The sequence below is a fragment of the Pseudoalteromonas sp. SG45-3 genome (assembly GCF_014164075.1).
GTDB lineage: Bacteria > Pseudomonadota > Gammaproteobacteria > Enterobacterales > Alteromonadaceae > Pseudoalteromonas > Pseudoalteromonas distincta.
Map to the genome: position 1 here is coordinate 1 of NZ_JACJEN010000021.1, position 57,671 is coordinate 57,671.

The following is a 57,671-nucleotide window of genomic DNA, read 5'->3' on the forward strand; positions in this document are numbered from 1 at the left end:
ATTATATCAACGGATATTACAACAACGTTAGGCCGCATCATTATAATGCCGGTTTAGCGCCAAATGAATCTGAGGTTAGATATCAAGATTCTAAAACTGTGGCCAAATTTTATTGACCACTACAGTTCAAGATTACAAGGTACAAAGTATTCACACCGGACAATGTATTGTGATTTTCGAAGATGTCCCTCACAAGGTTTTGGCACAGGACAATCAGATTGTAGTCATCTATTTAGAGCCTGAAGATAGGCAAAACCAACAATTTCTCAAAGCCTTACGTCAAGCCAGGAGTGATGGAATTAATACTCTGCCGCTTACTAGCAAAGAATTGGGATCCATTTCTCAGCATCTATTTACTGACGTCGATATCGACAAAGTGTGGAAAACAGTAAATAAAGCGGTAGGGCTAGTCTATAGTCCTGCGCTTTCATCGCGCCCTGAGGATAAACGGGTACGAGCGGTCATCGACATTATTGCTTCGCAGAGAGGTTGTGCAATCGATATGGCGTTTTTATCATCGAAGGTTTTCTTGTCCCCAAGTCGTCTAACACTGCTCTGCATTTGATGTGTCGTACGGGTTATCTAAAGGCAAAAAAGCTTTCGTCCCCTGCTTGAAAGGTTCGTAATTTGTTGAAATGAAATCTATGAGATTACTGAACTCTTCACTACCCAGCGTAAGTTCACTTTTGGGACTATCTAATTCTAGTGTTTCACTATCAAGCCAACCCTTTGGCTTATTATACCGACCAAGCTTCAAGAAAACTTCGTCTTCTGAGGTGTTATGAGGGATTTTCCAAAATATTGCTCGGGTCAACACTCTAGGTTTATCACGAATTATTTTAGCTAATCTATCTTTAATTTTTGCCATGATACCTCTTTATTTCCTCATCGCGTCCGGCGACAGTAGAGAGCGAGTTTAATGGCTTTGTTAGGCGATTTCATGTGTAACCTCGAACCCTATCTCTTTTAGGCTCAAATTGATTAGGTTTACACCAACTTCTTCTGCCCTTTCCCTTAATTTCTCCCAACGATCTGTGCCAATACTGGTTTTAGTATTTGTAACAACAACCAAATTAAAGGTGGGCTTTTTACCAGTAATTGAGGAGTAAGAATTCACTTGATCGTTAGACCGTCGGATGGATTGATTAATAAACATAAAAGCATGATCAGGATTTCGGGTCCACTTGACCTCAAAAATAGTGTCTGCTTTATCTCGTCCATTTGTAACAACCCCATCGAATTCAACTGATTGATTGCCCTTTCTAAAGCGCACGCCTCTTTCAATGCGCCCATATTCCTTTGACAGGTAACTGAGGGCTTTTTCCTCAACTTCAAATGACAACTTCATCCTTGATGTATTAGAAAGCTCTTGTAATTTTGAAAGGTCAATTTTTGTGACTGTAGATTCTTCCGTTTCTGACGGCTGCTCCGAGGTGTATTCTTCTTCTACGGCATTGAGCTGAGCCGCAAAACCATGAGCGATTGGGTGATTAAGTCAGCAGCGCTGTTTACCCCGCTGGTTAAACGGTTAAAAGAAGAATTACTCAAGCAACCACTCCTTAACGCTGATGAAACCACGGTCAATGTGGTGAAATCAGATAAAGTGAATAGTTACATGTGGGTGTACTGCTCAGGTGCTGACCCACCTAAACCCGACAGCTCCATCCCTAACATCGTGCTTTACGACTACCACACTAGTCGCGCAGCCGCCTGCGTGATGGATTATCTTGATGGCTATCAAGGGTACTTACATGTTGATGGTTATCAAGCTTATGAAAAGACACAGGCCAGTCTTGTGGGGTGCTGGGCGCACGCACGTCGGAAATTCATTGAAGCGAAAAAGCTGCAAGGGAAAAATAAGACAGGCAAAGCTGATGTGGTGCTCAGCTTAATACAAAAGCTGTATGGGATAGAGTCACGGTTGAAAGATAAATCAGCGGATGAGAGTTACCAGACTCGACAAGCACAGAGTAAACCGATACTCGATAAACTCAAACAGTGGCTTGAAAAACATCAGCCAAACCTTGTTGGTAATAGTAAACTCATTGATGCCGCCAATTACATGGCAAACCAGTGGCCGAAACTCATTGAGTACATTAATGATGGGCGACTGAGTATCGACAACAACCGTGCAGAAAGAGCCATCAAACCGTTTGTGATAGGCCGTAAGAACTGGCTGTTTAGCCAAACAGCAACAGGTGCTAACGCAAGCGCGATACTTTACAGCATCATCGAAACAGCCAACGGCTTAGCGCCATACGATTACATCACCGCGTGTTTAGATGAGCTGTGCCAATCAACACCTGATATCGATAGTCTATTACCGTGGAATTTTAAGGGGTTTTGCGCCCATCCCCTCGAAATTAACCTTAGTCTAAATTTTTAAGCTTTTTTCTAACTCTAATTACCGTACTTCGACTAACTCCAACTGCTTCAGCCGTTTTATTAATACTAAATCCAGCTTCAGTAAACGAGGCAATCCTATCATGAGCCTCTAAATCAGGCTGACGACCGTGATAAAGTCCCTTTTGCTGTGCTTTTACAATACCTTCTTTTTGCTTACGTTCACGTTCTCGATATTCTTTATATGCACTGGCCGCTAATATTTCTAACAGCATATTATTAATAGCACTAAGTATTGATCTCATAAAATCATCACTTGGAAAACTGCCAAATGTTAAATGACTGGTTGGTAGATCTAAACTAACAACACTAATTCCTTTTTCATTTATTGAGGCTACAAGAGTTTTCCAATCATCAGGGCTTAGCCTTGTTAAACGATCGATTGATTCAACTAACAAAACATCACCGGACTCTGATTCATCCAATAAACGAATTAGCTTTGGTCTATCTAAAGAATTACCAGATTTATTTTCTATATAAAAAGAAGCAATTCGTTTGCTGAAGCCAGAAACGAATTTTTTTAATGAGCTTTTTGCTCTATTTGCATCTTGCTCAGAAGTTGATGCTCGTAAATATGCTCTTATGAACATTTTTGCCTAATTAGGTCTATTTAGATGGTGTCATATCATATAGGTTTATTTAAGTGGTGTCATTACGTAATTGCCTGTGATATATTAACAGTATCTTTAGGGTGTACTCATGTAGAACTGCATGTAATAACACTAATTTGGACTTTGATAATGAAAAAGGATAAACCATACATTGTTGTGGTTTAATATTGTTGTAACAACGGTAACTTTACTTATTTAATAGAAGAAAAAACAAAATCAATTAGCGATGTTTAAACTGGTATTCATTGATGGTCACTTTAATTAGATATAAAGTAAGTAAACAAAAAGTCAGTAAGGTAATTGATAACGTGTCTAAACGAACCATAAGTATGTTGGCTAAAGAACTGAGTGTAAATGTCGAAACAATTCGCTTTTATGAACGCAAAGGCTTAATTAAACAACCACCAAAGCCTATGCAGGGCTATAGACATTACCCGAAAGAAACGGTAAATAGAATACATTTTATCAAGCGTTCTCAAGAATTAGGTTTTACGCTAAATGAGATTGAAGGGTTACTTGCGTTAAACGATAGTCCATGTAGTAAAGTACAAGAATTAGCTAATAAAAAGCTGATCGCAGTACAAAAAAAGATGGCTGACTTGTTGTTGTTAGAACACGCTTTGGAAGAACATTTAGGACAATGCCAAAATAATGATGACGATAGCCACTGCCCAATAATTGATTCGTTGCAACCGAAGTAAATGATTCACTTAACTACCATTTCCCACTAAAACAGCATATCCAATTTTACTTCTGCGCCTTAATTCAAGTTAGCTTATTCCCCGTATCTGTCGTAGCAGATTATCAAAGATAAATTTTTTATAAATCACCCTTGACTCCGTACTTAGGTACATGCAATACACTTGCATTATCACTTAATGAGGTATCTATATGAATCAAAAAGAATCAAACCTTCCAATGATAGGAGGCATCATAGCAGCATTAGGCGCAGGCGTATGCTGTGTAGGTCCTTTGCTCCTGTTATTACTTGGGGTAAGTGGCTCATGGATTGGTAATTTAACTGCATTTGAACCCTATAGGCCATTATTTATCGCATTTGTAGTGTTGTTGTTTGGTTACTCAGGTTGGAAAATTTACCGTCCTGTAGAAGAGTGTGAGCCGGGAACGGCCTGTGCAATTCCTAAGAAACAGCAACAACGAAAAGTCATTTTCTGGCTGAGCGCTATAGTTGCGACAATTTTAGTGACCAGTAATTATTGGATACTTTTGTTTGCTTAATATACAGATCAAGAAATTTATAACATTTTAAAATTTGGAGCTAATTATGAAAAAATTATTATTAACCGCACTGCTTTCACTTTCTAGTTTTGGTGCTTTTGCTGAAGTAAAAACAGTTACACTGGAAGTGCCAACGATGAACTGTGCGACATGTCCAATCACAGTTAAAAAGTCATTAGAAAATGTTGATGGCGTTGAAAATGCGAAAGTTACCTACAAGCCTAAGCTAGCTGTTGTTTCTTTTGATGACACTAAAACTAACATCAATGCATTAATTGCAGCGACTACCAACGCTGGCTACCCTTCAAATTTAAAAAGTGAAAATAAGTAATGTTTAGCCCCTTAGAACTAGTTACGCGTATCGGAGATAAAGCAGGCTCTATAGGTGCACTTGTTTCGGCAATGGGATGCGCCATGTGTTTTCCCGCGATAGCTAGTCTTGGTGCGGCAATTGGGATGGGATTTCTTAGTCAGTGGGAAGGGGTATTTATCAATACGTTGTTACCACTGTTTGCAGTATTAGCGCTGGCAATGAATATCTTAGGCTGGTTTAGCCATCGTCAATGGCACCGTAGTTTTATCGGTTCAATTGGCCCCATTTTGGTTTTACTCTCTTTATACCCTTGGTTCCAGTACGGGTGGAGTTCATACGTTACTTATACGGGGCTAGGACTAATGGTTGCTGTATCAATTTGGGACATGGTTTCTCCTGCGAATAAACGCTGTGATGATGAAACTTGTACCGCTTAACTTTTTAAGAGGAATAAAATATGTCAACGAATAGTTGTTGCTCGTCAAATGACATCCAGCCAGAACAATTACATGTAGCCATTATTGGTAGTGGTTCAGGGGCCTTTGCCAGTGCGATTAAAGCAGCAGAAGGCGGAGCAAGAGTTACTATCATTGAAGGAGCCGATGTAATCGGAGGTTGCTGTGTAAATGTCGGCTGTGTTCCTTCAAAAATATTGATCCGTGCTGCGCAATTAGCGCATCAGCAACGTACTAACCCGTTTGATGGTTTAGAAAATATTCAGCCACAACTTAGCCGCTCCTTATTAGCACATCAGCAAAACGCTCGCGTCGAAGAACTACGCGATGCTAAATATCAACGTATTTTAGAGAGTAATCCCGCGCTATCTTTACTTAAAGGTTATGCACGTTTTAAAAATCAAAATACCTTGCTAGTTCACAAGTCTGATGGTAGTGAAGAAGAGCTGGTTGCAGATCGCATTTTAATTGCAACAGGCTCTACACCAAGCATTCCGCCAATTAAGGGTTTAGTTGATACACCTTATTGGACATCAACAGAAGCCTTATTTGCAGAAGAGTTACCGAGTAGTCTAGTTGTCATCGGCTCCTCCGTTGTTGCTCTGGAAATTGCGCAAGCTTATGCCCGTTTAGGTAGCCGTGTGACAATTCTAGCCAGACATACCCTTTTATATGCTGAAGATCCGTTATTAGGTGAAAAACTGGCAGAGTGCTTTGAAAAAGAAGGTATTAGGGTACTTAATAATACGCAAGCAAGTCATGTTTCTTATGATAGCAATGGTTTTTCATTGGAAACTAACGAAGGAACATTAATCGCTGAAAAATTGCTTATCTCTACGGGTCGCCATGCAAATACTGGAAAGCTTGGTTTAGAAAATGTTGGTGTTGAAACAGATAAAAGTGGTGCCATTGTTGTTAATAGTATGATGGAAACATCAACAGCTAACATTTATGCCGCTGGAGATTGCTCCAATATGCCACAATTTGTTTATGTTGCTGCTGCTGCCGGAAGTAGGGCTGGAATTAATATGACAGGTGGAAATGCGCAACTCGACTTATCTACCATGCCTGCTGTTATATTCACCGACCCACAAGTTGCTACGGTAGGTCTAACCGAAGTACAAGCTTCAGCGGTAGGAATAAATACGATAAGTCGTGTACTTGATATGGAAAACGTACCAAGAGCTTTAGCAAATTTTGAAACGGATGGTTTTATCAAGTTGGTAGCTGAAGAATCCACGGGAAAACTGATAGGCGCACAAATTTTAGCCCATGAAGGCGGAGAACTGATTCAAAGTGCGGCTCTTGCTATTCATAATAAAATGACAGTCGAAGAATTGGCAGGTCAACTATTTCCGTATTTGACGATGGTTGAAGGATTGAAGTTATGCGCTCAAACCTTTAGCAAAGACGTTAAAGAGCTATCTTGCTGCGCAGGGTAATCATTTAACGGTAATGTACTTACAGAAATGTTAATGGAGTGCCAATTGATTGAATGTAATCAAGATATCTTAAGGCATTCCATTAACAACACAAATTGGAAGCATGCTAAATCATGATTAAATCTAAGGTTGAAAACATTCCTGTTGGTGAAGTCAGTTTTTTGACAGAGATACCTGACATCAATAAGTTCATTAGTAGTGATGATGATGCGTTGGATTTTCCTTTGAGTATTTCTCAACTGGCACTAGCTGCACAAACATCTGTCCATACGGTAAGAAATTATGTTCTTGAGAACTTAGTACACTGCGAAGAAAAAACTAAGTCAGGCCATTCACTTTACGGCTTATGTGCATTAAAGAGATTAAAGTTCATTCGAGCAGCAAGGGCGGCAGGTCTTCTTGTAGTTGATATCAAGCCATTACTAATGGCAATAGATGCAGGAGAAAGAAAAGTTCCTGAAGACATCCAAAAGCTGCTACTTACTAAAATCGAGCATAGAAAAGTATTTTTAAATCTAGTAACAAACCAAATTGAAGAGTTTTGCAATTAGAACAATTATAGAACAGTTCATGGCTCGACTAAAAACTTGTTAGCTTATCTGTTTTCTATCAATGTTAGCTTGTATATATCAAGCATATAGAATATCAACACCTCCAATTTTTAATGGCACTTTGATGCGCAGTACCTTTTGAATTAGAAATACAAACAGATGGCATTCTTTAACTTATTGATTCTACATCACTAAGTAAACCAGCTAAGTCGATTTCTTTGCGGTCTTTATTAAAGGCATATTCCCCATTTAGATTAATGTGTTGCAAAGCAACAGGTGAAAGCCGAGAAATAACATCAACCACATCTTGCCTACCGTTCCTCTCTTGGATTTGTAAAAATGCCGATAGTAACGCGGAATTATAATAAATAATGCAATTTGAAATGAGTCGAGCACAATCGTTCCATTGTGATACTTGGTAATCATTCCCCCCACGAAATTTATTGCCATTAACTGAAGTAATAGCACGTTTTAACTGATGGTATGCTTCACCTCTGTTCAAGGCTTGCTGGACGTAATGACGCAACGTTGAATTATCAACATACTCCAAAACATAAATAGATTTAATTAAACGGTCGTACTCATGCAATGCTGACAATCTTCGGCTCTTGCCGTTATTCAACTTTCTAATGATTGTGCTTTGAGTGGTGGTTTTACGACTCAATGAACAAACAATATGCTGAATATTGTCCCATTCTTCAGCAATTAGCTTATGATTAATATCTTTCTTTAATTGAATACGGCCTCCGTTCTCTTCAGTTACTTCAAATAGCTCAAAAAACACCTTTTTCATTTTCGCGTATCGAGGGGCGAATGTGTAACCAAAGAAATCTAATATAGCGAAGTTAACATTATTGGTACCATGCGTATCGGTCGATAAGGTATTAGGCTGTATATCTGAAGAGTTGTTATAGAGTAAGTCAAAAGCAAAGTGACCTTCATATTCGTTAGCGCCAATGACTTGCGTACTCACCGGAACATGATTAGAAACCAATGTTAATGCTGAAACACCTTTACCTTTGGAGAAGTACTTAGACGAATACCGAGCCTTAAACGTATTTATGCGACACTCAAATTTTTGACCATCAATGCTTGAAAACAACTGATTATCGTCCACATGGTAATAGGCAAATATTGGCAACGTGGCTATAGCATTAGAAACCTGATCATTAGACGTTTTGAGTGTTTCATATCTGACATAACTATCATCTACACTGCGTAATTTACCCATTGAACGGTCAGAGATATTCGCCATTTTATATAGGCCGTAATTGGTGCCGTTTGCCAATATACAGGCGATCAGATCTTCTTTATTTACTGGTGATTTTTCTTTAGTTGCTGATATGTGTGTAAATGAATTTAAGTAACCTGTCTTTTGATCAACAAACAACATGAGTTCAACGATACCCATGTGTTGAATTTGATTGTAGAGCGGGTTTTCAATTGTTTGTTGCCAACGGCTGTTAGGAATTGACCACTTGAGTTCGGCTTTGCCAGGAATAAACTCAACATACTTATTATCACCACTAAAGATATGCTCGCTTGCTTCCTTCAGCTTAACTTCTAATTGTTGGCTCTTATCTGCGAGTGTTTGGTTAATCGGTGTTGCCAGCTTATCAAGGCCAGTGTTTTCAATGATTGTCTCTTTTTGCTGCCATTCTTTAGGTTGTATAAGATCTGACGTTAAACTACGGTTATTAACGCTTTCTTTCACCGTTAAGCTATTACTGTGAAATAATTGTTCGGCTTTACGATAAAGGAAATACTCAAATCGATTAGCAATTAATTTGGTATTTTCTCCCTCTAAATACTCTCGGTCATGTTTAGGTACCACATCGATGTTAATGGTTTGGATAGCCTTTAATTCACTAAGTTCAGAATGTGCCATAACATACTGCTCATGGAGTTCATCCTTTAAATGAATGAACTCAATATCGATAGACATAAATAATGAGCGGATAAGTTTTTTAATTTTACTGGATTGTTTATCAATAAATTGCCATTCGTACTGACGGCCATCAAAGTCGTTATTATCTAAGTGATCACTTAACAGTTTAATACTGTCAGCAGGGATCAATTCAAAGGCTTTTTTACGTACATCACCAAAGCTTAAATCATCGTCCATATCGGTATCGATGAAGTACTTTAATAAACTACCAGCGGATTTTAATTTGGTTCTTACAATGGTTACATCTTCAACAATACGCTGCTTTGCATAGCCTTTAGCTGATTCGGTTAACTTCCTTACCAAGTAAATAAATGCAGCAACAAGATTGTCGTTAGTCTCTCGGTACCTGAAGAACAAGTAACAAACGAGATATAAAATAGTTTGGCTATCTGCGTGTCTTCTAAGCTTATAAACGGACTTGTGCTTTACCAGTGAAGCATAGTATTCAAGATTTTTAGGTGATAGCTCCAGTTCAGCAATCAGTGACTTAATTTCTGGATAAAGCGAGCGTATAATTTTATGCGTCTTCAGCTCTTGGGTGATTTGGCTCGTTGAAAAGTCCTTAGCCATTTTCTTTAACTTGGCTAAGTCAGTAAAGGTATTATTTGACTCAAGTAATTTAAGTAATGTTTTTCTGGTACCTGAAGACAAACTATCAAGCAGCACCATTTCAATTCGGTTACGCTCATTTGATAATACCGTAGAAATAGTGTCTTGCAGCGTTGTATAACCAGCTAGCGCTATTCTGTTTTGACCAAAATAAGCAATACATTCATCAAAAACATACCTTGGTTCAAGGTTGATTTTTACAACATCGTTAAGCCTTTTTAATAGCGGCTCTTTATCTAACTTGCTTTGGTATGCTGTAAACCCTGTATATTTTAATAACTTATTAATCAGCTTAGTTTTTGTTGTTGGTGATAAATCCTCAAGAGACATATCTTTATCGCTGAAATACTTGGATCTTACATATCTAAATCATTACTGACTTGAGTAAATGAGAAATTAAATACTATTGGCCGTGACCTAAAGTAACCAAGCAGTAAGATAAAATACACTCTGGTTTCAATACGTCTTAATTCGTTGACGAGCCTTTGAGTTTCACTATCTAACGAAAAATAATCATCACGATCTTTACGGTTAAAATTGGGTAAGGCATAGAGTTCGTTGATTTCTGATTCGCTGAGAATTTGTATACGCTTGGTGTTTGATGAAGAAATAGTGGTAAGCCTTTCTTGTTATTTTTAATCAGCATACCTTAATCAATGAGGTTAATGTTTACCAGTCAACTGCTTAACATTACCATAAAGCCGATTTAAGCGACTAAAGTGGTAAACTTTTCATAAGATAGTTTACCACTGTGTATTATTACTTAAGAATACTAATGCCGATTTCGAGGGGATGGGCTAAATAATACAAACTGTGTTATTCAAGGGGTGAAGTCCAATGGTACGAAAAGTTACTCTAAGCGTGAAAATTCAAGCTAAGGTTAATTTCGAGGGGATGGGCGCAAAACCCCTTTAAAGGCTAGGCGGTGATCACCGGACGGATACGCTTTTTCAATGACGCTCTTAGCGGTGCAAAAACTGAAAGACCTATACAGTTTCACAAATTCGTTTATTACTTATGATTTACTAGCGATGAGATGGATAAGATATGGTTATATTTATCCCTTCATTGAAGCATATGCAGGTATTGGTATGGTTGCCCAACTACAGCCTCTCGCAGTGGCACCATTTTCATTGTTTATCGGCACAGTTGGAGCAATTTCAGTTTTCAAAGCCGTTTACATCGACAAACGCCAGTTAAAGTGTGCCTGTGTAGGCGGCGATAGCAGTGTGCCACTTGGATTTGTATCGCTATCTGAAAACTTATTTATGATCGCGGGAGCATTGATTATGCTGCTGATGTAAAGGTATAGCTCTATTCGGCGGCCCCTTAACTGTTAAGATTAGACCTAGGATGCCAGCCCACACCTTTCTAATTCATATGTAACATTTTTTCTGTCGTACTGACATCAAGATAACCAGAACTGAGCAAACAATATCAAAGGTTGTACAAAATAACACTAAAGTTTTTTCATTAAGTTTTATTGTTATGCTCTTGTGGTGGCTTTCGCCACCACTTTATTAGTTTTCAAGTTCCACCATATCTTTCGCTGCAATGTCACCAGACACTAGCTTTACAGTTGCGAAATGATCATTCACAATTTTAGTAATTTGTACCGTTCCTACCTTTTCGATAGTGTAGGGATCTTCACCTTCACTCAATACTATTCTTTCATGGAATCTAATAACACTGTATTTTTGTCCAACCTCTGCACCATGTTTGGCACCAATACAAATCAGAGTTCGATCAGTAGACTGCTCAACCACTTGGCCCCTCATCATATTTTTGTGATAAAACGCAGTATTCGAACAGCCTGCTAAAAAGATACCGAATACAACAAGCAAAAGAATTTTCATATTGGATGTTTTCATCATTTTTTCCTCATCTAACTTATTAACTGAGCAAGCTCTTTGGAAGCTTACTTATTTTATCCGGCTTGCACCCGGAGGAACTTTGTGACAACTCCACGGTTTATGAGCAGCGTTGTCTTTAACATTCTGATCAACAAATTTGTAGTAACTTTCTTTAGTGTGCGTCCACCAATCATCATGAACATCGGCACCATGTTTGCGAATAACTTCCTCAATCCCATCAAGGTTTATATTTGCCGCATCATATGCTAGGTGTATTTCACCTTCTTTGATGTTGTAACTGACTTCATCTATACCAAAAAGCTGATCAATTTTTTTTACTAACTCGTCACAGTTTTCTTCTGTGACATTACTTAGTCTTAAATTTCGAACAACTAAATTCTGCTCTCTAACGCCAACTCTATGATCTAAATCGCTCATAATTTATCTCCTAATGTGAGTGCGAGTGTTGTTGTTTTTTGTCTTTCATTTCTGCCATTTTGTATTTCATTTGTGGCATCATGTTTTCCATCATTTCCAGATGATGTTCAGCCATCTTGATTTGCTTATGCATTGGCATTGCTTCCATGTTTTTGTGCATGGATTGCATCATCTTCATCATTGAGCGGTGATGTTCAGCCATCATCTGCTGTTGCTTTTCAGGATCTTTTTCAGCTTTAATGGCATGGACTTCCTTTTTCATTTCCATCATTTTTGAATGCATTTTTCCCATGTTCTCATGCGACATTGCCATGCCTTGATGCATATCCGATTTGTTCGCACCTTCATGTTTATTCTCATTTTTTTGAGCAAATAAGCTTGTGGCCGCCAATAGTGAGCTGACAAATAAAATTGATTTACCTAACATTTTCATGATTTTTACCTTCTATGTTCTTATTAAAATTTGGAATCCAACTTGGTGTCGATTCCATATAGCTATGGTACTCCGAACCAAACTCGGCAATAGCTTGTGTCTCTTCGCGTTTCGCTAGCTTGACGTAAACAACGACTAAGATTGGAAACATCGCAAGTGTTGGGATGGTCGGCCACTGCAATAAAAAGCCGAATATGATTAGAATGAAAGCTACGTACTGTGGGTGACGACACCTCGCGTACCATCCTGTAGTAGCCAATTGATGGTGTTTTTGCGCGTGATGCAATACGTTCCATGCTGAAGACAACATAAAGAAACCTGCCACAATAAACACCATACTCGCTATATGAAATGGGTCCCAATGGGCATCACCTTCCAAACCAAAGAAAGTATGTAATAAGTGCCCATTTTCATGCGCAAAGAAGTTAACTTCTGGGTAATTTTCAGTTAACCATCCAGACAAAAAATAGATAGTTAAAGGAAAGCCATACATTTCAGTAAATAGGGCGACAATAAAGGCGGAGAACGCTCCTAGGCTTCGCCAATCAGTTGATGTTTTTGGTTTTACAAAACTAAAGGCAAAAAAGATAAAAATTGCTGAATTCAGTATCACCATTGACCATAAGCCATAATCATATGTCTCATTCATCACTGTTCTCCTTCTTATGCAATTCCTTGCGTCCTTTTTCTAACCCTTGTATGTAGCCATCGCGATAGGCTTCATTTTTATCCGTGAGTTCTTGAAAGCTCTCTTCCTTTTTGTCATCAGGCGCATGTGAATGATCGTGACCATGTTTGCCGTGACTGCCATGCATAAATACATGCATCAAAGGACATAACAGCAAAATTAAATAGGGAAGAAATTGCAGAACATGTTGTCCATGTTCAAAGATTAAAAAATAGGTGGCTGCGGCAATAAGCACCAATGCAGCCCAACCTGTGGGTGTAAACCAAAATTTAGGGTGCTCATTTTTCATGTTGGCCTCCTAAACGACTTTTAAGACACCGCGATACATTTGCATCTGACAATGAAACTCATGCTCTCCCGGTGATAAGTTCAATAAGGTAATTTGAGTAATTTCATTTAATTTAAGCTGCTCACTTATCTCCAATGATGGAATAAGCATTGTTTCAGCGCAGGGTGATTGATCTTTGCGCATAAACTTCAGAGTGACAGGCTGGCTAGCAGACACCTGAATTGAGGATGGTGAATACACGCCATCCCTCACTTCAATGAGTACTTCACTATCTTGAACAATTGTTTTATTGGGTTTGTATAGCCAAAACCACCAAACAATCATTGCAATTAACACTAAGCCTAATAAGTTAATTATCATCATTGTGATTCTCCAAATGCTTACTTTCTATGAGTTTTGGGCTTTAAAAAAGCGAAGTCGATTTGCATTTGACACTACGGTCAATGACGAAAACGCCATTGCAGCACCAGCAATTACAGGGCTAAGCAGAATGCCAAAGAAGGGGTATAGAACCCCCGCAGCAAAAGGAATCCCGGCTACGTTATAGACAAACGCGCCAAACAAGTTTTGTTTGATATTTCGTAAAGTCGCTTTGCTTACCGCGATGGCATCAGCAAGGCCATGAAGTGAACCACGCATCAGGGTAATATCTGCGCTTTCAATCGCAACGTCTGTACCTGTGCCTATAGCAAAACCAACATCAGCTAACGCTAGCGCCGGAGCATCGTTGATGCCATCACCTGTCATACCAACGATTTCGCCACTGCCTTGTAGCTCTTTCACCTTGTTGGCTTTGTCTTCTGGCAGCACTTCAGCAAAAAACTCGCTAATGCCCGCTTTTTTGGCAACAGCGGCAGCGGTTTCCTTGTTATCCCCCGTTAGCATGATGACGCGTATACCATTGGCCTGAAGACGTTGGATAGCAGAGATTGAGTCTGACTTGATTGGATCTGCAACAGCAATTATTGCGGCAAGCTCACCATCAACAGCAAAATACATAGGTGTTTTAGCTTCTTTTGCTAAAGACTGGGCTTTTCCAACAAAGCCAGTGAGGTCTACGCCTTTTAACTTCATTAGTTTATCGTTACCGAAAAGCAGGGCTTTATTGTTGCAGTTTGCTTCTACACCAAAACCCGTGATGGCGTTAAAGGCTTCAATTTTTAGTAACTCAATATCGTGCGCTAACGCACTTTCAACAATCGCTTGCGCTAAAGGGTGCTCTGAGCCGCTTTCTAAACTTGCTGCAAGCTGTAGTACGCCTTCTTCGTTAGTAGCTTTTGCCAAAACAATATCGGTTACCTTAGGTGCCCCTTCAGTAATAGTGCCCGTTTTATCTAAAATCATGGCAGTGATTTTAGAGGCGGTTTGCAGTGCTTCACCGTTTCGAATTAGCACTCCTGCTTCTGCTGCTTTTCCTACTCCGACCATAACAGACATAGGCGTTGCCAAGCCCAAAGCACACGGACAGGCAATAATGAGTACGGTAGTTGCTGAAACGATGGCAAAAGCAATTGCAGGCTCAGGTCCAAAGTTAAGCCATGCTAGCGCACTTAACACAGAGATGATCATGACAACAGGAACGAAAAAAGCTGAAATAACATCGGCCAAGCGGCCAATCGGCGGTTTTGAATTTTGCGCTCGTTTGACCATATTGATGATCTGTGCAAGCGCCGTGTCTTTACCAACGCGTGTCGCTCTAAATAAAATCATGCCTGATTTGTTCAAAGTACCAGCGACAACCTCATCTTCTTCAGCTTTTTCAACAGGCATGGGTTCGCCTGTCAGCATGGACTCATCAATGGAGGTGTGGCCTTCCAATACCACACCATCGACGGGAATTTTTTCGCCCGGTTTTACCTTTACAACATCATTCAGTAAAACCTGCTCAATACCAATCTGAACCTCTTTGTTATCACGAACTACGGTTGCCGTTTTGGCCTGCAAGCCGATAAGACGTTTAATGGCCTCAGAGGTTTTACCTCTGGCTTTTATTTCTAATGCTAGACCTAAATCAATTAAGCCAATGATCATGGCGGTAGCTTCAAAATAAACATGCCGTGCCATCAATGGAACGGCGTCAGGTGCAAACACGACAACCATCGAATACAACCAAGCTGTACCTGTTCCTAAAGCTATTAGAGTGTCCATATTAGCGGAGTGATTTTTAAAGCTTTTCCAAGCGCCAACATAAAAATGCTTACCTGAAAAATACATAACACCAAAAGTTAAAATGCCTACAAGCAGCCAAGACATGCGTTCAAGGTTGGTTTCAACCGTCATTTCTCCAACTACAATACTGTAGATCATCAAAGGAACACCGAGTGAAAGGGCAATAAATGTATCGCGCATTAGCTTTTTATAATATGCCCAATCAGCCGCTTCTTTCTCGTCAAGCGCATCTGTTGCAGAGCTATCATCAATTGGCTTCGCGTTATACCCCACAGACTCAACAGCTTTGATCAATTCTTCTGTTTTAGCTGTCCCAGAAACTATTACAGTCCTATCAGCAAAATTCATTTCCGCACTGACTACACCAAAAGTTGCCTTTAACGCCCCTTCAATTTTGCCTACACAGCTAGCACACCCAGCTCCTTCAATGATGAGCTGTTGGTTATGTGATACTTTCTCCAACGTATTCTCCTTACTTTTACACGAAGAGGATTGAGCTTTTGACTGACAGCAACAGCCGGATTCGGTTTCAATATTTGTATTAGTAGTCACCATTTTTCCTCCTATGCCTTTTTTATTTGTTCAAAATTTTCGATGAGATGACAAACCATGTTTGCAGTCGGTGCTTTGTCTTCCATTTCTTCCCATTGAGAAAGAGCTGAAGACATTTTTCCTCGAAGTGCCAACATTGCTTGAAACTGTTTTTCTGTCTCTTCAAGCCGCTCTTTAATAAGACTTCTGACTAATGGACATGCACTTTTACCATCTTCAGATTCATTAAGAATTTGCTTGATATCTGCAACGGAAAAACCAAGGTTTCTGGCACTTAAAATGAATTTAAGTCTCGATACTTCTTTATTCGAGTATAACTTGTAGCCATTCACTGACTTAGCAGGTTTTAACAATCCCAATCGCGAGTAATAGCGCACCGTATCAGCAGTCGTTCCAAGGCTTTTTGCCAGCTCTGCAACTTTCATGTTCACTCCTTAGTTCTTAACCTAAGTTTGTAATCTCACCTACAGCTTAGACCTGTGCCTAAGACACAGGTCAAGTGATTATTCGTGATTAATAATGCAAAAGCTAAAAACTAATTTTTGGTAAAAAGAGGAATCTCGGCCAAAATCGACAGTATTAATTACTGTAAATGGCAATAACTTGAGCATTTTCATAATGCCTTTCCAAATATCGTACTAATCGTTCAAAACAATTGATTATTTAAATCAATGAATAAGTCATTCTATTTTTGATGGGAGTGGCGAAAAAAAGACGCACTGATCCTGTGATTAGCCAATAATTGGTGGACGATAAAGTAAGAGATGGATACCAGGTTTTGGTAGAGGTGTACGCTGTAGAAGTAGCTCAGAGTGAATATTGCAAATACCTTCGTCTTGCGCTTCCACAAGATAGGCATTTAAATGAAAGCTTGTACAAAAACCGCCTTCACAACAAACACAATCACCAGCTTTACATTTTTCACAGTCTTCATCACCATGAAGGTGTTTAGAGTCTTGCGAATTTTCAGTGTGATAGTGACTATTGTCAATCATTGATTGATGATGCATATTTTTGCTTGGTTGTATAATATGCGTGTCGGATGAGCCATTATGATGCTCTTCACAATTCATTGGTTTAGCAATAGCAAAGCCATGCTGCGTAAGCAACAGAGTAATTACCACTATTTTAAACCACTTGAAAAGTCCAAACATTTTAATTCCTTATTTATCACCAACAATATTAGGCCCTAAATGAAAATAATTTTATGATCTTAGTCAAAGTTTGAACTAAAACCTACGTTCTAACCTAGCCCTTAAAGTCTGCTTCAAAACATTTTATACACACTTTTAATATACGAATTACTCTAGTACTGCTGAGTTTACTAGCACCATAGAACTTTTAAAAACAACAGCAAAGCCACCATTCATAGCCACACTAATCAGCGCTTGGTCTTCAAAAATTATGCTGCCTAGCTTGTAGTCATGTTTGAAATCGGCCACCTCTAATTGGCTGACAATAAAAAGCTCTTCATAAATTGTTATTAAGATGCCAAAATGCCCATATTGACGTATTGCTTGCCTAAATTGTTGAGTATCATTGAGCCACGACATGATTCTCCTTTCTATACTAGGTTGCTTCCAATAAGTAGCTAATCGTTTTTGTTGTGGCGTAGCACTCTCATAGATAGTTTCGAGATCATTTAACAAGGTTTGCAGTAAAGATTCCGCAAGTAAGCTTGACTTCACCATTAAGGAGGAAATGGATTCATTTTGTCCTACTTCAAATTGTTCTTGGAGTAAGATATCTCCGCCATCAAGCATATATGTGATTTTGTGTATGCTTACACCTGCAAATTCTGGTAGATCCACAATGTAAGTTAATGGCGTAGGGCCTCTACCTTTAGGTAAAAGTGAGGGATGAATATTAAAGGCATATTTTATATCTGTTATGGGCAGTCTATATCCATAGTCAGCAACGACAAAAAGAGTTACTCCAGATTTTATATATTCATCAAGTTCTTCTTTAGTCGGTCTTAAAGAATGTGTCATTATCTTATGTATGCCACAAATTCGTTTAACGATACTTGCGTTTTCCTCTACATCATTAATATAAACAGCTTCAACACTAAAGCCTTGGTTAACCATAAATGTTAAACAGTTTGAAAAGAGATTATTTCCGAAATAGAGGACTTTCATATTCAATTGATCCATTCGATAGCGCTAAAGCCAGCAAAAAGCAAAGGTTGGTGAAGTAAATAAATCAGTAAAGAGTGTTGACTAAGCAATGTCAAATAAGGGTTTATCGCATGTTGATTGGCGGGAGCCAGACGAAAGATTCGGAAATTTGCAGCCCAGATACCGAGCAAGGGCAAAGCCAACCAAGGAAAAAGAGTAACCAAGTCACTAGGATGTTTTGAAATATATTGTTCAATATAGCTAAAAGGCCAATTCCACGGTATTTCTATCGCTATGTATGCGCTAAAAATAAATAAAGATAGCAGCAAAGCAAGTTTAGGTTTCCCCACCAACCAAACTAATAGAAGTGTTGCAACTGCTATGAAGTGTAAAATACCAAAGTAAATCCAATGTTCTGGCAAGGTAAATAGTGAGGATAAAGTCACTAGTAACGCAGCACTAGATATCTTAACCGTTCGCCAAGCTAATTTCTTCGCTGATATACCACCTTGATAGGAATAAACCAGACTGGCACCAACAGAAAACAAGAACAAACTTACAATTATTGCTCTTAGCTCTTTCCAGAAAAAGCCGTTAGGTATGTCTGTTCTAATATAACCAAAATAGTTTAAATCCCAGACAAAATGAAAAGCTACCATCAATATAATTGCGGTAGCTCTCATTAAATCAATGTAGTTATTTCTTCGTATTAAAACCAAAATCTTAAACCGGCAACAAACTCAGTATCGTTGCTGCTCTGCTCGTTTAGCTTGGCGTAATCTGCTGTGCTACCAAATTTATTAGTCCACTCTACACCTACATAAGGTGCAAATTGGCGAGTAAATTCATAACGAACCCTAACGCCAATAGCAGTACTAGATAGCCCACTGCCTAGCTCATTTTGTTCATCGTCTTTACCATAAAATGTTATTTCAGCACGAGGCTGTATAATGAGCCTTTGTGTTAAAAGCAGCTCATATTCAGCTTGTGCTGTAAATGCTGTATTGCCGCTCTCACCTACATACGCTGTCATATCAAGCTCAAACCAATAAGGTGCTAAGCCTTGAATACCAAACGCTAACCATTGACGGTTTTTGCCTTCTTTATAATAATCGTAGCGAATACCGACTTGCGTATCCCAATAAGCCGAAATTGCATGACCCCATAAAATATCAGTTTGATTTTCTTCAAGCTTGCCATAACTAACATCGCCCTCGGTTTTTATCACTAATCGATTAAAGGTGGTGCCGTACCAAGCTTGTAAATCGAAAACAGCAGCATCGGCTTGTTCGTTATACTCAAGGCGATCACCTAAAATAGCGTAAAACTTATACTCATCTGCAAGGGTTAAGCGCTCGCCATCTGCTAAAGCATATGGCCCTTGCGTTAAGGTTGTGCCATTAGCATAAGCGTGTGGATCGCGAGCATTTTTAGGGGCATCGCCGCCTTGCGGCTGCATTTTATCGCCCGCCATATCGCCAGACATGTCGCCCATTTCAGTTTGAGCAAACACATTCAGGCTCAATAACGGTGCGCTAATTAATAGTGCACTAGTAAGTACTGTTGATAAGGTTAAATTTCTCATGATACAACCACCTCTCTAAACATACCTGCATCCATATGAAACAGTAAATGACAATGCCAAGCCCAACGACCAAGATCATGTGGCGTAGTTAAAAAGCTAATTCTTTGGGCGGGCTGTACCATTATGGTATGGCGGCGAACTAACACATCGCCTTGATCGTTCTCCAAGTCGCTCCACATACCATGTAAATGCATAGGGTGTGTCATCATGGTATCGTTTTGTAAAATAACTCGTACCCGCTGATTATGCTTCATATGCACAGGGGTACTTTTACCAAACTCTAAGCCATCAAAAGACCAGCTGTAGCGTTCCATGTTGCCGGTTAAATGCAGCTCAATTTCGGCTTCGGGTGCTTGGTGGTCAACTATGCCATCAAGAGAGCGTAAATCTGCAAGTGTTAAAACTCGACGGCCGTTATTGCGCAGCCCAACACCAGGATCGTCTAAGTTTGTGCGTGGCGTATCAATGCGCGCATCAATTGAGGCGCCATATTCTGTTTTAGCGTGGCGAACTTTCTGACTTGGAACAGCCAGTGGGTTTTTACCCATATTATGCTTACTATGGTCCATTGCCATTGCACCGTGGTCCATTGTGCTATGATCCATTGCCCCCTGATCCATACTGGTTTTGTCCATGCTAGCGTGGCCCATAGCGCTGTGATCCATTCCAGGCATAGCAGAGTGATCCATATTGCCCATCATATCCCGCATTGCTAACCACTCAACTGGGTCAAGTGCAGGCACTGGCGCATCAATATTAGCAGCGACAGACAAAGTCCCTTTGGCATAACCTGAGCGGTCCATGCTTTGTGCAAAAATTGTGTATGCGTCATTTTTAGGCTCAACAACCACATCGTAGGTTTCACCTGGACCAAATCTAAATTCATCTACTGTCACAGGTTCAACATTTTGTCCATCAGCTTGTACAACTGTTAACTTCAGCTCAGGTATTCTTACATCAAAAAACGTATTGCTAGAACCATTAATAAATCTAAGCCTAACCTTTTCGCCAGCTTTAAACATTCCACGCCAGTTTGTCAAAGGCGCACAACCATTCATTAAAAAAGTCATTGCAGATGCTGATAAGTCTGCAAGATCTGTAGGGTTCATTCTCATTTTATTCCACATTTCCCGGCGTTGTAGCGCATTTGAAACGCTGCTATTTGAAATGTCATCAAAAAACTCTGGAACAGTAGGTTGATTAAAGTTAAATACATCCCCCTGAATTTTTAATTTACGGAATAACTCCATAGGATCATCATCAGTCCAATCAGACAATAGGATGACATGCTCATTGTCAGCACTAATAATATCCTTTTCTCTTGGCTCAATAATTAACGCCCCATACATACCGGTCATTTCTTGAAAGCCACTGTGTGAGTGATACCAATAAGTACCGCTTTGTTGTAACTTAAATTTATAAACAAACGTTTCGCCAGGCATAATGCCTTTAAAGCTAATGCCCGGTACACCATCCATTTGATACGGAAGAATGATCCCATGCCAATGAATTGAACTCGGCACTGATAATTTATTAGTTACCCTGATAGTAACGTCATCACCTTCTCTGAGGCGCAAGGTAGGAGCTGGTATTGAGCCATTGATTGTTGTAGCCATTCTTACAACACCTGTGAAGTTTACGGGTGACTCATCTATCACTAAATCTATTACTTCTCCACTTAGTTCGGGCGCAGTACCTGTTGAAGTTCCAGCAATCAAAGATGAAGCTGCATGAAGAACACTTGGAAAAGCAGCTAATACACCGCCAGCAATTACACCTTGTACAAAGCGTCTACGTGGCGTAGAAACTTGATGTAATGGATTTTTAATTCTCATTTTGTACTCCGTTATTTAACCAATAAATTAATGTGACCAATGAATGTGCTTAATCTTCCATTCACCATTTTGTTTTTCCAGCACCATCGTTTCCATGCCTTGATAATCGCGTTCAACACCTTTATGAGTACCTGTAGTTTGACTACGCGACGCAGAGATAGCGGTATTTCCAAGTATCGTCACTTGATGTTCAAGTGTGTCGCTCTTCATCGCTGCTAAATACTTCATATCCGACAACATATGATGATGAGCATATTCATCAGCGCTCCTTTCAACGCGGCCTCCCTCGAAAATGGTGACATCATCCGCTAACTGCGCTCTAGCCTGTTTTTGATTGCCAGTTTCAAGTGCTTGATGAAATGCCAAAACAACTTTTGCGGCAGGGGTATCTATACCTTTAAACAAACCTTTGTCTTTGTTCTTATCACCATGAGCGTTTGCTGCGAAACTAAACGTCATTAATAAAACGAGTAATATATTTATTGTTTTCATTTTCATTCTCTCTTTTAGGTTTTAATTTGCAGGGCCAACAACACTAGTAAGCCCAGCCGTTACAGATAAAATGGCAAAAGCTACTAGCATTTCTATCGAGATAGATTTAGATAAAGCCTCTCTGCCTTGACTATTTTTAAGTTGTGGAACGAGTATTAGTTTATGTTTAGCAGCAAGTGCCAAAATAGACACTACAAGGGCCAATTTAAACAACAGTGTTTGTCCGTAACTTGAGCTTATTAGTGCATCAAGACTTCCGACCAATTGAATCACGAGCCAGAGGCCTGCTACCAACAATAGGCTCACTGTAAAACTTGCTTGTTTGCCAAAGCTTTCCATCAGCAAATGAAGTTCTGCATAACTTAGCTGATGGCAAGCCTGTTTTAGTGGCAATAACGCCCCAAACCACCATGCCATAACGAGCACATGCAAAATAAGCAAGCCTTTTTCAATTGTGCCTAACTCAGAAATATGACCCAGTAACGTGAATGAGTATGCAAGGATTAATAAACTCAACATTAAAGCGCTTTGTTTTAAGTACGAGTTCACAGCGAGTTTGAACCTTAAAGCTAAAGCGATTATTGCGGTAACTAGCCCAAGCGCTCGAAGCAAAGCTCCAGTGCCGACAGAGGAGTCCCACATAATAGCCAACATATCAGCGTCTATCGCCCCCTGAATTCCCTCTTCTGCCATTGCACCAGTACTGGCAAAGAACCAAGTAATATTAGCGATCAAAGCCATAACTATATAAGTTCTTGTCCACGTTAAATTCGCTATTACAGTATTAGTATGAGATTCATTATTCTCAAATATTTGCCTGAAAAATGTATAACCAGCAATACAGGCAAAGCCGACGTAAAATACAATTTTTGACAGTACAATGACTGTATTCCAGATATACATTTCCATATCAATCACACCGCCTATTTTAGTGAACCATAAAGCCGAAGCTATGTTTCATTTTATGACCATCGTTACCTAAGAAGGTTACATCCACAGTATAGTTTGCAGGAGCTAATTTAGGTAGTTTCCATGTAAATTTGCTAGTAGCGACTTTAGAAGGCTCGAATCCAAATTTAAATTCTTCGCCTTGTTTATTGGCCAATGAAACTTTTACAACCCGTACCTCTTTGGTGAACACCAAAGTTAACTCTTCTGGAGGATTCATTAGCATTGCATTATCAGCAGGCACACTTTTTTCAAGATGCACATGCGCAAATACCGCACTACTAAAAACGACACTGATTACGGTTAAAAATTTAATTAATGTTTTCATATATACCTCTATTTATTTAATGGATTAACGACTAAATTTATCTTTGAAAATTTGATTACTTGGAATCCCAGCATCTGTAATTATTTTTTCCACTTCACTCATCATTGCTTCTGGACCGCACAAGTAAAACTCAGCCAAAAGCAGTTCTGATTTTTGGTTCATATACGGCAGAAGTACTTTTTGAACATAGCCTGAGTGCCCTTGCCATTCTTCTGAAGGATTAGAAAGAGTAGGAATATAAGAGAAGTTTTTATGCTTCTCACTCAGTGACTTCAATTCATTATGGTATAGCAAGTCATCTTCAGTTCGCGCACCATAGATAAGAGTCAAACCACTTTTATCTTTATGCTTTTTCAACTGTTCAAAAATAATAGACCTTAGTGGTGCAAGTCCTGAACCCGCACCTATAAACACGCGACTAACTTTTTTATTTGAAGTGGCATAAAAATCAGAAAAAGGGCCTTTTGCAGTTATCGTTTCACCTACTTGGAGTGAACCTAAATAACTTGAACCTATTCCTGCTTTAAAACCATTCTTTGCGGTCTGCCAACGGATATTAAACATTAACTCATCAGACTCCTCGTCAAAGTTAACTAATGAGTAGTGGCGAGTTACACCGTTATGAGAAAATTTTCCATGATAGTAGCTATCCCAGTATTTTTCATAGCACTCTGGCATATCATCTGGACGTAAGCTATTCATCCCTGCTGGCACATCAAATTGCATATATGCACCAGCTTTAAATGCCAACTGTTTGCCTGATTTCAGCTTAAATTTCACTTCCTTGATAAAAGGAGTAATGAAATTAGTCGCAACCACAACTAGCTCATGATTTTCAATATTGCGATCAGTATTAACTTCAATCGAACTAATTTCAGAGAACCTATGCTGACATCCAAGCCGATAACCTTCCTTAAGTTGCTCCTGAGATAAATGTTCCTGTTCAGATAGTGTGATAGGTAATTTAGTTGAACTTAAGAACACGCATTTGCCACAAGTACCGCCACCACCGCAACCTGAAGGAAGGTATACATGTGAACTAGCTAGCCCTTCTAGTACAGTTGAGCGACCAACTGCTGAGATGTCAGTAATAGTATTTTCATTGGAAAACGTCACTGCCACTTTTTGCCTGTTAGTGCCCCAACCTAGCTTCAGTAAACCACTTCGATACTGTTGTATCAGCCAAGTAACACCAGTAATTGAAAGGAATAGCGTTGCAAAAGCAAATGCAATGATCAACCAATGGTTAAATCCTCCAGAATTGCCATAGTCCATAAAGTGAAGCTTCATCATCAGATCTTTCAATCTGAAATCATCATTGGCATGGCGAAGTACTTGACCTGTAATACTATCTAAATAAATAGTTGTATTGTTCTCATCCTCAACGGCAACTTGCCACATAGGATTTTGCTGCCTTACGTGATCAGAAAACGGAGGTTGAGATAACACTGGAGTAGTTAACTTACCCTGTCCTGAGTAGGAGTTTTTTGCCAAAGTTAGTACTTGTTCTTCAGACAAATTAAATGGCTTTCCTGTTACAGCATCAAATAGCTTTGAGTGGCGTTCTTGATAGCTATGCTGCCCCTTATCGAACACAAAATGATAGTAAGGCTGATGTAAAACCCATATAAGGTTTACTTCCTGCGGAGCATTACTAGTAATGTCTTTAATAGGGAATAGGTCAAAGCCTGTAATGCTACCTTCATGATGAGAATGAACTCTAAGTTCATTACCACTGGCTTTACTGTGATCCATCAAATTGAAGTAAAGGCCCGTTCCCAACCAAATAAGCAGTTGTAAACCAACAAATAAAGAAAGCCACTTGTGTATCGTTGTATTTAACTTAAATAGTCGCATCAAATGACTCTCTTTTTATTTGGGGAAAGCACTCGGTAATAAGTCAATACTGCGCCAGTAATTGCTCCCATTAGACCTAGAGTTGCGACCAAGAACAAAAACCAGTTAGATACGTTTTCTCCATCATAGTAATCCATAATGTGGAACCGCCACATCCAATCAAACAATCGCCAGTAATCATGACGCTTGGCAACAAGTGATCCTGTTTGTTGACTTATATAAAATGTCGGTGTGGAGAATTGCTCAAACGTCACTCTCCAAACAGGTAAATGCCTTGGGGACAACTCAGCAGGCAAGTTTGTCGCTGACTTAATCAACCTTATGCTGTCGATTTGATGATTCAGCACATAATGGTATTGTGCGATTTCTTTAGCCTTGGTTTCATCTACAAGGGCCTGAACAGCTCCAGTTTTAGCATCTATTGCTACTTTTCCATTTTCTCCATTAATAAAAGAATACAAAGGACGGCCCATACTTTGAGTAAGTGTAACTTGGCTAGCTTTAGGATAATCCGCAGCTAGCTTTACAATGGAGTAATCCATACTTGCTAAATCTATTTTGGCTTCCTCACTCTTAGCCAAGGTTTCGCCGTGTATATAGTGAATATCCATAGTCACCATATACACACCAGTAATCGACCAGAAAAGGAATTGTATCCCTACAAATGCCATTAGCCATTTATGGTACTTCCTAGCTTTTCTAAGCATTGTTTTTTAGCTCCGAGTTAGAAAGTTCCTTGTTAAAGGCGTTTACTTCGGGCTTTTTAACGATTGAATAAATCGCGGGTAAAACAATTAGAGTTAGCAGGACTGCACTTGTCATCCCACCTACCATTGGTGCAGCAATACGACTCATTACCTCAGAGCCTGTTCCTGTACCATATAAAATAGGCATTAGGCCGATAATGATTGTCGCTACTGTCATCATTACTGGACGAACTCGTAATCCAGCACCGTGCAATAAGGCATCTTGATATGCATCATCTGAGATGAGTTCTGCTCGCTCTTTCGCTTTTTCCTTAAGCTCAGCAAGTGCTTGATTGAGATAAACCAGCATTATCACGCCAATCTCAACCGCAACACCAGCTAGAGCGATAAAGCCCACACCAACAGCTACTGAGAAATTAAACCCTTCTAGATACATCAACCATAAGCCACCGATCATTGCCATCGGCAAGGTAACGATAATGATAGCCACTTCACTAAACGCTCTGAAATTCAGGTAAAGCAGAATAACAATAATGGCGAGTGTTAAAGGCAATACATAGGTGAGCTTTTCTTTCGCTCTTTCCATATATTCGTATTGTCCGGCCCAAGTAATTGAATAGCCTGCTGGTAATGTCAGGTTATTTGCTAAGTGTTCTTTAGCATTTTCAACATAAGTACCTACATCAACGCTATCAATATCAATGAAAGTCCAACCATTGATTCTGGCATTCTCACTTTTAATACCCGGTGGGCCATTCTCTATTCGAATATCAGCAACATCACCTAGTGCAATGCGTTGACCACTTGGTGTTACAACAGGTAATCGTGATAGCTGCTCAGGAGAGTCTCGATAGTCTTGCGGATAGCGTAAGTTAACAGGGTAACGCTCTTGACCTTCTACCGTTTGGGTAACGTTCATACCACCAATAGCTGTAGAAACCACTTGTTGAACATCTTCGATGTTTAACCCAAAGCGACTTGCCTTATCGCGTGAAATATCAACCTTGATATATCGTCCACCTGCAACTCGCTCTGAGTAAACTGATGCTGTGCCTGTAACTTCGGGTAAAATTTGCTCTATTTGTTGGCCGATTTCCTGAATCACATCAAGCTCTGGTCCGGCGACTTTAATACCCACAGGCGTTTTAATACCTGTTGCCAACATATCAATACGAGTTTTGATTGGCATAACCCAAGCATTCGTCAAGCCCGGAAACTTAACCAACTTATCAAACTCAGCTTTTAAAGATTCTGTTGTAACTCCCTCACGCCACTCTTCTTGAGGCTTCAACTGAATGAAGGTCTCAATCATAGTTAGAGGCGCGGGATCAGTTGCAGTTTCAGCTCTTCCTACTTTACCAAATACTGTTTCAACTTCTGGCACTGTTTTAATTAGCTTGTCTGTCTGCTGTAGAATTTCTCTTGCCTTACCAATAGAGATCCCCGGATATGTAGTCGGCATGTACATTAAATCTCCTTCATCTAGAGGAGGAATAAACTCGCTACCAATCTTATCAACAGGCCAAAAACCGACGATAGTCACTAATATTGCTGCTACAATTGTCGATTTTGGAAACTTCATTACTTGCTTTAAAACAGGCATGTAAATAGCAATTAGCAATCGGTTTAACGGATTTTTCTTTTCTGAAACAATTTTGCCTCGAATAAAGTACCCCATTAATACAGGCACCAATGTTATCGCTAAGCCTGCTGATGCAGCCATTGCATATGTTTTTGTGTAAGCAAGAGGAGAGAACATTCTTCCTTCTTGCGCTTCCAAAATAAATACAGGTAAGAATGAGACTGTAATAATCAGTAAGCTAAAGAATAATGCAGGACCGACTTCACTTGCCGCCTTTGAGACTATTTGCCAACGATTTTCATCTGTTAGCGGTGTCTTTTCCATATGTTTATGCATATTTTCAATCATCACTATTGCGCCATCTGTCATCGCACCAATTGCAATAGCGATACCACCTAATGACATAATATTCGCATTGATACCTTGCATATGCATGATGATAAATGAAGCTAAGATGCCAATAGGTAGAGTGACAACTGCAACAATCGAAGATCGCAAATGAAACAGAAATGCAACACATACAATCGCGACGACAGCAAGCTCTTCGAGCAATTTACTCCATAGGTTTTCTACCGCCTCTCCTATTAAGCCAGAGCGATCATAAACCGTAACTATTTCAACTCCTTCGGGTAAACCTTTTTTTAACTCTTCTAATTTGGCTTTTACTCCATCAATGGTTTTTTGTGCGTTTTCACCAAAGCGCATAACAACCACACCACCAACAACTTCTCCTTCACCATTAAGTTCCGCGATGCCCCGTCTCATTTGTGGACCTAAGTTAACTTCTGCCACATCGCCAATAGTAAGCGGCGTTCCTTGTTCGTTCACACCGAGAGGGATCAACTCTATATCTGAAATACTTTTGATATAGCCAGTAGCGGTAACCATGTACTCTGCTTCAGCCATTTCAACAACAGAGGCACCTGTTTCTTGGTTACCACGCTTAAGGGCCATTTGAATGTGACTAAGTGGTATACCGTAGGCTCTTAACTTATCGGGATCGACTTGTATTTGATATTGTTTAACCATTCCACCAACGGCAGCAACCTCTGACACTCCGGGGACAGTTTGCAATTCATATTTTAAGAACCAATCTTGAATACTACGCAATTGGCTAATATCCAAGTTGCCCGTTTTATCTACAAGAGAATATAGGTAAACCCAGCCAACACCTGTCGCATCTGGCCCTAGTTGTGGACGCGCACTAGCGGGTAGTGAAGGGGCTACTTGACTTAAATATTCAAGTACTCTGCTCCTTGCCCAATATAAGTCAGTGTCTTCGTCAAAGATGACGTAAACAAATGAGTCACCAAAAAATGAATAGCCACGAACAGTAACAGCGCCGGGAACAGACAACATTGCAGTTGTCAGTGGATAAGTAACCTGATCTTGAACAACTTGCGGTGCCTGACCGGGGTAATTCGTTTTAATTATTACTTGAACGTCAGATAAATCTGGTAGTGCATCAACAGGCGTATTCTTTATTGAAAATAGCCCACCACCAATCAAAATTAAGGTAGCTAAGATAACAAAGAAGCGATTGCCAATTGACCATCTAATAATTGATTCAATCATTATTTTTCTCCCAACTTAATGATTCGAGTGATCAACGACCGGCTTATTTTCCTTGCCGTGTTGTTCATCTGATTCAAGAGAAATGTCAGTGATAACTAAGTCATCCCTAACCTCAAAAGTGAAAGTGACATTATCACCAACATTGAAATCAACTATTTCTATATTGTCCGCGACGATAAAATCCATCGTCGCAGCAGGTCTATCCCACTTCTCTATTGGGCCTCGGCTAATATTTAGAATCCGTGTATCAATATCAATCGCATTAATTAAACCTGATACTGTTGCTGATGATACTTCTTCACTCATATCAGCAGGCTCACTCATGATATGAATTCCAGTAACTTCATATCCACCCTCTTCGGTTTTGCTCACTTCAAAGTGCAAAGATTGACCTGACTTTAATGAGTCAATATCGACTTTTTCAGCCACAGTAAAATCCATAACCATTTCAGGCCAATCCCAAGCTTCAGCAGGGCCATGTGAAATATTAACCATGCGGTGCCCTGCCATAACACTATTAACATCCCCTTGCATCCAAACAGAGTTAGGCACTTCATCATGAGTCATTCGTTTAAAGTCAGAGCTTTTACTTGATTCAGAATCAATCAAGAATTGGGCAGATGTCACCACAACGTCATCTTCATTTAAGCCGTCTAATATTTCGATGCTGTCGATATCAACCCGGCCAATAGTCACTTCAATAGATTTAAATTGCCCATCACCTAACGCAAGTACTACTCTGTCCTGTTTACCTGTTCTAATAACGGCTTCTTTAGGCACGAGGATGGTGCTATCAGCTTGATTAGCGTGAATAGAGACTTGTGCAAACATATTTGGTTTTAATTGATAGTCTGTGTTATCAAATTTCAATCTCACTCGGAGTGTGCGTGTTTTACTGTTCAATGTTGGATAAACATAATCAACGACACCAGCCCAGTCCTCACCGGGTAAATAATCCAGTGTCATTGATACAGGAAGTCCTTTTTTAATTAAGGCTGCGTCACGTTCAAACACTTCTGCTTCAACCCAAACTTGATCTAGCTGGCCAATGCTTAATAAGGTGTTTCCCGGCTTTACATAAAAACCTTCTCTAACCTTCAAACCATCGACAACACCTGCTTGTGGTGAATAAAAGGTAATTGTTTGCTGAACCTTTCGTGTCTTTTCTAGCTTTTGAACAAAGTCTGCTGAAAGCTGTAACGCTTTTAGGCGATCTTTGGCTGCTGAAATTAAAGAACTATTGTTGCGCTTTAACGCTATTAACAGCTCTTCCTGAGCATTAACTAACTGAGGAGAATATAGTGTATAAAGAGGCTGCCCTTTCTCTACAGGGTTACCTGCTGCTTTGATGTAAAGTTTATCAATCCAGCCATCAACCCGTGGGTGGATATGAATTAGCTTATCTTCATCATATTGAACATAACCTACCGTTGAGATTTCAGTATGCATATTTTTCAGTTCAACAGGTGCAGTGCGAACCCCAAGGTTATTCACTACATGAGGCGCAATTTTTACTGCTCCGGGGCCAAAGTCATCACCAGATGATCCTTCCTCATACACAGGTATTAAATCCATCCCCATAGGCGACTTACCGGGCTTGTCCCGGCGGTAATTAGAATCCATCGGTGCAACCCAATACAGAGGCTTTTTCTCTGCTGATGTTGCTTCATTACTATTACTGTTTGAGCCAGTACCTTGATATAAACTCAATGCTCCAGCACCAAGTGCTGCCCCAATGATGATGGCAATAATTGTTTTTGTATTCGTTGACATTATTTTTCTCCAAATTGCTGATTGGATAAGTGCTGATTAGTTTTGTGTGAAGTTTGCATCGACTTATGTTCAGCATTTGAGTTAGATTGAGAATGCGCAAATAAATAGTTGATACGAGCAACTGTTTTAAGTGCGTCAACATCAATTCTTAAAGCTGATATTCTGGCATTTAATTCTGCGATTCTTGCTCGAACAACTTCGGCAAAATCGCCATCATCATTTGTGTAGGCTGTCAATGACGCTTCTGCTTGGTCATGAGTTTGTTTAAGGAGTTGTTCTTGATAGATAGATTGTCTATCTGATAAGCGTTTAAGCTGTCTTAGTTCTTTTTCTAAAACACTGATCATTTGCTTTGTCAGTAATAGTTTCTCGGTTTTAATAGTCTCTGAATCTGCAATAGAAGCTGCAACTTGCTTATCTTGTCTGTTCTCGGTAAACAAGGGTAAATCAAACGTTACCCCAACAGAAAATAAATCAGCTCGGCTATCACCAGAGGGCATATTGTCGCGATAGGCATAACTAGCATTAACACCCCATTCCGGCTCATATTGCTGTTTGGCTAACTCAATTCCTTTTTCTGAAGCTTTGCGTTTTATATCAATTGCAAGTATGGCTGGGTGATTCGAAAGCTCCTGAGCCAATAGATTTCTTGAGTAATTAGATGCTTTTAGGACTGTTGGATTATTCAATTGAATCGAAGGCAATTCTTTTGAGACGCTAAACTCTAATGGTTGCGCGTCAAAGTTGAATGATTCATTCAAACGATCCGCATCGTAAATATGAAGCCACTCATTGAGACGAGCGATTGTCGTTTCTAGTTTCTGCTTTTGCGAAGTTAATCTGTCATCTAACTGCACGATTTCCAACTGAGCACGAATAACATCTTGCTGTCTAGTTTTACCAACAACGTTTGAATAGCTAGCTTTAGCCACTTCCGCCATCTGCTCAAAGAGAGACCAATCATCTTCAATCAATTTAATAGTTTGTTGGGCTAAGTAAGCATCTAACCAAAGTTGTGACACTTGGCTTTTCAACTTAGCTTTACGATCCTCTCGTAACAGTGGAAATTTCGTGGACTCAATTTGTAACTGGTCTTTCTTGATCTCTAGACTGTCGCCTCTCGGAAACATTTGAGAGACGCCAACCTTTAGCTGAGTCATTCCTTCCTGATCTAAATCCCAAGTATCTGTTGGTAAATTCATTATCCCTAGCGATACTTTCGGATCAGGCAAAGTACCTGAAGCAATACTTCTATTTTCAACTGCACTTTGTTTCAATCGGCTACCATGAAGCCAAGGATCATTTTGCTGAGCTAAGGTGATAGCTTGTTCAAGCGGCACTACTTTCTCAGCTTGAGCTGAGAATACAGATAAGCCGAGTATTAATGCAGTTGAAAGTGAAGTAAGGTTTGAAGAGTTCAATTTCATTAGAATTGCTCCTCGTATGTCTTAACTTTTGCATAGACTTTGCTCGTTCCATCTTTAAATAGAATTAACACGTTGTATGGCATAAAGCGGTCATCGACTTCCATACCGGGAGAGCCAACTGGCATTGCTGGAACTGAAAGCCCAATCGCATTGGGATGTTCTTCTGATAAGAACTGCTGAATAAATTTAGCAGGTATATGACCTTCAAAGGCAAATCCATTTCTACTCACTGCCGTGTGGCATGAACGGTAATTAGGTTTGATACCATACTTAGTTTTGATGTTGCCGATGTTTCGGAAATCTTTGGAATGCGCAACGATCCCTTTGTCTTCAATATGAGTTATCCATTTTTTACAACACCCACAAGTAGGGGTTTTATAAACGATTAACTCCAAAGGTGTTACGTCGTGATTGTCTGCATGGTTATGTTCGTTGGCGTTTGCAAACGCAGGTGAAAGCAGCATTACTACTGCTATTTTTAAATACTTATTGATCATTTTTGCCCCCAGACATCGCTGGAAAATATCTATAGCGCTACGACGCTATATTGACTAACAGAAAAATTAATTACATGTGCGAGAAATTTGGACGCACTAATCCTGTATTAGGCAAAAATTGGTGGACGATAAAGGGAAGTGGAAATTGAATGAGGTTGTTTAGATTGCAGAGCAGCTACAGATTCACTGAATATTTGAATATCTGTCGAATCAATACTGGAATTTAGGACTGTCGTAGATGAGCAAGCATTTGCAGGACAAACACAAACACCACAACAATCTTCTGATTGACCGTTACTGCTTTTATTCATATCACCATGCTCCATTCCTTCATGATGACTCATCTTGGAATGTTCCATGTTCATGTGTGATTCATGAGAACCTAATGACATTTCGCAAGACATAGCAGAATACGCAAATGCTTGCCCTACAAAGGCAACCAGCATAAGCGTTATTACTAAGACTTTTGAAAATGCTTTAGACATAAAATTCTCATAAAAATATACATGGTCTATACTAATACAAATTTTCGAATAAGTAAATTGATGTCATGTAAACATTTATGAATATTTGACTAACGTCAATTTTTTCAAAGAGGTAAGTGACAAATAATAATCTCATCAGACTTCTTATCTTCGCTATTCAATGGCTTTTATTTTGAGACTTAAGTTGCTCTCTCATTTCTAAAACTCGAACTGCCGAATAAGCTCCTGCTCTCATAACAACCAGTTCAACAAACGAAATATCAATTAACTTATGGTCAGCATCAATCACATAACAACTCACACTATGTGTGTATATTTCTAACTTATCCTCATCAGCAGATTTGCTAACAATCTTTGAAGTCACGATTTGCTGAAATGGCCGAAACCTGAATGTTTCATCTTCAATAACCCCCCCTGATAAAAACTCGCCAAGAAATATTTTTTCAATCCGAGTTGTAACTTCATCTTATGAATTCTTTTAACGTCCGCTTTGGCACATAACAGCCTGTCAAATTAATAAATTATATTCACTTGCCAGGCCAATATACATCTAATTTTAATTATAAACCTCATAAGTAGTACATTGTGAATATATTACTCATTAGACTTAATTACTTTATTTAAAGCTTGTATAAAGCCTCTAGGGAATATTTCATTTTGATATTCACTTCCTTTTATTTGGCCTAATTCAGTTTTTAGCCAACCATTGAGCTTAATACACTCATCCGATACAGCATAAGTAAGCGCTGATAACTCATTATTAGTTAGTTTTAAGTTAGGTATAAAGTCTGCTGTTTGGGTATATTGATTACGCTTATCGATTACTATTTCTGATTGACTTTTTAAGATATTCAGCTCGGTTTTAAATTTCTTTCTTTCAGCTAAAATTCTTGCAAAGTATGCGCGAGCCGCAATATCGGGTATTTTATTTAAAAGCTCATTATCTGTAGCTGGTGATACCACTTTATTGCCAATCGATTGACTTTTGATTAATTCAGCCCAATAACTAATTAATTTTCTATAGTGCACATTTTTTGTTGCACGAAGCGTTTCGTAACTAGGACCACCATTTTTATAACTTATCATTCCGATATTTGTTATTGAAAAATCAATATTTCCTTGCTCAAAATATTTAGATAAAATTAAGTTCAATTTATCAAGAGTATCTTTAGTCTTTTGTGTTCTCCCTTCTTTTAGAGCTTCTAGCTTCTCATCTTGGTGCTTTTTTTCTAAGTCTGATCGCATTCGGTGCCTCATTTATGAGAAGGTAAGTTGATATAATTGTTATGTGTCTCAGTGTACCCGGCATCTAGTAATTTTGAGTCAGTGAGGTATGTTTCGGCTTCAAGATAATCAGCAACAACTCTAAATCCTTCAAACTTATCATTCGGAGCGGCAATTTTAGCCATTTTTCTTATCATTGCATTTCCGGCAATTAACTGTTCTTTATCACCCATCTCTAAGAAAATAGGTTTTTTACCGTGTTTAAGTAAGATGCGACTTAATTGAATTGTACGTTGCTTTAAAGCTGGAGTTTTTTGCAATGTATCCATAAAATCTGGATATATTTCCGCATCCTCACATAAGCATGATAGATGCAATAGTTCAGATTTAGTTTCAATAAACTTCAAGGCCGTATTTACATCAGTTGTGTTTCCTAAGGCAATTAATTTATTCTTATCATTGTCAGCTTCTCGGTTTTCTTCTAGCTGAATAATTTTAGATATAAGGCCAAAACATGATATCCAGTCTTTAGTATATTCGTCAGATTCAACTTTTTGTTTTTCAAACCTGCGTTGAAGTGAGTGGAGTTCTTCAAACTTTAGAAATGGTTTACCCTCTTGGTCAGTTATAAATTTACTGTCTTTGATTTTCTCTAATTTTGTCTCTAAATCCAATGCTAAGCTTGCTGCTTCATGAGCTTTGAAGCTTAACTGATTAAATAACGCATTTAGTTTAGGTAAATAAACAGCTTCGGTGATGAACCACCTACATCTAATACAATTTTCTGGGCCATTGGGTACTTTTCCATATACTCTATCTATTGCCCTAGCTTTTTTAACTAAAAGCTCACCACCATTCCAGCATCCACCAAGTGTACTCATTTCATCGGATCGAACATTATTACCACCTACTAGGCACATACCATAGGCTCTTTCTTCCCATCCTATAGGGTTTCTATTTGCTAGCGATGCAACGACACTATCTTCACTGTTATAAACAACGTTACATTTAATTTGACTGATTGATGCATCTTTTAAAAATGAGCGAAGTGAGCTATCAGAGTTTTCGATTAAGCTCTCCTCTGCCTCTCGCATTTTATCTGCCATAACTGACGGTGATATTTTGTTATAATATATTGTTGAAATAAGCCTTGTATGACCCGCAAGGAGTTTCGAAATTACTGGGATCGGTACGTTTGAATCCATTGAATAAGCTGTAATCAGACTTACTCTTAAACTATGTAGAGGGAAATGTGTAGTTGACCCTTTTGATTTTTCGTTTTCATAATTGACAACTAGGTTGAGTCTTTCTCCATTTTCAAGGGTATCACCAGTACTAAACAGATTAGTCTCTAGCTCTAATAATAGAGAATGCCAAAGGCGTTTTAGGGAATCAGCATCAATAGGTTTGAGCTTATCATCGCCTTGGGCTGTAGGGTCGCGAAATAAAAAACACATATTCCCCATTGCATTAAGCTGAAGTTCCGATTTAGTAGTGCCTAAGTGTTTTCTTGAAAGCTCCTTACAATGTGTTGGCCTGTCTATTGGGTTATATTTTACTTGCCAGTTTCTAAGTTTTTCAAGCCAATATAAAACCTCTTGGTGGTTCCAAGGTATTACATAGCCAGCGTCAACTTCAGCATCTGATGTTTTATTAGTGTTTATGAATAGCCCTGTTGTATGAGTTGAAGTATATTGATCATATATTCTCCTAAAAACACCTCTTTCAATTAATTTTGGGCTTGAGGTTTTTGTTAATTTATTTTCATTTTCTATCCAAGATTTATTGTCATATTTCCAGGTATCATCCTCTCCGGAGTCTAACATTCTAACTTGATATGTTCTCAGTGGTAAATGTAGTTTGATTAAGATAGCTAGTGATCTAACAGGAGACCACATTTGAAAAATTACTTTTTCAGTACCGCCTTTTGTTTTTATTTTTTTTCGGCGCCAAACACAGTCAGGATCATTTTTGTCAATTAAACTTTCAGGAACTTCAAACCAATCACCACCCTTACCTCCTGACCTAACTCCTGTTTGAACTTGTGCCCAACCCCAATCTTTAAATGACAGACAGTGGTATGTTTTATCGTGTTTGGTTGTTTTACCAGAGCTAGATGAAATTATATCTCTTAGCTTGAGTATATATTTATAAGGTAGCGGTTGACGAACGGTTTCAAGAGGAACACTTTTAAATTTAACCTTAGTAAATGGGTTAACAACTAATTTTTTTGGCACATTGTGCTGGTCAGCAACTGTAAAATGCTTATTAACGACAAAGTCAATAAAATCAACTATATAGTTTGGTCTTCTTGACTGTTCATTAAGATCATTTACACCTGATAATTTCATTATTTCTACAAATTCATCTGAATTGATTACATGGCCATTTGCACCTCTAAAAAAGTCATCAATATTAGATGCATATGGAGCATGTATAAAAAGATATTTTTCTAAGAAAAAAGTAAGAGCTACTCTTTTTACATCTATTGAAGTTGTTTGCATCCCAATCCATTCACTAGCAAGCTTCTCCCAACCATTCCATTTACTGCCGAGGACTTTAGATATCCAGCTAAATGTTAAATCAATACTTCGATTGTCATTTTTCTTAATTGGTTTTTTCATTTTATACCTTGAATTTTATGTTTTCACCCGAAAAGTATTGATTAGGATCTATGTCATTGAAACCATATTTAGTTAAGTTCTCCCAACTTAAATCTAACATCTTTTCACCTTTATCTAATGCTACTGAAGCAGCAGTTAAAGTATCTGATATTTCATTGAAATTTGGCTCTGTGTAAGGAGTTTGAGAGTCAAGCGATTTGTGATGCATACACCTTCTGATAATTAATGGATTTATATTTGCTCTTCGTAAACGCCGACCATAGCTATGTCTATGACCATGTGGATCATAACCAGCATGCTTTGAGGGCAATAAATTAATTCTTTTTAATGCATTTTTATAATTTTGATGAAATGCATTTAATGTGTAAGGTAAACCTAAATGTTTTTTATGAAATGAAATAAAGGCATAGGGATGATTGCATAAGATAGATGCTCGATATTGATGATAAATTTTCCAGAGTCTTAGAAAAATTTCACCATAGTATGAAGGGAACCAATTGACAATTATATAACCATCTTTGTGGTCTATAGTCCCGCCTTTCCAGCCTAAATGCTCAGTATTGAAAATAGAAACACGTGGTACTCTGCCATATTTTTCTTTAAGGAATAATTTTCTAGAGTTTCCCCCCCTGTTCGATTTCCAGCCATAAGGAGCAACACCTTGCTCTTCATTATATATTTTAACAAGCGCAGCATTATTATTTAGAGGGTCTAATTCAATATCTGAAACCCATAAACTCATGGCTTCACTCTCTCTTAAGCCGCCTCCATGCATAAGGAGTAAGATTAGCTTGTCTCTTATTGAAATTCTTAAATCACGTTGAGTTGAAAAACCATCGAAAAAAAGATTTTTAAATGTTTCTTCAGGAAAGGCTACAGCATCACCTTCGGCTACTAAATGTGTTTTCGTTGAGCAATAATTCATTTCTCTGTAGCTTAATGAGCTGTTTTTAAAAGACTTAGTATGTCCAAGGAAGTCATTTATATTTTTTCTATACCATGCCGAATAAAGTAAAACGCTACGAAAATCATTTTGGATAAGTTTATGAGTTTTTGTACATTTTGGCTCTAACCAATTTAGAAGTGATATTAAACAACGAATAATGTTTTTAGTATTAAGAAAGGATTTTGGTTCCCAATAAAGACCAGAAGGGTCGATCCCACGTTCATCTAAAGTGCCAGATCTTAACCTTAAAATGAATGAAGTGAGTAATCTGTCAGGCTCATTAAATATACTTTTATTAGCTTCCATGTAATCAAGAAATAACTTTATGGCTCTTACATAAGATATTAGAGAGGAGCGGCTTTTACCTTGTGCAGTTAAGACTAATAAATAGTCTGTAATTAGTGGTATGTCACCATTGGCGGTAAGAATGACAGGAACATTAACCCACGAGCCAGTATTATCTGTAATAATTTTTGCAATGACAGTTACTGTTGACATCTTAAACTTGAATTATTTTTAATATCAAGAAGTTAATCTATTTGAAAGGAAATATAAAGGAAATATTTTTTAACTTTAAATAAAAGTACATATGAACATAACTATATACAATAGACAGTATCGGACTTTAACGTTATTCTGTAAGCCTATTATTTAATTGAATATTTATACATTATGCTTGTTGCTTTGGTTGATACATTAAAACAATTAAGATATCAAATTGCCCATCTAGATGACGGTACTCTAAATTCAGAGTACCCAGAACTTGCATCCTTTATACAGGAAGTTGGCTTGACTGTAACTGAATCAAAGGCCGATCTGATATTCTTATATCAGTTTTTGTATGTTTATGGCCGAAAATCAGAAGCCACTTATAGTCGTTTTCGAAATGAACTCGAACGTTTTTATTTATGGTCGTGGTTAATAGCAAAAAAATCAGTATTCAATTTAAAGCGTGAAGACATTGAAGCCTACGTTGATTTTATGGTCGAACCAGATAAAGCTTGGGCTGCCACTTCAGTGCAATGGCGTTATAAAGATGAGCAAGGTATTCGTCGATTAAACCAAAATTGGCGCCCTTTTATGCTTAAAGAATCTATTGCTAGCCAACAAACTCTATCGTCTATGTTTACTGCATTAAATGTTTTCTATAAGTTTGCTTTACTAGAAGAAAAAACATTCGCGAACTTTGTCCCTGTTGTTAAAAAAAATAGTCCGTACTTAGTTGTTCAATCACAAATTCAAATTCCTGATACATTAAGTGATATTCAATGGGAATACGTTTTTGGTGTAACTCGTGATTTATGCGAACATAACCCTGATTTAGAGCGAAACTTATTTACGCTTGCCTGCTTAAAAGGTCTTTATTTACGAATTTCAGAATTATCTGAGCGCCCACAATGGTCGCCGGTAATGTCTCATTTTTGGCAAGATAATGATGGATTTTGGTTTTTACGTATAATGGGTAAAGGTAATAAATTACGAGATGTAACCTTAAGTGATGATTTTGTTGAATATTTAAAACGATACAGATTATATCGAGGTCTACCTGCCCTTCCTCGGGTTGATGAATCTGAGCCGTTAGTTCATAAAATTCGCGGTCAAGGTGGTATGACCGTAAGGCAAATTAGGCGTTTAGTTCAACAAAGTTTTGATTATGCTCAGCAATCATTACTTGATGATGGTTTTAAAGATGACGCTGAACAACTTGGCGCTGCAACTGCACATTGGCTTCGTCATACTGGTGCTACACATGATGCGCAAACCAGACCGCTCAAACATTTATCAGAAGATTTAGGCCATTCTAAAATTGCGACTACCGATCAAATTTATATTCAAACAAATATTAAAGAGCGAGCAAAATCAGGACTTAAAAGGAAAATTTAATGGAGTATTTAGTAATAGCATTTATAGGCGGACTATTTTTAATTTATTCTTTAACACTTCGCCAGTTAGAAAAAACAGAAGTAACAGGTCCAATGTTTTTTGTTGTCGGCGGAATATGTTTAGCTTTTATGCTACCCAACGAAGGACATAAAATAAAAGAAGGCGTTGATCTTTTATTACCATTTATAGAGCTTACGCTAAGTATATTTTTATTTTCAGATGCAGCTAAATCAAAGCTAAGTGTTTTAAGGCATAGTTTTCAGTATCCTAGTTTACTGTTGTTTGTTGCCCTACCCTTAACTTTGTTACTTGGTATTGCTGTTGCTTTATTTTTCTTTGCTGAGCTTTCACTTATTCAAGCAGCGTTGCTCGCTATTATTTTAACACCTACCGATGCAGCTTTAAGTAAAGGGTTACTAGCAAGTACACAAGTGCCTGAAAAAATACGCGAAGGAATAAATACTGAAAGTGGTTTGAACGATGGATTATGTGTGCCCATATTTTTAATATTTATATTACTCGCTAAAAATCCTGATTCAGCTATTACTGCAACACAAACATTAAGTGTGTTTGGCCGAGAGCTTGGCTTGGCTTTATTAATAGCTATTACAAGTATTGTTGTTTTTATACCGAGTTTAAACTTTGCAATGAAACGTCATTACTTTGCACAAAATACCAGTCCGTTTTTATTACTCGGTTTTGCTATGGCTGTGTTTTCTGTGACTCAATATTTTCATGGCAGTGGATTTATTGCGGTGTTTATTGCAGGCTTATTATTTGATAAATTTTCGACCGAAGAAGTTAGAACAGAATTAATTGAAGACTCAGAGCATATCGCAGATTTCACATCGTTAATGATTTGGTGCTTGTTCGGGTTTGTTTGTGCTTACTTAGTTATTCCGAAATTAAATACTGAAATTATAATTTACGCTTTGTTAAGTACAACATTGATTAGAATAATTCCAGTTATGCTGTCTCTGCAGTTTACGGCATTGAGTATTAAAGAGCGTTTTGCATTTGCGTGGTTTGGACCAAGAGGTTTAGCATCAATTGTTTTTACATTGATGGTTATAGATACGCAAATAGAAAACAAATATCAAATTGCGACTATAGCAATGACGACTATTTTATTTAGTGTATTTATACACGGTATTAGCACTAAACCTATAGCAGATAGCTTTGCTAAAAAGTAGTTTTTAAAACAGTTATTTAAATTAGATAATTAAAATAATAGATTTAAAAAAGGCATAACGATTACTTTCATTATTGATGAAGTTAATTGTTACGCCTTTTTTGCTTAAGAACTAATTTAATAAATCTATTTAAGCACTCTTATTTTATAAAGTTATTTAAGAACCTGTGCTAGTAATTCAATTGGGTGTTTTGGTTTAAATTGTTCAAAACGTTTAACTTGGCTACGACAAGAAAATCCCGTAGATAAAAGTTGCTCTGGTTTATTTTTATCTACAATTGGTTTCCAACTCATTTCGTAAAGCGCACGTGAGTTATCTTGATTTTGTGCTTCGTGGCCATAAGTCCCCGCCATTCCACAGCAACCTGTATTTGTTGTTTTTAATGTTAAACCAATATCACTGAAAATTGTTTGCCAAACATTTGCCGCTTTTGGCAGTGCAGTTGTCTCAGTACAGTGACTCAGTAATGTAAATTCAGTATCTGTATTTTGCTTTGCGCTTAGTGATTTAAACGATTGTGTTTCTAGCCATTCATGGGCAAGTTGCACATTAAATTGCCCACGGTTATTTTCTAAAATTGTATTATATTCATCGCGGTAGCACATAACGAGTGACGCATCTAAACCGACTAGGGGTGCATTAATATCATTTAATTTATTTAAAAACTCGGCTGCATTTTTAGCTGTAACTTTAAATTCATGCAAAAAACCTTTTACGTGTTGCGGTTTACCATTTGGTTTAAAAGGTAATAGCATTGGTTTTTTGCCAAGTTGGGTTATTAAAGTAATAAAACTTTCTACTAGTTCGGCTTCGTAAAAGCTCGTAAATGGGTCTTGTACTATTAATACATATTCACTTTGTTGCTCTGCATTTAATTTATTTAATAAATCAAAATCAAATTTTTGTGTTTTAGTAATACGCTTTGAAAGTGCAGGAATACTTAACTGTGGTGTATCAACATAGCCAACTGTTTTTTTAATAACATTGCTTACTAATGATGTTTTAACAATTGGGTTTATAACTTTTGCAAACTTTGCCATTAATGGCGCGCTGCTTTCTATGTTACCAACAAGGTAATCTTTTAGCGGACGCGCATAATAACTATGATAATAATTTAAAAAGCGCGAACGAAAAGTAGGAACATCTACTTTAATAGGGCAAGCAGTTGTACATGCTTTACATGCTAAACATTCATCCATTGACGCTTTTACTTCGTGAGAAAAGTCGTAAATACCTTTTCGTTTTTCGCGGCTGTGAACGAAACGTTCCCACCAGGTGATTACTTCACCTTTGTTAAGCTGCTTTTCTACTTCGAGTAAATCTACATTTTTTGACTCTTGTAAACGAAGCCATTCGCGCATTAAACTTGCGCGTCCTTTTGGTGAATTACGACGATCGCCAGTTACTTTATACGATGGACACATAGGTGAATTTTCATCGTAATTAAAGCATATGCCATTACCATTACAGGTCATTGCATTGTTAAAACTGGTTTTAACTTCTATTGATATTTGCTTATCGAAGTGCGATCTCTTTTGTCCATCAACACTAACTAGTGAGTCTTCACTATCGATAGGGGTACATATTTTACCAGGGTTGATGCGGTTGTTAGGATCGAAAGCTGTTTTTATTTTACGAAGTTGCGTATATAAATGCTCACCAAAAAACTCAGGACTATATTCACTTCGGTAACCTTTACCGTGTTCGCCCCACATTAAACCGCCGTACTTAGCGGTTAGTTTTACTACCTGATCTGAAATAGTTCTAAGTAGTTTTTCTTGTTCTGGGTCGCACATATCAAGTGCTGGGCGTACGTGTAAAACGCCTGCATCAACATGGCCAAACATACCATATTGTAAATTATGGCTGTCGAGTAATGCTCTAAATTCGACAATATAATCTGCTAAATTTTCAGGGGGTACAGCGGTATCTTCTGCAAAGGCGAGCGGTTTTTGGCTACCTTTTACATTTCCTAATAAACCCACTGACTTTTTACGCATTGCGTAAATTTTTAGTATATCGCTTTTATCACTGGTTAACTGATAACCAATAACGCCATTAGTTTGATTTGCTACGCATTCATCTAGAAGCTTACAAAGCGTGTCTACTTTGTCTTTTATATCATCGTTTGATACTGCATTAAATTCGACCATGTTAAGGCCTTGCATATCTTTATTTGGTACGTCGGTTATTAAGTCCGATACTAAATTCCAAATGATATCTTCACGCGCTAAGTTTAAAACTTTGCTATCAACGGTTTCTACCGATGTTGCACGTGCATCGACTAAAAATGGTGAATGACGAAGTGCTGAGTCAAAACTATCATACTTAATATTAATAAGCGTTTTGAATTCGGCAATAGGCGTTAGGTTTAATTTTGCTTCAGTTACTATACCTAATGAGCCTTCTGAACCCGTTATTAGTCGGCTCATGTCAAAAGTAAGTAAGTCATCACTTAGCACATGCTCTAGGTCGTAGCCGGTTAAAAACCTATTTAACCGTGGAAACTTAGCTAAAATAGCAGCGCGTTCATTAACTGAAATATCTAAAACTGTTTTATATAAACTACCAATTAGAGAGTCTTGCTCGGCTATAATTTTTGCTTTGTCGATGTCTATTGTTGAGGTACACATAGGTGTACCATCGACTAAATAAGTTGTAAGCCCTAAAACATGATCGCTTGTTTTTCCGTAAACTAACGAACCTTGCCCCGATGCGTCAGTACTTATCATGCCACCAATAGTTGCCCTGTTACTGGTAGATAAATCGGGCGAGAAGAAAAAACCATAAGGTTTTAAAAAGTCATTAAGTTGATCTTTTATTACGCCGGTTTGAACGCGTACCCAGCCTTCTTCTACATTTATTTCGAGGATTTCGCGCATATAGCGAGACAAATCTACAACAATGCCTGGTGTTAAAGATTGACCGTTAGTACCTGTTCCGCCACCACGAGGGCCAAAAGTTAAAGATAAAAATGGGTCGCGAGATGCAGTTTGCAGTGCGAGTTGAATATCTTTTTCATTTTTTGGAAAAATAACACCTTGGGGTATTTCCTGATACACACTGTTATCGGTTGAAGCAGTAATACGCGTTGCATAACTTGCATCGGTATCTCCACTAAAACCTTGGCTTGCAATGGTACTTAGGTAATTTGCGACAAGTTCTGTCGCGGCATCTTGCTGTGTAATTGTTGCTATCATGACGGCGATATTTTAGGGCATTTGACTAATTATATCATGGTGATGGCGAATAGAAATTGAAGATTTTACAGTTTGTAACACTCTTTTAGTCGATTTTAATGCAGCTTAAATTATACTCAAGTTAACGAGTAATGAGGTGTGTTATATGAAAAAATTACTATTACAGATCAGTGGCGTGCTATTTATTTTGCTAGGGCTATTTTTTGCGGTTGTACCAGGACCTTCACTTATATTTTTTATGGCCGGTTTATTGTGTTTTTCGTTTTATTATCCTAAAGCGCGACATTACTTATCACTTTGTCAAAAGGCGCTAACTAAATCATGTGCTTATTTAGATAAAAAATTAGCCCGTTAACATACTTTTAATAGGGTATAAAAAAAATGCCAGCAATACATTGCTGGCATTTTTTATAGCTTACCTATTTATTACTTTGCTAATTTTTTAGCTAGGTATAACCATGTTTCTATTACTGTGTCTGGGTTTAGTGAAACAGAGTCAATGCCCTGCTCTACTAACCATGCTGCAAAGTCTTCGTGATCTGAAGGACCTTGACCACAAATACCTACGTACTTGCCTTTTTCTTTAGCTGTTTTAATTGCCATAGAAAGTAGTTTTTTAATTGCTGGGTTACGCTCATCAAATAAATGTGCGATTAAACCTGAATCACGGTCAAGACCAAGCGTTAACTGTGTTAAATCGTTAGAGCCGATAGAAAAACCATCAAACATTTCTAAAAATTCATCAGCAAGTAATGCATTTGAAGGCAGCTCACACATCATGATTACTTTAAGACCATTTTCACCACGTTTAAGACCATGCTCTTCTAGTAATTCAATTACGCGTTTACCTTCTTCAAGGGTACGTACGAATGGGATCATGATTTCAATGTTTGCCATATCCATGTCGTTTCTTACGCGTTTTATAGCTTCACATTCTAATGCAAAACAATCGCGGAAGTCTTCAGAGATATAACGTGCGGCGCCACGAAAACCAATCATTGGGTTTTCTTCTTCTGGCTCGTATTGCTGGCCACCAACTAGGTTTGCGTATTCGTTTGATTTAAAATCAGACATACGCACAATTACACGCTCCGGTGCAAAAGCACAACCAAGCGTTGAAATACCTTCAACCAGTTTTGTTATGTAAAACTCTACCGGTGATTCGTAACCGGCAATCATGTCAGTAATTTCTGCTTTTAATGCATCGGTTTGCGCATCAAAATTTAATAACGCTTTAGGGTGAACGCCAATCATACGGTTGATAATAAATTCAACTCGCGCAAGGCCAACACCTGCATGCGGTAAGCGTGCAAAGTCAAAGGCGCGATCGGGGTTACCCACGTTCATCATTACCTTCATTGGTAGTTCTGGCATTTTATCAACGCGTGACGTTAGTATTTCAAAATCTAAAATACCTTCGTAAATAAAGCCGGTATCGCCTTCGGCGCACGATACTGTTACTTCTTGTCCCGCTTTAATTAAATCAGTTGCATTACCACAACCAACAACTGCTGGAATACCAAGTTCGCGTGCAATTATTGCCGCGTGACACGTACGGCCACCACGATTTGTAACAATCGCTGCTGCACGTTTCATGATTGGTTCCCAATCAGGGTCGGTCATATCGGTTACTAAAATGTCGCCTACTTGTACCTGGTCCATTTCTTTAATTGAATCAAGAACACGTACAACACCGCTACCAATTTTGTGACCAATTGCACGGCCTTCAACAAGTACATTACTTGTGCCATTTAATTGAAAACGTTCCATTACGTTTGAGTCTTCGTTTGAGCGGACAGTTTCTGGACGTGCTTGAACTATATATAGTTTGCCGTCGTTTCCGTCTTTTGCCCATTCGATGTCCATAGGACGACCGTAATGTTTTTCAATGATTACAGCTTGTTTGGCAAGATCTTGCACTTCTTCATCTGTAATCGAAAATTTATTAGAAAGCTCAGGGTCAACATCAACGATGTCTACTTGCTTACCATGTGCTTTGTCTTCTGAGTAAATCATTTGTATGGCTTTAGAACCAATATTACGACGTACTACTGAAGGTTTGTTTTTAAGGAGTGTTGGTTTATGAACATAAAATTCATCAGGGTTAACGGCGCCCTGTACAACCATTTCACCTAAGCCATAGCTTGATGTAATAAATACAACGTCTTCAAAACCAGACTCTGTATCAATACTAAACATTACGCCAGATGCTGATTTATCTGAACGTACCATGCGCTGTATACCTGCTGATAACGCTACACCACGGTGATCGTAACCTTGGTGAACACGATATGAGATTGCGCGGTCATTAAATAATGAAGCAAATACGTGTTTAATAGCGACCATGACTGAATCGATACCGACAACGTTAAGGAAAGTTTCTTGTTGGCCTGCGAATGATGCATCTGGCATATCTTCAGCGGTAGCTGATGAACGTACTGCAAATGAAACATCTGCTGCAGTATCGCCATGGAGTTGGCTATATGCTTCGCGAATGGCTTGATCTAGGTTTGGTTGGAATGGTGTGTCGATTATCCATTGGCGGATATCGGCACCGACTTTAGCGAGTGTATTTACATCATCAACATCAAGTGTATCTAGGATGTCATGAATTTTGGCGGTGAGTCCTGATTGATCTAGAAACTCATTAAAAGCATCTGCGGTAGTTGCGAAACCACCCGGTACTTGTACACCTGCGTTTGCGAGGTTTGAAATCATTTCGCCAAGTGACGCGTTTTTACCGCCAACTCGAGGAACATCTTGCATACCAAGCTCTTGATACCAGAGAACGTATTCTTGCACGGATCTTTCTCCAAAAAAAAACAAATTGTAGGTCTAACTGTGAGAGTTAAGAAAGAAAACCTTTTATAAAGGTCGTCATCATTCTACACTGGCAACAGTCCTCACGTAAACCGTGGGAAACCCATTTTAGGGATTTAAACGCAATAAAAAGGTTAATTATGAGAACTGCTTTTTATATATCAGATGGAACAGCAATTACTTCAGAGGTGTTTGGGCATGCGACTTTGTCGTTGTTTCCTATCGATTTTAATCATAAAACAATTCCATTTGTAGAAACTGAAGAAAAAGCGCGCGAAATTAAAGCTTTAATTAATGCAACCGCTGCAAAAACAGGTGAAAAGCCTTTCGTGTTTTTTACTTTTGTGAATCACAATTTAAGTGAAATTATAAAATCGGCTGATGCAGTTACATATGATTTTTTAACTACGTATAGCGAAAAAATAGAAAAAGAACTCAATGTAGCCCCTGTTCCAAAAATGCATCGTACGCATTCTATCCACGAAAAAAGTTATGATTTTAGAATTGATGCGGTTAACTATGCTCTTATGAATGATGATGGCGGAAATATTAAAAACTTTTCCGAGGCAGACATCATTTTAATTGGCGTTAGCAGAAGTGGTAAAACCCCTACAAGCTTATACTTAGCACTGCAGTACGGCATTAAAGCGGCAAACTACCCTATTACAGAAGAAGATTTAGATAATGAAGGTTTGCCTAAATGTTTAGTCCCTTATAAACACAAGTTATTTGGACTCACGATTGACCCTGAGAGGCTTGCGGCTATAAGGCATCGACGTATGGCTAACTCTAAGTATGCTTCAATTAAACAGTGCCGTATTGAGGTGCGCGAAGTGGAAATGTTGTATAAGCGTCACAAAATAGCTTACTTTAATTCTACGCATCATTCTGTTGAAGAAATATCTGCAAAAATACTGATAGAGACAGACTTGGAGCGACGTAAGTACTAACTTACTCATCAAATTTGAAATAAAAAAAACCGCAACTAAGCGGTTTTTTTGTATCAATAAATATTATTTACGTGCGTCTTTTAGTAAATCAGCGACTAAAAAGCCTAACTCTAATACTTGGTCGGCGTTAAGGCGTGGATCACACTGTGTTTTGTAACGCTGTGCTAAGTCATCGTCAGATAAACCGTAAGCACCGCCTGTACACTCTGTAACGTGCTGACCTGTCATTTCTAGGTGAACACCACCTGCGTATGAACCTTCTGCTTTGTGTACAGCGAAGAATTGACTGATCTCGCGCATGATATTATCGAAGTTACGCGTTTTGTAACCTGAAGTCGCTTTTTCAGTATTGCCGTGCATTGGATCAGAACTCCAAATTACTTTGCGGCCTTCTTGTTGAACTCTTCTTACTAGTGCTGGGAGTTTTTCTGGCAGTACGTCTGCACCCATACGCGTAATTAGCGTTAATCGACCAGGAATGTTATCTGGGTTTAATGCGTCAATTAAACGAATTAGGTCGTCTGGGTCCATACCTGGGCCAACTTTAACACCAATTGGGTTTTTAATGCCTTTAAAGAACTCAATATGTGCGTGGTCTAGTTGGCGTGTACGTTCACCAATCCAAACAAAGTGAGCAGAACAATCGTACCAATCACCCGATAAATGGTCGCGACGTGTTAGTGCCTCTTCGTAACCAAGTAGTAAAGCTTCGTGAGAAGTGTATAAATCGGTTTCTTTTAAGCTTGGCGCAATTGTAGAGTTAATTCCGCACACTTCCATAAACTCTAGTGCGTCTTGAATTTTATCTGCAAGTTGTTGGTATTTTTCTTTAAGTGGATTTGCAGCAACAAAACCCATGTTCCAGCGGTTAACCTGATGAAGATCGGCTAGGCCACCTTGTGCAAATGCACGTAATAAGTTCAACGTAGCAGCACTATGATGGTATGCAGTCATTAAACGTTGTGGGTCTGGAATGCGCGCTTCTTCTGTAAACTCAATATTATTAATAATGTCGCCACGGTAAGATGGTAAAGACACGCCATTAATTGTTTCTAAGTCTGCTGAACGAGGTTTAGCGTATTGACCAGCCATACGCGCTATTTTAACTACAGGGCATTTACCGCCATAAGTTAATACAACAGCCATTTGTAAAATTGTTTTGAATGTATCGCGAATATTAGCGGCATTAAAATCGCTAAACGACTCGGCACAGTCACCACCTTGAAGTAAAAATGCACGACCTTCGCACACGTCTTCAAGTTGTTTGAATAGGCTTCTTGTTTCTTCTGCAAAAACTAGAGGCGGAGCCGTTTTTAATTGGCCTTCTACTGATTTAAGTATTTCTTGATCTGGGTACTGTGGCTGCTGCAGTATTGGCAGCTCTCTCCAGCTATTTGGGTTCCACGATGACATAATTTTTCCTCATTCCTACATTACCTGATAAGAAGAAATTAACGTATGCAGACCCCTATGTTCAAGGACTAAATTCACTATTTTCCAATTATTTAGTTATGAGTTAAGTATAAAAGTAATTTTACTTAACTCAGGTGATTATATAACAATCACTTTAGTTTTATTTTAAATAAACTAAAGTGATTAAAAACATACAATTAGAGTTAATTAGTTTCAATTTTAACACATTGAGAATAAATAAAGCACAAGGGTATATTATATGTATTTTACCAAAGAACACATCATACTTAAATTGCATCAAATGTACTCTTAACTTTACGCGCTAAATTAATTATTAACTAACAGGGACTATGTGCAGGCCTAAATATATGATATGGCATTTTGTGTTGCTCATTTATATGTACTTTAAGCCTAGTAGAATAGCGCTGTTGATTATTCTGATGCCAGAATATACTTACAACTGACACAAGGTAATCTGCTGATTCACCACTCACCTTCCCACCCTGCCGCCAACGTTATTTAGCAAGTTGTGATAACTAAAAACTTAACTGCCAGTGATGCCTTAAATGGCTCTCATGCAAAAATCATGTATGACATTCTACGCTTTTGGATGATAAACCCATAGTTAAAACACGTTATAATATTAATCACTAATTAGAGAAACAACCAAAACTAACACTATTATTTAGAATACAACCGCACCAAGTACATTTTACATTTCTCATTTATTACACTATATGGGCAATTAAGCTCTAAGCGGACTAACTCTTTAATCAATAAAACAGTACTAAATTACAGGAATAAGTAGAACCATTCACTCCAGAAAGAACACATCATACATTATTTGCTTTTGATGCGATCTGAACACCGAGTATTGTTTTATTAAATATTTACTCAATGCAAAGTGCATGCAATAATATGAAGTTAGTAAGATGTGTTCTTTGAGGTGTGCCGTGGTTACTAAAGTGCAAATTAGGAGTCAGTTTGATTTAATGAACGAATTAACTTTAAGGTTAATTGAGGAATTAAACGAATGTGAGTTTTCCAGAGCAGAGTACTATCAGTTACCTGATGTAAGTAATTTAGATGAAAATAAGGTTCCTGAGTCCATACTTGTCTCTAAAATAACTGGAGCGCCGGCTCAAAAGGCAATTTTAAACTCCTTTTCTGACATTTATAAAAAATCGGGCTTAAGCAGTCGCGTGTTAAAAAGGCACCCTGGTTTACTTGTTATTAAAAATGCAGATAAACAAGCTTTAAATAATCGTATAGCACAAGTTAACAAAGCTAAAGCTAGTTTCAAAGAGTGTATATTGGCAATTGATAATAACGATGCCCGATTTGAGGCTGTTCATAATGCAATACCAAATTTAATAACACTTGCTGCTTATCGTAAGATTCACAGTGAGAGTGAATCACCATTTTCCGTTAGGTTTACTTGGATGCACAAGCACGCAACTAAAACATTGACTAAAAAAATGGCCCTCGAAATGCTCGACAAATCGGCCAGTTATCGAAATCCAAGAATGATAGATCAACAAAAATGGCAATCACTTGTAGCTCAAGAACAATTACGGGTTGCTAGTTTAGGTGAAAAGGAAAAATTAAGAATTCGTCGCCCTACTCGCGTAAGTCCTCAAGTTAATGTGAGATACACAGCACAAAACCGCTATCATGTGAGCGCCGCATTACCATTTATTCTGATTAATCCAGAACCAGACGTTAAACTAGGTATCTTACCTGATTATAAAAAACCCGAAGCTCATCCTCGAAAACGTGAGTATGATTTTTTAGTTGATAGGCTATATTTAGAACAAGTTGACCGATAGCTATTATGTTAAAAAGGCCACAATATGTGGCCTTTTTAGTAGATATGTACAGTATTTAAAATAACATTTATTATTTTTCTACTATCTCTTCTATTTTATCTTCATCAATTAACACTGCATTTTCAACAATACGTTTACCGCCTTGAATCTCAATGCGTTTGTTGTGTTTGTTCAATGTAAGTATTTCATCGCAAAACTGATCAGAGGGGTGCATTTCGTATGTGTAATCAATAATGTTACCAGTTTTGTCATCTTTGACGTTTGTAATGCTGTATTCTGATATAGCACCTTTTTCAATCAAATCTTTCATTGTGGTGGTCATATCACGACGAAGCGCTTTTAATTTATTTTCCGTAATATCATCAGTTGAATAAATAGATCCGTATTTTTCCATAATAGAAAGTAATCTAAAATGATACGTTTTACCTGGAGCTGCATAACGCCAAAGGTGATACAAACGAAGCATCATCCAACGCGACAATCCCCGTTTTAATTCTTGTGCACTATTAAAGTAATACCCTTTGTATTCAAGGTTATCAATCATGTTATGAACAAACGCATTTAGGCAGGCCACACACTTTACATTGCCACCTTGACCTTTTTTGCCACTAAAGTGAAGTGACGATAAAAAGTTCATATTTGACTCGTAAAACGAATCATCTATATCGGAGTTTTTAGTATCGGTTGCTGAATATTTAAATGAAAGTTTAGAACCTTGCAATGCTTCAAGTGACTCTTTAATTGCAGGATAGGGCATTGACTGCCCTACCGCTTTGAGCTCTTGCGCTAATTCGTTCATAGAAAAAACAACCGCGTATTGAATACCGGACTTAAAATTAATTTTAACTATTTTGCCTTTAGAAGCTAAACGAATAAGTGCTCGTTCTACTTTTTCTTCTCTGTCCGATGGCCAAACAAGATACTCAATATCTTCGCCATCTTTACGAGTACTGACAACAGCAGGGGTAATTTTTATCTCACCATCGTATAAAATACCATCTACTTTCTCTGATATTTTACGCGTAATGATTGTTTTTTTAGGCGCTTCTTCAAGTGGCAATTTTTTATAGCCAGAGCGAACAAAACGGCCCCACAAATCATAATGATTAAACGTGTTTGAATATGCACGTAAACCATGAGCTGCATTTTCAATAGAAATTCGCACGTCTTTGTTGTCTGTAAATAGTGCTAAACTTTCGTTATCAATTGCACTTTCCACCCCGTGGATTTGGCCCCTGAGTGTATCGGGCAAATTATCTACCGAGATGTTGACCTTTCGGCTCATTGTTCTTATTTCCATTTTTATTGCGACATCTAATAACAACACATTAAACAACAAAAGTTAAATGTTTAAGTTAGTATAAAAGTGATCTGACTTTAAATAAAACGTTTAGATCACTATTATACTAAGTAATGTACATAACTTGCGATTTCAGATCATATTTTTACTAACTAGGTCATCTCAAATCGGTTTTTTACTAACTCAGCTGTTATTTTGTCCATCACAATGGCTTTATTTTAAAATTTAGCACGACAAATTCATACGAAAATTAATATCCCTGTGGATAAAGGCTTATCGAGTTAGCATAGATCTGATCTGTACCAAGTACAGATCAGATCTATACTAATTAAACGTACCTATTGACGCTAAGGTTAGTGCATAACTTGATAATTTACTTAGTAAAAAATTGATCTCAAGGGCTTTTTTTGTTCATAACCTTATGCGCAACCTGTGTATAACTTGATTTAAAAAATAAGGCTTAGTAAAAAGGTGATCTGCAGGTAGATAAAGATCTGATCTTAACCAAGTATAACGCTGATCTGCTTTTTTTTATATTGTTTATATTAATCATAATGTTATGTGTTAATTTAAGGTCCTTAATCTTTACTACCTTATATATTTAACCACCTTTAAACTTCTTTGTTTATACTAAGCAATATTAAAAGTGTAAAAGTATTTTTAAATGTCTTCTTTTTAAAATGCATGTCGTCTTAAATAGTTGTTTACAGCAATTTGAATGGACATTATACTAACTGCCTAACTTTGAGGAAGAAAGTATGTCTATCAATAATAACGCGCTAAGTACCTACCGGCTTTTAAAAGCAACTGCAGAAGTAGCTGAAAAATCTTTAGAAGGTCGTATTCAGCACTATCGTGCTCATCTTAAATCAGAAGAAAAAGAATTAAGAACTTATACGCAAAAAGCAGCTGCCGATTTATTAGGTTGTAATAATCGTACTTTAAAAAGACGTCATGACAACGGTGACTTTGATGATTTAAACATAAAACGCGGCGCCAATGGTCATTATGCTTACACATTAGTAAACATTTTTGCTATGGCTGATATTATGGATATTAAACCAGATCATCGTACTGATGATGACAAACTGCAAGTCATTGTCATTAATTCTCTCAAAGGTGGTTGTGGCAAAACAACCAGCATGGTTAATATTGCAGCAGCGCTGGCAACTACCAATATTAAGCGCTATCGCATTGGAATAATTGATTTAGATCCTCAAGGCTCTTCTTCAAGCTTTTTTCCTTCAAGCGAACATGACCCAATTACTGTTGGTGATTTAATGCGTGATTGTATAGATTTGGATGAGGGCGAAACATGGCCTGAATTTGTTTCAAACTCATTTTTACCAACGCATATCCCAAATATTCGTGTACTACCATCAGGTATGGACGATTTTTATTTTGAGCACGAAACTGCAACATTACTCAAAGACACCTCAAATTATGAGCAAACTCGTCATTACCATAAGTTACTTGAAAAAGTAATTAACCCTGTTAAAGACGAGTTTGATATTATATTAATAGATACAGCTCCAACTCTTAACTTTATGTTTTATAATGCATTAATGGCTTCTACTGCGATGCTTATCCCTGTTCATCCAGAAGCTGTAGACTTTGATGCTAATAATAAATATTTAAAACGACTAGGCGAGATTTACCATACCGTTGCGGCACTTGGCCATGAGGGATGGGATTTTATGCAGTTTTTAGTGACCAACTATGTAAAAGGTAATCACTCACAGCGCGATATTGTTAAAGATGTTCGTAGTGCATTCGGTCGCCAAGTTATGAGTTACCCAATCAACCACAGCTCGGCGATTACTGCTAGCTCTTCGTCTTTCAATACTATTTTTGATCAAAAAGCGTCAGACAGCTTAGCAAGCCGTGAATCACTAATGCGCGCTCAAGAAAATATTAAAGATGTGGTCGATGAGCTAGAAATGCTTATTCGTTCAAATTGGCAGTCAACTCAATCAACACTCAATACCCCTAAGTAAGGATGTTAAATAAAAATGGCTAAAAAACGTAAAAATGACACCCGCTTAGATCCTTTTGCAACAGCTGTAGGAAGTAGTAGCCTTGACGCATTACTTGAACAAGCAAATGCTGGTGATGTAATTCGCATGCCAGCACCGAGCGATCCTGAGCGCCAAATTACTCTTATTTGCAAAGTGATCGCACACGCTGACATTGAATCTACAACAGGTGTGTACGGTAAAAACCGCCGTGTACAAGCACTTCTTAACGAAAAGTCAGTATCGGATATTTTACCTGCCATTGCAGAGGATGGCCGTAATCAGCACCCTGCGTTACTTTGGGATCAGGGTGGTAAAAGCTTAGTCTTAGCGGGTTCTCGCCGTCGTATGGCCTGTATTTTAGGTAACGCTGATTATTTAGTACTTAGTTCAAGTGACTTTACTGAGCAAGACGCTAAAATTTTAGCTGTATCTTCAGATCAATATATCGCTCCAAGTCTATGGGAGCTAGGACAAGCTTACCAGCAAACTAAAAATGAGCTTATTGAACAAGGTAAAAAAGGATCTTACAGAGAGATTGCTGCAATTGAAGGTGTATCACACACCGCCATTGCAGATGCTGTTAAAGCGTATGAACAAATACCTGCTGAAGTTATTGCACTCTACCCTACTGCGAATCACGTGGGTCGCGAAGTGGCTAAAAAGCTCATGAGCGCAAAGGAGAGAGACCAAGAGGCGTTTAATCAACTTGTTAGTGACCTAGCTAGTGATGAAGAGCTAAACGCCATTACAAGTGACGACAAGCGTGCAATGGCAATCACTAAATGCCTAACTGCTGAGCCTCAAGCTGCTGTTAAGCGTGAAGCTGTACTTGAAAATAAGTTTGTATCGGTACAACGCAATTTAAAAAGTGGTGATGTGTCTATCAAAATCGACAATAAAGTGATGACAGACAAACGCTTAGAACAATTAACTAAGCTATTAAGTGTCTTTAATTAGTTAGTTAAATAATGATCTGTCAGACATATATACTTAGTTAAATACTGATCTGACAGATTGTTTTGTTAGTAAAAATCTGATCTTTACTAGCCTAATCCTACCTTAAATAATCATATTTCCTCTTCAAGATCACTTTTTTACTAACTAATCGCCCCTTTTTAGCTATTTGCTCTTGGTTTATTATTATTGTTAGTAAAATTGTGATCTATAACGTGTGGTTTAATCTTTATATTTGTATGTAGTGCCTAATATTTTGCGAAATTTTATACTCATTTTTACCTATAAACCGATTTTTTACTAAGCTATCAGCTCCAACCAGTTTATATCTTGTTAATAGTGCTTTAGCTCAGAGCACATAAGGCATATACTGGCAGAATTATTTTTAAAATTTAATGCTTAGAGTGACATGTCTGCTAACTTATCAAAAAATGATTTAATGGCTATTTTTGAAGAAATTAAAAATGAGCAGGCTACCCAGTTTCCTCTTTCTGAACGCTTTATTAAAAAACTTTTTCGCGAAAATGTCTTAGATAAAGGCAAAGAGTACTACAAGAAAGGTCAAATCACCTGGCTAGAGCATACCCCTAATTTTTCTGTTGTAGACTCTACCGTGCAAGTGGATAACGGATCATCATTTAACCAACGTATTGAGATCAGTAAAGTACCAACTGGTTATTCTGTTGATACACACTGTACGTGTAATGCAAAAACCAAATGCCGACATTTAGCTGCTATTTTGTTTAAGCTTAAAATAGAGCACTCTGGTGAATACGGTGAAGATTACTTCATTAATGATTGGTTTAGTGAATTAAGCGCTCTTAAAAGTGGTGATCAACATACGCCGTCGCAAGTATTATTATTTGTATTAGATATTGAAAATAACAAAGTATTTTTAACACCTAAAATAGCTAATTTTGAGACTAAAAAGAATTACACGTTAGGCCGAAACCTCACAGAGCAACAGTTAAATAGTTTCGTAACGCCAAATGATTTACTCGAAAGTGATTTTAGATTATTTAGTTGGATACGTTCACAAAATGCAGTAGGAAGTATTGAGCTAAAAGGCCAATGGGGCTTTAGTGCCCTACAACAATTGATAGCTACTGAACGCTTGTTTTTTCAGCGCTCTCGCGTGCCAATTAAAGCGCAATCTGGCCAAGCATTGAGTTTTAGTTGGGAGCAAGATAAAGATCTATCACAATTAGTTATTAAGCTTGAGCAAACCCAAAACTGGGCTTTATTAAAAACAACACCGCCTACTTATCTCGATTTAGATCATTTAAAAGCGGGTCGTCTTCGTACCCCATTGAGTGCAGACGAAATAGCGCATTTACAAACTATGCCTGCTTTGCATGACGCTAATTTTGACAGAATATATAAACAGCTTGCCGATAACTTTGGTGCAGGTGTTATACCGCACCCTACTAACTTGCAGCCAACGTTACCTAAGCTATCTAGTAATGCTGTTTTAAAAGTAACAATGGGCGAGCAAGGTTTATCACTTTCGCTGTTATTTAAGTATAAAAATAAAAACTATTTAGCTGGTTCTGCCCCAGCAAGTACTATAAATAGCGCATTTGAAAACACCGTAACTAACGAGCTAATCAATCTAGGGTTTGAATTTTGTAAAGGGGGTTTACAAAGTGAGCTTGTATTTACAAAGCAATCTCCTATCCATTTGCATTGGCTAATATACGAAGTATTCCCTGGCTTTAAGCAGCGTGGTTGGCAAGTCAGTGTAAGTAAAGTAACAAGCCCTAATCCACAATGTGAAGTGAGTTTACATGTACACCGTGCAGCAGGGCATCAAATGCACTGCAAAGTATTGTTGTGTGACGCAAAAGCATCGCTGTTGTTTACTAATGCTGATTCGCTTTATCAGTCATTGAATCGCCAAAGTGAACTGTTTTATTACTACCCGCTTGGCCGTCAATTTGGGGTTATTAATAAGTCTGCCATTAACTTATTAAACGAATTTAAAGAACGTTTTGAATTTGTAAAAACACGTGACGAATTTAATATTCCGCTTTCGTATTTGCCTGAACTAGTAAAGCACACAGCTATTAACGTAGAGCTTCACGACGATTCACTTGAGCTATATTTACAAGAGTT

49 protein-coding genes and 3 pseudogenes (1 of these 52 running past the window's edge) are annotated in these 57,671 nt (G+C 38.1%); 17 read left to right on the plus strand and 35 right to left on the minus strand.

Annotated elements, in window-relative coordinates; all coding sequences use genetic code 11:
- Nucleotides 1–112 precede the first annotated feature (112 nt).
- A complete protein-coding gene (locus H5126_RS17930; RefSeq protein ID WP_182720804.1) occupies nt 113–565 on the plus strand; it encodes a hypothetical protein in 453 nt (150 codons plus the stop codon).
- Here H5126_RS17930 and H5126_RS17935 read toward each other — a convergent pair.
- A complete protein-coding gene (locus H5126_RS17935; protein WP_064667425.1) occupies nt 545–868 on the minus strand; it encodes a hypothetical protein in 324 nt (107 codons plus the stop codon). The genes H5126_RS17930 and H5126_RS17935 overlap by 21 nt on opposite strands.
- Nucleotides 869–928: 60 nt before the next feature.
- Complete coding sequence (locus H5126_RS17940; RefSeq protein ID WP_182720805.1) at nt 929–1,342, minus strand: hypothetical protein; 414 nt, start codon at nt 1,340–1,342, stop codon at nt 929–931.
- 93 nt (nt 1,343–1,435) lie between these two features.
- Here H5126_RS17940 and tnpC point away from each other — a divergent pair.
- Nucleotides 1,436–2,386: pseudogene (gene tnpC / locus H5126_RS17945) on the plus strand (IS66 family transposase); the annotation flags it as partial.
- On the opposite strand, the gene H5126_RS17950 reads toward tnpC, so the two are convergent.
- Entirely contained in the window at nt 2,370–2,993 is a 624-nt protein-coding gene (locus H5126_RS17950) for a recombinase family protein (RefSeq protein ID WP_182720806.1), read from the minus strand. The pseudogene tnpC and the gene H5126_RS17950 sit on opposite strands and share 17 nt — an antisense overlap.
- 269 nt (nt 2,994–3,262) lie before the next feature.
- Between H5126_RS17950 and merR the strand changes: the two genes are divergently transcribed.
- The 6 genes from merR (at nt 3,263) to H5126_RS17980 (ending at nt 7,014) form a co-directional block, all read left to right on the plus strand.
- Nucleotides 3,263–3,715 (plus strand): Hg(II)-responsive transcriptional regulator, encoded by a 453-nt coding sequence (gene merR / locus H5126_RS17955; protein WP_008110844.1) that lies wholly within the window; start codon nt 3,263–3,265, stop codon nt 3,713–3,715.
- Between the two features lie 190 nt (nt 3,716–3,905).
- The gene (locus tag H5126_RS17960) at nt 3,906–4,253 is read left to right on the plus strand and encodes a mercuric transporter MerT family protein (protein ID WP_016899520.1); all 348 of its coding nucleotides are present in this window, start codon (nt 3,906–3,908) and stop codon (nt 4,251–4,253) included.
- Nucleotides 4,254–4,299: 46 nt separating this feature from the next.
- Nucleotides 4,300–4,584: a mercury resistance system periplasmic binding protein MerP gene (merP, locus tag H5126_RS17965; RefSeq protein ID WP_008110847.1), complete on the plus strand. Its 285-nt coding sequence runs from the start codon at nt 4,300–4,302 to the stop codon at nt 4,582–4,584.
- Nucleotides 4,584–5,003, plus strand: coding sequence for an organomercurial transporter MerC (gene merC / locus H5126_RS17970; protein ID WP_008467331.1), 420 nt, complete (start codon nt 4,584–4,586; stop codon nt 5,001–5,003). The genes merP and merC overlap by 1 nt, the downstream gene beginning before the upstream one ends.
- A gap of 20 nt (nt 5,004–5,023) precedes the next feature.
- Nucleotides 5,024–6,463 carry a mercury(II) reductase gene (gene merA, locus H5126_RS17975; protein ID WP_008467329.1) on the plus strand — a complete coding sequence of 480 codons (1,440 nt, stop codon included), beginning with the start codon at nt 5,024–5,026 and terminating at the stop codon, nt 6,461–6,463.
- Nucleotides 6,464–6,576: 113 nt separating this feature from the next.
- Nucleotides 6,577–7,014, plus strand: coding sequence for a MerR family transcriptional regulator (locus tag H5126_RS17980; RefSeq protein ID WP_008110853.1), 438 nt, complete (start codon nt 6,577–6,579; stop codon nt 7,012–7,014).
- A gap of 169 nt (nt 7,015–7,183) precedes the next feature.
- Here H5126_RS17980 and H5126_RS17985 read toward each other — a convergent pair.
- Nucleotides 7,184–9,925, minus strand: a pseudogene (locus tag H5126_RS17985) (Tn3 family transposase); the annotation flags it as partial.
- Nucleotides 9,926–9,927: 2 nt separating this feature from the next.
- Nucleotides 9,928–10,182, minus strand: coding sequence for a DUF4158 domain-containing protein (locus H5126_RS21735; RefSeq protein WP_182720822.1), 255 nt, complete (start codon nt 10,180–10,182; stop codon nt 9,928–9,930).
- A gap of 333 nt (nt 10,183–10,515) precedes the next feature.
- On the opposite strand from H5126_RS21735, the pseudogene H5126_RS17995 reads away from it, so the two are divergent.
- Nucleotides 10,516–10,875: pseudogene (locus H5126_RS17995) on the plus strand (MauE/DoxX family redox-associated membrane protein); the annotation flags it as partial.
- 216 nt (nt 10,876–11,091) lie between these two features.
- Here the strand turns inward: H5126_RS17995 and H5126_RS18000 are convergent.
- From H5126_RS18000 to gmtY, 26 genes are all read right to left on the minus strand, one after another.
- Nucleotides 11,092–11,442: a hypothetical protein gene (locus H5126_RS18000; protein WP_182720823.1), complete on the minus strand. Its 351-nt coding sequence runs from the start codon at nt 11,440–11,442 to the stop codon at nt 11,092–11,094.
- A gap of 51 nt (nt 11,443–11,493) precedes the next feature.
- On the minus strand, nt 11,494–11,862 hold the full coding sequence (locus H5126_RS18005) for a hypothetical protein (RefSeq protein WP_008128017.1): 369 nt from the start codon (nt 11,860–11,862) through the stop codon (nt 11,494–11,496).
- A 10-nt stretch (nt 11,863–11,872) separates the two neighbouring features.
- Nucleotides 11,873–12,295, minus strand: coding sequence for a hypothetical protein (locus H5126_RS18010; protein WP_008128018.1), 423 nt, complete (start codon nt 12,293–12,295; stop codon nt 11,873–11,875).
- On the minus strand, nt 12,279–12,944 hold the full coding sequence (locus tag H5126_RS18015; protein ID WP_008128020.1) for an isoprenylcysteine carboxylmethyltransferase family protein: 666 nt from the start codon (nt 12,942–12,944) through the stop codon (nt 12,279–12,281). Before H5126_RS18015 ends, H5126_RS18010 begins: the two co-directional genes overlap by 17 nt.
- Nucleotides 12,937–13,272 carry a DUF2933 domain-containing protein gene (locus tag H5126_RS18020; RefSeq protein WP_008128023.1) on the minus strand — a complete coding sequence of 112 codons (336 nt, stop codon included), beginning with the start codon at nt 13,270–13,272 and terminating at the stop codon, nt 12,937–12,939. The genes H5126_RS18015 and H5126_RS18020 overlap by 8 nt, the downstream gene beginning before the upstream one ends.
- A gap of 9 nt (nt 13,273–13,281) precedes the next feature.
- Nucleotides 13,282–13,635, minus strand: a complete 354-nt coding sequence (locus H5126_RS18025; RefSeq protein ID WP_029773135.1) for a cupredoxin domain-containing protein — start codon at nt 13,633–13,635, stop codon at nt 13,282–13,284.
- 24 nt (nt 13,636–13,659) lie between these two features.
- A complete protein-coding gene (locus H5126_RS18030; protein WP_182720808.1) occupies nt 13,660–15,903 on the minus strand; it encodes a heavy metal translocating P-type ATPase in 2,244 nt (747 codons plus the stop codon).
- Between the two features lie 101 nt (nt 15,904–16,004).
- Nucleotides 16,005–16,418: a MerR family transcriptional regulator gene (locus H5126_RS18035; RefSeq protein WP_182720809.1), complete on the minus strand. Its 414-nt coding sequence runs from the start codon at nt 16,416–16,418 to the stop codon at nt 16,005–16,007.
- A gap of 306 nt (nt 16,419–16,724) precedes the next feature.
- Nucleotides 16,725–17,147: a hypothetical protein gene (locus tag H5126_RS18040; protein ID WP_182720810.1), complete on the minus strand. Its 423-nt coding sequence runs from the start codon at nt 17,145–17,147 to the stop codon at nt 16,725–16,727.
- Nucleotides 17,148–17,294: 147 nt separating this feature from the next.
- Complete coding sequence (locus H5126_RS18045; protein ID WP_008109649.1) at nt 17,295–18,131, minus strand: formyltransferase family protein; 837 nt, start codon at nt 18,129–18,131, stop codon at nt 17,295–17,297.
- Nucleotides 18,132–18,133: 2 nt separating this feature from the next.
- Nucleotides 18,134–18,829, minus strand: coding sequence for a heparan-alpha-glucosaminide N-acetyltransferase (locus H5126_RS18050; protein ID WP_259413530.1), 696 nt, complete (start codon nt 18,827–18,829; stop codon nt 18,134–18,136).
- Nucleotides 18,820–19,695, minus strand: a complete 876-nt coding sequence (locus H5126_RS18055) for a copper resistance protein B (RefSeq protein WP_008109642.1) — start codon at nt 19,693–19,695, stop codon at nt 18,820–18,822. The genes H5126_RS18050 and H5126_RS18055 overlap by 10 nt, the downstream gene beginning before the upstream one ends.
- Complete coding sequence (locus H5126_RS18060; protein WP_182720811.1) at nt 19,692–21,530, minus strand: copper resistance system multicopper oxidase; 1,839 nt, start codon at nt 21,528–21,530, stop codon at nt 19,692–19,694. Before H5126_RS18060 ends, H5126_RS18055 begins: the two co-directional genes overlap by 4 nt.
- A 27-nt stretch (nt 21,531–21,557) precedes the next feature.
- Nucleotides 21,558–22,028: a DUF4440 domain-containing protein gene (locus H5126_RS18065; protein WP_008467847.1), complete on the minus strand. Its 471-nt coding sequence runs from the start codon at nt 22,026–22,028 to the stop codon at nt 21,558–21,560.
- Nucleotides 22,029–22,043: 15 nt separating this feature from the next.
- Complete coding sequence (locus tag H5126_RS18070) at nt 22,044–22,931, minus strand: copper resistance D family protein (protein ID WP_182720812.1); 888 nt, start codon at nt 22,929–22,931, stop codon at nt 22,044–22,046.
- 19 nt (nt 22,932–22,950) lie between these two features.
- The gene (locus H5126_RS18075) at nt 22,951–23,298 is read right to left on the minus strand and encodes a copper resistance CopC family protein (protein WP_064435664.1); all 348 of its coding nucleotides are present in this window, start codon (nt 23,296–23,298) and stop codon (nt 22,951–22,953) included.
- A gap of 24 nt (nt 23,299–23,322) precedes the next feature.
- Complete coding sequence (locus tag H5126_RS18080; RefSeq protein ID WP_024596190.1) at nt 23,323–25,155, minus strand: 2Fe-2S iron-sulfur cluster-binding protein; 1,833 nt, start codon at nt 25,153–25,155, stop codon at nt 23,323–23,325.
- Nucleotides 25,155–25,862 carry a hypothetical protein gene (locus H5126_RS18085; protein WP_008109638.1) on the minus strand — a complete coding sequence of 236 codons (708 nt, stop codon included), beginning with the start codon at nt 25,860–25,862 and terminating at the stop codon, nt 25,155–25,157. The genes H5126_RS18080 and H5126_RS18085 overlap by 1 nt, the downstream gene beginning before the upstream one ends.
- Complete coding sequence (locus H5126_RS18090; RefSeq protein WP_182720813.1) at nt 25,855–29,019, minus strand: efflux RND transporter permease subunit; 3,165 nt, start codon at nt 29,017–29,019, stop codon at nt 25,855–25,857. The genes H5126_RS18085 and H5126_RS18090 overlap by 8 nt, the downstream gene beginning before the upstream one ends.
- 15 nt (nt 29,020–29,034) lie before the next feature.
- Nucleotides 29,035–30,792 carry an efflux RND transporter periplasmic adaptor subunit gene (locus H5126_RS18095; protein ID WP_138561110.1) on the minus strand — a complete coding sequence of 586 codons (1,758 nt, stop codon included), beginning with the start codon at nt 30,790–30,792 and terminating at the stop codon, nt 29,035–29,037.
- Nucleotides 30,792–32,219: a TolC family protein gene (locus H5126_RS18100; RefSeq protein ID WP_182720814.1), complete on the minus strand. Its 1,428-nt coding sequence runs from the start codon at nt 32,217–32,219 to the stop codon at nt 30,792–30,794. The genes H5126_RS18095 and H5126_RS18100 overlap by 1 nt, the downstream gene beginning before the upstream one ends.
- Nucleotides 32,219–32,716: a DUF411 domain-containing protein gene (locus H5126_RS18105; protein ID WP_036956660.1), complete on the minus strand. Its 498-nt coding sequence runs from the start codon at nt 32,714–32,716 to the stop codon at nt 32,219–32,221. The genes H5126_RS18100 and H5126_RS18105 overlap by 1 nt, the downstream gene beginning before the upstream one ends.
- A 107-nt stretch (nt 32,717–32,823) precedes the next feature.
- Nucleotides 32,824–33,201, minus strand: coding sequence for a hypothetical protein (locus tag H5126_RS18110; RefSeq protein WP_182720815.1), 378 nt, complete (start codon nt 33,199–33,201; stop codon nt 32,824–32,826).
- Nucleotides 33,202–33,795: 594 nt separating this feature from the next.
- On the minus strand, nt 33,796–34,446 hold the full coding sequence (gmtX, locus tag H5126_RS18115; RefSeq protein WP_138561106.1) for a gamma-mobile-trio protein GmtX: 651 nt from the start codon (nt 34,444–34,446) through the stop codon (nt 33,796–33,798).
- An 8-nt stretch (nt 34,447–34,454) separates the two neighbouring features.
- Nucleotides 34,455–37,049 (minus strand): VPA1269 family protein, encoded by a 2,595-nt coding sequence (locus H5126_RS18120; RefSeq protein WP_182720816.1) that lies wholly within the window; start codon nt 37,047–37,049, stop codon nt 34,455–34,457.
- A gap of 1 nt (nt 37,050) precedes the next feature.
- On the minus strand, nt 37,051–38,493 hold the full coding sequence (gene gmtY, locus H5126_RS18125; protein ID WP_182720817.1) for a gamma-mobile-trio recombinase GmtY: 1,443 nt from the start codon (nt 38,491–38,493) through the stop codon (nt 37,051–37,053).
- Between the two features lie 174 nt (nt 38,494–38,667).
- Between gmtY and H5126_RS18130 the strand changes: the two genes are divergently transcribed.
- Both H5126_RS18130 and H5126_RS18135 read left to right on the plus strand, forming a co-directional pair.
- Complete coding sequence (locus H5126_RS18130) at nt 38,668–39,879, plus strand: tyrosine-type recombinase/integrase (RefSeq protein ID WP_182720818.1); 1,212 nt, start codon at nt 38,668–38,670, stop codon at nt 39,877–39,879.
- Nucleotides 39,879–41,072, plus strand: a complete 1,194-nt coding sequence (locus tag H5126_RS18135; RefSeq protein ID WP_182720819.1) for a sodium:proton antiporter — start codon at nt 39,879–39,881, stop codon at nt 41,070–41,072. Before H5126_RS18130 ends, H5126_RS18135 begins: the two co-directional genes overlap by 1 nt.
- 152 nt (nt 41,073–41,224) lie before the next feature.
- On the opposite strand, the gene H5126_RS18140 is transcribed toward H5126_RS18135, so the two are convergent.
- The gene (locus H5126_RS18140; protein ID WP_182720820.1) at nt 41,225–44,272 is read right to left on the minus strand and encodes an FAD-binding and (Fe-S)-binding domain-containing protein; all 3,048 of its coding nucleotides are present in this window, start codon (nt 44,270–44,272) and stop codon (nt 41,225–41,227) included.
- A gap of 145 nt (nt 44,273–44,417) precedes the next feature.
- Between H5126_RS18140 and H5126_RS18145 the strand changes: the two genes are divergently transcribed.
- The gene (locus H5126_RS18145) at nt 44,418–44,627 is read left to right on the plus strand and encodes a PGPGW domain-containing protein (protein ID WP_024596520.1); all 210 of its coding nucleotides are present in this window, start codon (nt 44,418–44,420) and stop codon (nt 44,625–44,627) included.
- 71 nt (nt 44,628–44,698) lie between these two features.
- Here the strand turns inward: H5126_RS18145 and ppsA are convergent, their stop codons facing one another.
- Nucleotides 44,699–47,074, minus strand: a complete 2,376-nt coding sequence (gene ppsA / locus H5126_RS18150; RefSeq protein ID WP_165723775.1) for a phosphoenolpyruvate synthase — start codon at nt 47,072–47,074, stop codon at nt 44,699–44,701.
- A gap of 158 nt (nt 47,075–47,232) precedes the next feature.
- Between ppsA and H5126_RS18155 the strand changes: the two genes are divergently transcribed.
- Nucleotides 47,233–48,042 carry a pyruvate, water dikinase regulatory protein gene (locus tag H5126_RS18155; protein ID WP_182720821.1) on the plus strand — a complete coding sequence of 270 codons (810 nt, stop codon included), beginning with the start codon at nt 47,233–47,235 and terminating at the stop codon, nt 48,040–48,042.
- 63 nt (nt 48,043–48,105) lie between these two features.
- Here the strand turns inward: H5126_RS18155 and H5126_RS18160 are convergent, their stop codons facing one another.
- Nucleotides 48,106–49,455, minus strand: coding sequence for a class II 3-deoxy-7-phosphoheptulonate synthase (locus H5126_RS18160; protein ID WP_024596521.1), 1,350 nt, complete (start codon nt 49,453–49,455; stop codon nt 48,106–48,108).
- Nucleotides 49,456–50,408: 953 nt separating this feature from the next.
- Between H5126_RS18160 and H5126_RS18165 the strand changes: the two genes are divergently transcribed.
- Nucleotides 50,409–51,284 carry a DNA replication terminus site-binding protein gene (locus tag H5126_RS18165; protein ID WP_165723776.1) on the plus strand — a complete coding sequence of 292 codons (876 nt, stop codon included), beginning with the start codon at nt 50,409–50,411 and terminating at the stop codon, nt 51,282–51,284.
- Nucleotides 51,285–51,354: 70 nt separating this feature from the next.
- On the opposite strand, the gene H5126_RS18170 is transcribed toward H5126_RS18165, so the two are convergent.
- The gene (locus tag H5126_RS18170; RefSeq protein ID WP_024596523.1) at nt 51,355–52,569 is read right to left on the minus strand and encodes a hypothetical protein; all 1,215 of its coding nucleotides are present in this window, start codon (nt 52,567–52,569) and stop codon (nt 51,355–51,357) included.
- Nucleotides 52,570–53,342: 773 nt separating this feature from the next.
- On the opposite strand from H5126_RS18170, the gene H5126_RS18175 reads away from it, so the two are divergent.
- From H5126_RS18175 to H5126_RS18185, 3 genes are all read left to right on the plus strand, one after another.
- Nucleotides 53,343–54,581, plus strand: coding sequence for an AAA family ATPase (locus H5126_RS18175; protein ID WP_182674620.1), 1,239 nt, complete (start codon nt 53,343–53,345; stop codon nt 54,579–54,581).
- 15 nt (nt 54,582–54,596) lie between these two features.
- Nucleotides 54,597–55,559 (plus strand): transcriptional regulator, encoded by a 963-nt coding sequence (locus H5126_RS18180; RefSeq protein WP_182694859.1) that lies wholly within the window; start codon nt 54,597–54,599, stop codon nt 55,557–55,559.
- A gap of 406 nt (nt 55,560–55,965) precedes the next feature.
- Nucleotides 55,966–57,671 carry the 5' portion of a DEAD/DEAH box helicase gene (locus H5126_RS18185; RefSeq protein ID WP_182721313.1) on the plus strand. 1,441 nt of this gene lie beyond the right edge of the window, so only the first 1,706 of its 3,147 coding nucleotides appear in the window; its start codon is at nt 55,966–55,968; the stop codon falls past the right edge of the window.

Bases quoted from the DNA above. Each gene is read 5' to 3' on its own strand.
- H5126_RS17935 (WP_064667425.1), bottom strand. From the start codon at position 868: ATGGCAAAAATTAAAGATAGATTAGCTAAAATAATTCGTGATAAACCT.
- H5126_RS17950 (WP_182720806.1), bottom strand. From the start codon at position 2,993: ATGTTCATAAGAGCATATTTACGAGCATCAACTTCTGAGCAAGATGCA.
- merR (WP_008110844.1), top strand. From the start codon at position 3,263: ATGGTCACTTTAATTAGATATAAAGTAAGTAAACAAAAAGTCAGTAAG.
- H5126_RS17960 (WP_016899520.1), top strand. From the start codon at position 3,906: ATGAATCAAAAAGAATCAAACCTTCCAATGATAGGAGGCATCATAGCA.
- merP (WP_008110847.1), top strand. From the start codon at position 4,300: ATGAAAAAATTATTATTAACCGCACTGCTTTCACTTTCTAGTTTTGGT.
- merC (WP_008467331.1), top strand. From the start codon at position 4,584: ATGTTTAGCCCCTTAGAACTAGTTACGCGTATCGGAGATAAAGCAGGC.
- merA (WP_008467329.1), top strand. From the start codon at position 5,024: ATGTCAACGAATAGTTGTTGCTCGTCAAATGACATCCAGCCAGAACAA.
- H5126_RS17980 (WP_008110853.1), top strand. From the start codon at position 6,577: ATGATTAAATCTAAGGTTGAAAACATTCCTGTTGGTGAAGTCAGTTTT.
- H5126_RS18000 (WP_182720823.1), bottom strand. From the start codon at position 11,442: ATGAAAACATCCAATATGAAAATTCTTTTGCTTGTTGTATTCGGTATC.
- H5126_RS18005 (WP_008128017.1), bottom strand. From the start codon at position 11,862: ATGAGCGATTTAGATCATAGAGTTGGCGTTAGAGAGCAGAATTTAGTT.
- H5126_RS18010 (WP_008128018.1), bottom strand. From the start codon at position 12,295: ATGAAAATGTTAGGTAAATCAATTTTATTTGTCAGCTCACTATTGGCG.
- H5126_RS18015 (WP_008128020.1), bottom strand. From the start codon at position 12,944: ATGAATGAGACATATGATTATGGCTTATGGTCAATGGTGATACTGAAT.
- H5126_RS18020 (WP_008128023.1), bottom strand. From the start codon at position 13,272: ATGAAAAATGAGCACCCTAAATTTTGGTTTACACCCACAGGTTGGGCT.
- H5126_RS18025 (WP_029773135.1), bottom strand. From the start codon at position 13,635: ATGATGATAATTAACTTATTAGGCTTAGTGTTAATTGCAATGATTGTT.
- H5126_RS18035 (WP_182720809.1), bottom strand. From the start codon at position 16,418: ATGAAAGTTGCAGAGCTGGCAAAAAGCCTTGGAACGACTGCTGATACG.
- H5126_RS18040 (WP_182720810.1), bottom strand. From the start codon at position 17,147: ATGTTTGGACTTTTCAAGTGGTTTAAAATAGTGGTAATTACTCTGTTG.
- H5126_RS18045 (WP_008109649.1), bottom strand. From the start codon at position 18,131: ATGAAAGTCCTCTATTTCGGAAATAATCTCTTTTCAAACTGTTTAACA.
- H5126_RS18055 (WP_008109642.1), bottom strand. From the start codon at position 19,695: ATGAGAAATTTAACCTTATCAACAGTACTTACTAGTGCACTATTAATT.
- H5126_RS18060 (WP_182720811.1), bottom strand. From the start codon at position 21,530: ATGAGAATTAAAAATCCATTACATCAAGTTTCTACGCCACGTAGACGC.
- H5126_RS18065 (WP_008467847.1), bottom strand. From the start codon at position 22,028: ATGAAAATGAAAACAATAAATATATTACTCGTTTTATTAATGACGTTT.
- H5126_RS18070 (WP_182720812.1), bottom strand. From the start codon at position 22,931: ATGGAAATGTATATCTGGAATACAGTCATTGTACTGTCAAAAATTGTA.
- H5126_RS18075 (WP_064435664.1), bottom strand. From the start codon at position 23,298: ATGAAAACATTAATTAAATTTTTAACCGTAATCAGTGTCGTTTTTAGT.
- H5126_RS18080 (WP_024596190.1), bottom strand. From the start codon at position 25,155: ATGCGACTATTTAAGTTAAATACAACGATACACAAGTGGCTTTCTTTA.
- H5126_RS18085 (WP_008109638.1), bottom strand. From the start codon at position 25,862: ATGCTTAGAAAAGCTAGGAAGTACCATAAATGGCTAATGGCATTTGTA.
- H5126_RS18090 (WP_182720813.1), bottom strand. From the start codon at position 29,019: ATGATTGAATCAATTATTAGATGGTCAATTGGCAATCGCTTCTTTGTT.
- H5126_RS18095 (WP_138561110.1), bottom strand. From the start codon at position 30,792: ATGTCAACGAATACAAAAACAATTATTGCCATCATCATTGGGGCAGCA.
- H5126_RS18100 (WP_182720814.1), bottom strand. From the start codon at position 32,219: ATGAAATTGAACTCTTCAAACCTTACTTCACTTTCAACTGCATTAATA.
- H5126_RS18105 (WP_036956660.1), bottom strand. From the start codon at position 32,716: ATGATCAATAAGTATTTAAAAATAGCAGTAGTAATGCTGCTTTCACCT.
- H5126_RS18110 (WP_182720815.1), bottom strand. From the start codon at position 33,201: ATGTCTAAAGCATTTTCAAAAGTCTTAGTAATAACGCTTATGCTGGTT.
- gmtX (WP_138561106.1), bottom strand. From the start codon at position 34,446: ATGCGATCAGACTTAGAAAAAAAGCACCAAGATGAGAAGCTAGAAGCT.
- H5126_RS18120 (WP_182720816.1), bottom strand. From the start codon at position 37,049: ATGAAAAAACCAATTAAGAAAAATGACAATCGAAGTATTGATTTAACA.
- gmtY (WP_182720817.1), bottom strand. From the start codon at position 38,493: ATGTCAACAGTAACTGTCATTGCAAAAATTATTACAGATAATACTGGC.
- H5126_RS18130 (WP_182720818.1), top strand. From the start codon at position 38,668: ATGCTTGTTGCTTTGGTTGATACATTAAAACAATTAAGATATCAAATT.
- H5126_RS18135 (WP_182720819.1), top strand. From the start codon at position 39,879: ATGGAGTATTTAGTAATAGCATTTATAGGCGGACTATTTTTAATTTAT.
- H5126_RS18140 (WP_182720820.1), bottom strand. From the start codon at position 44,272: ATGATAGCAACAATTACACAGCAAGATGCCGCGACAGAACTTGTCGCA.
- H5126_RS18145 (WP_024596520.1), top strand. From the start codon at position 44,418: ATGAAAAAATTACTATTACAGATCAGTGGCGTGCTATTTATTTTGCTA.
- H5126_RS18155 (WP_182720821.1), top strand. From the start codon at position 47,233: ATGAGAACTGCTTTTTATATATCAGATGGAACAGCAATTACTTCAGAG.
- H5126_RS18160 (WP_024596521.1), bottom strand. From the start codon at position 49,455: ATGTCATCGTGGAACCCAAATAGCTGGAGAGAGCTGCCAATACTGCAG.
- H5126_RS18170 (WP_024596523.1), bottom strand. From the start codon at position 52,569: ATGAGCCGAAAGGTCAACATCTCGGTAGATAATTTGCCCGATACACTC.
- H5126_RS18175 (WP_182674620.1), top strand. From the start codon at position 53,343: ATGTCTATCAATAATAACGCGCTAAGTACCTACCGGCTTTTAAAAGCA.
- H5126_RS18180 (WP_182694859.1), top strand. From the start codon at position 54,597: ATGGCTAAAAAACGTAAAAATGACACCCGCTTAGATCCTTTTGCAACA.